General features: G+C 65.2%; 49 protein-coding genes, 3 tRNA genes and 1 pseudogene (1 of these 53 only partly in view). 21 read left to right on the forward strand and 32 right to left on the reverse strand.

Annotated elements, in window-relative coordinates:
* Positions 1–469: 469 nt before the first annotated feature.
* Positions 470–640, reverse strand: a complete 171-nt coding sequence (locus QKY98_RS19775) for a DUF1698 domain-containing protein (RefSeq protein WP_313959675.1) — start codon at positions 638–640, stop codon at positions 470–472.
* A 168-nt stretch (positions 641–808) separates the two neighbouring features.
* On the opposite strand from QKY98_RS19775, the gene gacA reads away from it, so the two are divergent.
* The 6 genes from gacA to QKY98_RS19805 all read left to right on the forward strand — a co-directional run bounded on the left by gacA (position 809) and on the right by QKY98_RS19805 (position 4,314).
* Complete coding sequence (gacA, locus tag QKY98_RS19780; RefSeq protein ID WP_027599189.1) at positions 809–1,453, forward strand: response regulator transcription factor GacA; 645 nt, start codon at positions 809–811, stop codon at positions 1,451–1,453.
* A 1-nt stretch (position 1,454) separates the two neighbouring features.
* Positions 1,455–3,281, forward strand: a complete 1,827-nt coding sequence (uvrC, locus tag QKY98_RS19785; protein ID WP_027599190.1) for an excinuclease ABC subunit UvrC — start codon at positions 1,455–1,457, stop codon at positions 3,279–3,281.
* A 31-nt stretch (positions 3,282–3,312) separates the two neighbouring features.
* Complete coding sequence (gene pgsA, locus QKY98_RS19790) at positions 3,313–3,873, forward strand: CDP-diacylglycerol--glycerol-3-phosphate 3-phosphatidyltransferase (RefSeq protein WP_007161859.1); 561 nt, start codon at positions 3,313–3,315, stop codon at positions 3,871–3,873.
* A 61-nt stretch (positions 3,874–3,934) separates the two neighbouring features.
* Positions 3,935–4,010 (forward strand) — tRNA-Gly (locus QKY98_RS19795).
* Positions 4,011–4,046: 36 nt separating this feature from the next.
* Positions 4,047–4,120, forward strand: a tRNA-Cys gene (locus tag QKY98_RS19800).
* Between the two features lie 107 nt (positions 4,121–4,227).
* Positions 4,228–4,314 (forward strand) — tRNA-Leu (locus tag QKY98_RS19805).
* A gap of 42 nt (positions 4,315–4,356) precedes the next feature.
* Here QKY98_RS19805 and QKY98_RS19810 read toward each other — a convergent pair.
* From QKY98_RS19810 to sseA, 6 genes are all read right to left on the reverse strand, one after another.
* On the reverse strand, positions 4,357–4,617 hold the full coding sequence (locus QKY98_RS19810) for a hypothetical protein (protein ID WP_007161858.1): 261 nt from the start codon (positions 4,615–4,617) through the stop codon (positions 4,357–4,359).
* A gap of 126 nt (positions 4,618–4,743) precedes the next feature.
* A complete protein-coding gene (locus tag QKY98_RS19815; RefSeq protein ID WP_007161857.1) occupies positions 4,744–4,971 on the reverse strand; it encodes a TIGR02450 family Trp-rich protein in 228 nt (75 codons plus the stop codon).
* A complete protein-coding gene (locus QKY98_RS19820) occupies positions 4,968–5,633 on the reverse strand; it encodes a gamma-glutamylcyclotransferase (RefSeq protein ID WP_284671438.1) in 666 nt (221 codons plus the stop codon). Before QKY98_RS19820 ends, QKY98_RS19815 begins: the two co-directional genes overlap by 4 nt.
* 213 nt (positions 5,634–5,846) lie before the next feature.
* Entirely contained in the window at positions 5,847–7,406 is a 1,560-nt protein-coding gene (ahpF, locus tag QKY98_RS19825) for an alkyl hydroperoxide reductase subunit F (protein WP_027599204.1), read from the reverse strand.
* Between the two features lie 83 nt (positions 7,407–7,489).
* Positions 7,490–8,053, reverse strand: a complete 564-nt coding sequence (ahpC, locus tag QKY98_RS19830; RefSeq protein WP_007161854.1) for an alkyl hydroperoxide reductase subunit C — start codon at positions 8,051–8,053, stop codon at positions 7,490–7,492.
* 157 nt (positions 8,054–8,210) lie between these two features.
* Positions 8,211–9,062, reverse strand: coding sequence for a 3-mercaptopyruvate sulfurtransferase (gene sseA, locus QKY98_RS19835; protein WP_267398768.1), 852 nt, complete (start codon positions 9,060–9,062; stop codon positions 8,211–8,213).
* A gap of 116 nt (positions 9,063–9,178) precedes the next feature.
* Between sseA and epsC the strand changes: the two genes are divergently transcribed.
* Positions 9,179–10,123 carry a serine O-acetyltransferase EpsC gene (epsC, locus tag QKY98_RS19840; RefSeq protein WP_007161852.1) on the forward strand — a complete coding sequence of 315 codons (945 nt, stop codon included), beginning with the start codon at positions 9,179–9,181 and terminating at the stop codon, positions 10,121–10,123.
* Here the strand turns inward: epsC and tcyN are convergent.
* The 6 genes from tcyN to QKY98_RS19870 form a co-directional block, all read right to left on the reverse strand.
* Positions 10,114–10,878, reverse strand: a complete 765-nt coding sequence (tcyN, locus tag QKY98_RS19845; RefSeq protein WP_284671439.1) for an L-cystine ABC transporter ATP-binding protein TcyN — start codon at positions 10,876–10,878, stop codon at positions 10,114–10,116. The two genes, epsC and tcyN, sit on opposite strands and share 10 nt — an antisense overlap.
* Positions 10,875–11,549, reverse strand: coding sequence for a cystine ABC transporter permease (tcyL, locus tag QKY98_RS19850; RefSeq protein ID WP_027599207.1), 675 nt, complete (start codon positions 11,547–11,549; stop codon positions 10,875–10,877). Before tcyL ends, tcyN begins: the two co-directional genes overlap by 4 nt.
* Positions 11,546–12,343, reverse strand: a complete 798-nt coding sequence (tcyJ, locus tag QKY98_RS19855; protein ID WP_074583605.1) for a cystine ABC transporter substrate-binding protein — start codon at positions 12,341–12,343, stop codon at positions 11,546–11,548. The genes tcyL and tcyJ overlap by 4 nt, the downstream gene beginning before the upstream one ends.
* 112 nt (positions 12,344–12,455) lie before the next feature.
* A complete protein-coding gene (locus tag QKY98_RS19860) occupies positions 12,456–13,448 on the reverse strand; it encodes a D-cysteine desulfhydrase (protein ID WP_284671440.1) in 993 nt (330 codons plus the stop codon).
* Positions 13,449–13,517: 69 nt separating this feature from the next.
* Positions 13,518–14,171, reverse strand: coding sequence for a 7-cyano-7-deazaguanine/7-aminomethyl-7-deazaguanine transporter (locus QKY98_RS19865; protein ID WP_074583607.1), 654 nt, complete (start codon positions 14,169–14,171; stop codon positions 13,518–13,520).
* Between the two features lie 167 nt (positions 14,172–14,338).
* A complete protein-coding gene (locus tag QKY98_RS19870; RefSeq protein ID WP_278389091.1) occupies positions 14,339–15,478 on the reverse strand; it encodes a glutathione-independent formaldehyde dehydrogenase in 1,140 nt (379 codons plus the stop codon).
* A 203-nt stretch (positions 15,479–15,681) separates the two neighbouring features.
* Between QKY98_RS19870 and QKY98_RS19875 the strand changes: the two genes are divergently transcribed.
* The 3 genes from QKY98_RS19875 to QKY98_RS19885 all read left to right on the forward strand — a co-directional run bounded on the left by QKY98_RS19875 (position 15,682) and on the right by QKY98_RS19885 (position 17,954).
* Positions 15,682–16,719 (forward strand): NADP(H)-dependent aldo-keto reductase, encoded by a 1,038-nt coding sequence (locus QKY98_RS19875; RefSeq protein ID WP_284671441.1) that lies wholly within the window; start codon positions 15,682–15,684, stop codon positions 16,717–16,719.
* A 177-nt stretch (positions 16,720–16,896) separates the two neighbouring features.
* Positions 16,897–17,601, forward strand: coding sequence for a CTP synthase C-terminal region-related (seleno)protein (locus QKY98_RS19880; protein WP_284671442.1), 705 nt, complete (start codon positions 16,897–16,899; stop codon positions 17,599–17,601).
* The gene (locus QKY98_RS19885; protein WP_284671443.1) at positions 17,598–17,954 is read left to right on the forward strand and encodes an antibiotic biosynthesis monooxygenase family protein; all 357 of its coding nucleotides are present in this window, start codon (positions 17,598–17,600) and stop codon (positions 17,952–17,954) included. The genes QKY98_RS19880 and QKY98_RS19885 overlap by 4 nt, the downstream gene beginning before the upstream one ends.
* Here QKY98_RS19885 and QKY98_RS19890 read toward each other — a convergent pair.
* Together QKY98_RS19890 and QKY98_RS19895 are read right to left on the reverse strand one after the other, a co-directional pair.
* Positions 17,920–18,294, reverse strand: a complete 375-nt coding sequence (locus tag QKY98_RS19890) for a hypothetical protein (protein ID WP_042134356.1) — start codon at positions 18,292–18,294, stop codon at positions 17,920–17,922. The two genes, QKY98_RS19885 and QKY98_RS19890, sit on opposite strands and share 35 nt — an antisense overlap.
* Positions 18,295–18,444: 150 nt before the next feature.
* The gene (locus QKY98_RS19895; RefSeq protein ID WP_231501019.1) at positions 18,445–18,927 is read right to left on the reverse strand and encodes a hypothetical protein; all 483 of its coding nucleotides are present in this window, start codon (positions 18,925–18,927) and stop codon (positions 18,445–18,447) included.
* Between the two features lie 239 nt (positions 18,928–19,166).
* Between QKY98_RS19895 and galU the strand changes: the two genes are divergently transcribed.
* Complete coding sequence (gene galU / locus QKY98_RS19900) at positions 19,167–19,997, forward strand: UTP--glucose-1-phosphate uridylyltransferase GalU (RefSeq protein ID WP_007161840.1); 831 nt, start codon at positions 19,167–19,169, stop codon at positions 19,995–19,997.
* 126 nt (positions 19,998–20,123) lie between these two features.
* On the forward strand, positions 20,124–21,497 hold the full coding sequence (gene gorA, locus QKY98_RS19905) for a glutathione-disulfide reductase (RefSeq protein ID WP_074583611.1): 1,374 nt from the start codon (positions 20,124–20,126) through the stop codon (positions 21,495–21,497).
* 24 nt (positions 21,498–21,521) lie between these two features.
* Here gorA and QKY98_RS19910 read toward each other — a convergent pair whose 3' ends face one another.
* Complete coding sequence (locus QKY98_RS19910) at positions 21,522–22,532, reverse strand: bile acid:sodium symporter family protein (protein ID WP_044341777.1); 1,011 nt, start codon at positions 22,530–22,532, stop codon at positions 21,522–21,524.
* Positions 22,533–22,608: 76 nt separating this feature from the next.
* On the opposite strand from QKY98_RS19910, the gene QKY98_RS19915 reads away from it, so the two are divergent.
* Entirely contained in the window at positions 22,609–23,403 is a 795-nt protein-coding gene (locus QKY98_RS19915) for an AraC family transcriptional regulator (RefSeq protein ID WP_007161837.1), read from the forward strand.
* On the opposite strand, the gene QKY98_RS19920 is transcribed toward QKY98_RS19915, so the two are convergent.
* The 6 genes from QKY98_RS19920 to ku form a co-directional block, all read right to left on the reverse strand.
* Positions 23,404–24,060, reverse strand: coding sequence for a glycosyltransferase family 2 protein (locus QKY98_RS19920; RefSeq protein ID WP_027599219.1), 657 nt, complete (start codon positions 24,058–24,060; stop codon positions 23,404–23,406).
* Positions 24,057–24,644 carry a class I SAM-dependent methyltransferase gene (locus QKY98_RS19925; protein WP_077173015.1) on the reverse strand — a complete coding sequence of 196 codons (588 nt, stop codon included), beginning with the start codon at positions 24,642–24,644 and terminating at the stop codon, positions 24,057–24,059. The genes QKY98_RS19920 and QKY98_RS19925 overlap by 4 nt, the downstream gene beginning before the upstream one ends.
* A gap of 8 nt (positions 24,645–24,652) precedes the next feature.
* Positions 24,653–25,414, reverse strand: a complete 762-nt coding sequence (locus QKY98_RS19930) for a PIG-L deacetylase family protein (protein ID WP_231501018.1) — start codon at positions 25,412–25,414, stop codon at positions 24,653–24,655.
* Positions 25,402–26,412, reverse strand: coding sequence for an acyl-CoA dehydrogenase family protein (locus QKY98_RS19935; protein ID WP_372237669.1), 1,011 nt, complete (start codon positions 26,410–26,412; stop codon positions 25,402–25,404). Before QKY98_RS19935 ends, QKY98_RS19930 begins: the two co-directional genes overlap by 13 nt.
* A gap of 117 nt (positions 26,413–26,529) precedes the next feature.
* Positions 26,530–29,097 (reverse strand): DNA ligase D, encoded by a 2,568-nt coding sequence (gene ligD / locus QKY98_RS19940; RefSeq protein ID WP_284671444.1) that lies wholly within the window; start codon positions 29,095–29,097, stop codon positions 26,530–26,532.
* 11 nt (positions 29,098–29,108) lie between these two features.
* Positions 29,109–29,984, reverse strand: a complete 876-nt coding sequence (ku, locus tag QKY98_RS19945) for a non-homologous end joining protein Ku (RefSeq protein ID WP_027602417.1) — start codon at positions 29,982–29,984, stop codon at positions 29,109–29,111.
* Positions 29,985–30,127: 143 nt separating this feature from the next.
* Between ku and QKY98_RS19950 the strand changes: the two genes are divergently transcribed.
* The 8 genes and pseudogenes from QKY98_RS19950 (at position 30,128) to QKY98_RS19985 (ending at position 42,058) form a co-directional block, all read left to right on the forward strand.
* Positions 30,128–31,117 carry an XdhC family protein gene (locus QKY98_RS19950; protein ID WP_144945145.1) on the forward strand — a complete coding sequence of 330 codons (990 nt, stop codon included), beginning with the start codon at positions 30,128–30,130 and terminating at the stop codon, positions 31,115–31,117.
* Positions 31,118–31,119: 2 nt separating this feature from the next.
* Positions 31,120–31,602, forward strand: a pseudogene (locus tag QKY98_RS19955) (nucleotidyltransferase family protein); the annotation flags it as partial.
* Positions 31,603–31,767: 165 nt separating this feature from the next.
* Positions 31,768–32,277: a CinA family protein gene (locus QKY98_RS19960; RefSeq protein WP_027599226.1), complete on the forward strand. Its 510-nt coding sequence runs from the start codon at positions 31,768–31,770 to the stop codon at positions 32,275–32,277.
* Positions 32,274–33,104 (forward strand): NAD(+) synthase, encoded by an 831-nt coding sequence (nadE, locus tag QKY98_RS19965; protein ID WP_144945141.1) that lies wholly within the window; start codon positions 32,274–32,276, stop codon positions 33,102–33,104. The genes QKY98_RS19960 and nadE overlap by 4 nt, the downstream gene beginning before the upstream one ends.
* A 456-nt stretch (positions 33,105–33,560) precedes the next feature.
* The gene (locus tag QKY98_RS19970; RefSeq protein WP_284671445.1) at positions 33,561–35,564 is read left to right on the forward strand and encodes an alpha-1,4-glucan--maltose-1-phosphate maltosyltransferase; all 2,004 of its coding nucleotides are present in this window, start codon (positions 33,561–33,563) and stop codon (positions 35,562–35,564) included.
* A 133-nt stretch (positions 35,565–35,697) separates the two neighbouring features.
* Positions 35,698–39,027 carry a maltose alpha-D-glucosyltransferase gene (gene treS, locus QKY98_RS19975; protein WP_181085526.1) on the forward strand — a complete coding sequence of 1,110 codons (3,330 nt, stop codon included), beginning with the start codon at positions 35,698–35,700 and terminating at the stop codon, positions 39,025–39,027.
* Positions 39,024–41,243 carry a 1,4-alpha-glucan branching protein GlgB gene (glgB, locus tag QKY98_RS19980; RefSeq protein WP_284671446.1) on the forward strand — a complete coding sequence of 740 codons (2,220 nt, stop codon included), beginning with the start codon at positions 39,024–39,026 and terminating at the stop codon, positions 41,241–41,243. Before treS ends, glgB begins: the two co-directional genes overlap by 4 nt.
* A gap of 89 nt (positions 41,244–41,332) precedes the next feature.
* The gene (locus tag QKY98_RS19985; protein ID WP_027599231.1) at positions 41,333–42,058 is read left to right on the forward strand and encodes a polysaccharide lyase family 7 protein; all 726 of its coding nucleotides are present in this window, start codon (positions 41,333–41,335) and stop codon (positions 42,056–42,058) included.
* A gap of 8 nt (positions 42,059–42,066) precedes the next feature.
* Here QKY98_RS19985 and QKY98_RS19990 read toward each other — a convergent pair whose 3' ends face one another.
* From QKY98_RS19990 to QKY98_RS20035, 10 genes are all read right to left on the reverse strand, one after another.
* Positions 42,067–43,113 (reverse strand): lysylphosphatidylglycerol synthase transmembrane domain-containing protein, encoded by a 1,047-nt coding sequence (locus tag QKY98_RS19990; protein WP_037007058.1) that lies wholly within the window; start codon positions 43,111–43,113, stop codon positions 42,067–42,069.
* Positions 43,110–44,357, reverse strand: a complete 1,248-nt coding sequence (clsB, locus tag QKY98_RS19995) for a cardiolipin synthase ClsB (protein ID WP_284671447.1) — start codon at positions 44,355–44,357, stop codon at positions 43,110–43,112. Before clsB ends, QKY98_RS19990 begins: the two co-directional genes overlap by 4 nt.
* Positions 44,354–45,115, reverse strand: coding sequence for an endonuclease/exonuclease/phosphatase family protein (locus QKY98_RS20000; RefSeq protein WP_007161821.1), 762 nt, complete (start codon positions 45,113–45,115; stop codon positions 44,354–44,356). The genes clsB and QKY98_RS20000 overlap by 4 nt, the downstream gene beginning before the upstream one ends.
* Complete coding sequence (gene glgX / locus QKY98_RS20005) at positions 45,112–47,301, reverse strand: glycogen debranching protein GlgX (protein WP_223855432.1); 2,190 nt, start codon at positions 47,299–47,301, stop codon at positions 45,112–45,114. The genes QKY98_RS20000 and glgX overlap by 4 nt, the downstream gene beginning before the upstream one ends.
* Positions 47,302–47,552: 251 nt before the next feature.
* Positions 47,553–48,059 carry a DUF2934 domain-containing protein gene (locus QKY98_RS20010; RefSeq protein WP_044341786.1) on the reverse strand — a complete coding sequence of 169 codons (507 nt, stop codon included), beginning with the start codon at positions 48,057–48,059 and terminating at the stop codon, positions 47,553–47,555.
* Positions 48,056–50,863: a malto-oligosyltrehalose synthase gene (gene treY / locus QKY98_RS20015; RefSeq protein ID WP_284671448.1), complete on the reverse strand. Its 2,808-nt coding sequence runs from the start codon at positions 50,861–50,863 to the stop codon at positions 48,056–48,058. The genes QKY98_RS20010 and treY overlap by 4 nt, the downstream gene beginning before the upstream one ends.
* Complete coding sequence (malQ, locus tag QKY98_RS20020) at positions 50,860–52,926, reverse strand: 4-alpha-glucanotransferase (protein ID WP_284671449.1); 2,067 nt, start codon at positions 52,924–52,926, stop codon at positions 50,860–50,862. The genes treY and malQ overlap by 4 nt, the downstream gene beginning before the upstream one ends.
* Positions 52,923–54,728: a malto-oligosyltrehalose trehalohydrolase gene (gene treZ / locus QKY98_RS20025; RefSeq protein WP_284671450.1), complete on the reverse strand. Its 1,806-nt coding sequence runs from the start codon at positions 54,726–54,728 to the stop codon at positions 52,923–52,925. Before treZ ends, malQ begins: the two co-directional genes overlap by 4 nt.
* Before the next feature lie 159 nt (positions 54,729–54,887).
* Positions 54,888–56,471, reverse strand: a complete 1,584-nt coding sequence (gene glgA / locus QKY98_RS20030; RefSeq protein ID WP_256594373.1) for a glycogen synthase GlgA — start codon at positions 56,469–56,471, stop codon at positions 54,888–54,890.
* Between the two features lie 348 nt (positions 56,472–56,819).
* Positions 56,820–56,925 carry the 3' end of a mechanosensitive ion channel family protein gene (locus tag QKY98_RS20035; RefSeq protein WP_037007798.1) on the reverse strand. It continues 1,016 nt past the right edge of the window, so only the last 106 of its 1,122 coding nucleotides appear in the window; the start codon falls outside the window, past its right edge; the stop codon is at positions 56,820–56,822.

Genomic DNA, 56,925 nt, shown 5'->3' on the forward strand with positions numbered 1-56,925 from the left:
AGTAGGTCATCGTCAAGCGCCTAACACCCAGCACCCCCGCTCAGTTCACTCTGGCGGGGGTGTTGTCTTTGGGGCGGGAAAAGTTTGGCTGAGTGCCAGAGCGCCTAGGCGCTGGGAGCCGATGATCGGCCAGTGGAAGCCTGGGGCTAGGTAGCTGGGGTTGCCCTCACCCTAGCCCTCTCCCGGGGGGAGAGGGGACCAGGAGCGGAGCGTCGGAGAGGTTGGCGCAGAGCCTGCTAGACGGTGCTGCTGACATTCTGCAAAGAGCCAAAGAGCCACAACAGCCCGGCTGCGCCGGGCTATCGCGGCCATGGCAGTCCGCCGATGCCGCCGCTCCTACAAGGAGGCATGCCGTAAGAGCGGCCCATGGCCGCGATCAGCTGGATGTTCGGCTTCGCTGCGCTCAACCCAACCTACCGCAGCGTTACACGAGCAAGAAAAAGCCCGGCATCTGCCGGGCTTTTTGCATTCAGGGTTTGCGGGCTATCAGGGTGGCGCGCAGGGGTGCGGGTAGGCCTTCGACGGTCAGGCCTGGATCTTGCGGATTGAGCCAACACCTCGGCGAACCATTGGTAACCTGACCGGGAATGATTCCGATCTGCTTCATTTCTCCAGCTCTTTTCGGTATACAATGCCCAATGGCCTAAGGCCGGCAGGCAAGGGGTGCGAAGCGTCGTACCCCTTTTTTCTTTGCATGACCAATCAAATTTATAGCGTAGCCTAGGATCCTATTCCTTAACGGGTAGGGCCAGCGGATAGTTGTTTAGGTGACGCAAGCGATGAAAGCGCAAGCGAAGGGGATTCGATTTTGATCAAGGTGCTAGTTGTCGACGATCATGATCTTGTTCGTACCGGCATCGTACGGATGTTGGCGGATGTGGCAGGAATCCAGGTCGTCGGCCAGGCAGACAGTGGCGAAAATGCACTGATGCTGGCCCGTGAGCTCGAGCCGGATGTAGTCCTGATGGACGTCCGGATGCCCGGTATCGGTGGGCTGGAAGCTACCCGCAAGCTCCTGCGCAGCCGACCCGACCTGAAGGTGGTGGTCGTCACGGCCTGCGAGGAAGATCCTTTTCCGACGCGTCTGCTCCAGGCGGGTGCTGCAGGGTATCTGACCAAGGGTGCGGACATCGAAGAGATGATCACCGCCATCAAGCAGGCCTTCGCCGGTCGACGTTACATCAGTGCGCAGATCGCCCAGCAGCTGGCCTTGAAACCCTTTCAGTCCAAGGCCGAAGCGTCGCCCTTCGATCAGCTGTCCGAGCGAGAGATTCAGATCGCGCTGATGATCGCGGGCTGCCAGAAAGTCCAGGTCATTTCCGACAAGCTCTGTTTGTCGCCCAAGACCGTCAACACCTATCGCTATCGGATCTTCGAGAAATTATCGATTACCAGCGATGTCGAACTAGCCATGTTGGCTGTTCGCCACGGCATGGTAGATGCAACGAGTTGATATGAGTCAATCTTTCGATGCTGCAGCCTTTCTATCCGGTTGCAGCGGACGTCCGGGTGTCTATCGGATGTTCGATGAGGGCGGCAAGCTCCTCTATGTTGGTAAGGCCAAGAATCTCAAGAACCGACTTTCCAGCTATTTCAGAAAGACCGGCTTGGCTCCCAAGACGGCTTCCATGGTGTCCAAGATCGCTCAGATCGAGACCACCATCACCGGCAACGAGACCGAAGCGCTCCTGCTGGAACAGAATCTCATCAAGCAGTGGCGCCCGCCCTACAACATCCTGTTGAGGGATGATAAATCCTACCCCTATGTCTATCTCTCAACTGAGGATCAGTATCCGCGACTGACCATTCACCGTGGAGAGAAGAGAGGGAAGGGGCGCTACTTCGGTCCTTATCCCAGCGCCGGTGCCATCCGCGAAAGTCTCAATCTGCTGCAGAAAGCCTTTCAGGTACGGCAATGCGATGACAACTACTTTCGCAATCGTACGCGGCCCTGCCTGCAGTATCAGATCAAGAGATGCAAGGGCCCCTGCGTGGCGCTCGTCAGCGAGCAGGAATATGGCGAGGACGTCCGTCATTCGGCCATGTTTCTAGAAGGGCGTAGCAATGCCCTGGCGGAAGAGCTGCAAGCCAAGATGGAAAGCGCCTCGGTCAATCTGCAGTTCGAGCGGGCAGCGGAGTTGCGTGATCAGGTGGCCCTGGTGCGACGCGTTCAGGATCAGCAGAGCATCGAGGGAGGCACCGGTGATGTCGATGTCATCGCCGCGCTCGTCAATCCGGGCGGTGCCTGTGTGCACCTGGTCAGCGTACGCGGCGGGCGAGTGCTGGGCAGCAAGAATTTCTTCCCGGAGGTAGGGATCGAGGAGGATTCCAGCGAAGTGCTGGCCGCCTTCCTGGAGCAGTACTACCTCGCCTACCTGGAGCGGGATCTGCCGGACGAGATCATCGTGAATTCCGTCCACGAGGACTTCGCTACCCTGATCGATGCCTTTGCCGAGGTTCACAAGCGGCAGCTGGTCATCGCTCATCGCGTCCGGGGGACCCGAGCCCGCTGGCAGCAGTTGGCGGTAACCAATGCGGAGCAGGCGCTGAATACGCGACTGGCCAATCGGCAGCACATGGGGGTGCGTTTCGATGCCCTGGTGCAGGCGCTGGATCTGCCGGAACCGCCTCAGCGGCTGGAGTGTTTCGATATCAGTCATTCCAGTGGCGAGGCGACCGTGGCGTCCTGCGTGGTCTTCGGGCCGGAAGGACCGCTCAAGTCGGATTATCGTCGTTACAACATCGAGGGTGTAACCGCCGGCGATGACTATGCCGCCATGCATCAGGCGTTGACTCGCCGCTTCAGCCGGCTTAAGGCGGGCGAGGGCAAGCTGCCTGACATCCTGCTGGTGGATGGCGGCAAGGGCCAGTTGGCCATGGCTCGTGAGGTGCTCAGGGAGTTGGCGGTGCCGGATCTGGTCCTGCTGGGCGTCGCCAAGGGCGTCACCCGCAAGCCAGGTCTCGAAGTCCTCTATCTGGACGATCCGTCCAACGAATTCACCCTGCCGGCTCATTCGCCCGCGCTGCACCTAATTCAGCAGATTCGCGACGAGGCGCACCGATTCGCCATCACTGGGCACCGCGCACGCCGCGGCAAGGCGCGCCGGACGTCATCGCTGGAAGAGGTTGCCGGGATCGGGCCCAAGCGCCGGCAGGAGCTTCTCAAGCACTTTGGCGGACTCCGTGAGCTGCAGCGTGCGAGCATCGAAGAGATCGCCAAAGCGCCAAGCATTAGCAAAAAGCTGGCCGAGCAGATTTATGCGGCCTTGCACAGCGAGTAGAATCGCCTCACGTTCACCAACAGCCGCGCCAATGAATATTCCAAATCTGCTTACCGTACTGCGCGTCTTCCTCATTCCGCTCTTTGTCATCCTGTTCTATCTGCCAGTCCACTGGAGTTACTGGACCGCCAGCACCATCTTCGCCATCGCCTGTGCGACCGACTGGCTGGATGGCTATCTGGCGCGGCGCCTGGGGCAGAGCACGCCCTTCGGTGCCTTCCTGGATCCGGTAGCGGACAAGCTCATCGTCGCCGTGGCCCTGGTGTTGCTGGTGCAGGAGCACGCCAATGCCTGGCTGACGCTGCCCGCTGTCATCATCGTCGGTCGCGAGATCGTGGTATCGGCGCTGCGGGAGTGGATGGCCGAGTTGGGCGCCCGGGCCCAGGTCGCAGTATCCAATCTGGGCAAGTGGAAGACGGCGGCGCAGATGCTGGCGCTGGTCATCCTGTTGGCCAACCCGCCGCAGATGACCTTCTGGGTCATCAGTGGTTATGCGTTGCTCATCGTCGCAGCAGCCCTGACCCTGTGGTCCATGTGCACCTATCTGATGGCGGCGTGGCCGCATCTGATGAGCGCCGAGAAAAAGAAATAAGTTTTTTGAATCAATGGCTTGACATGAAGGGTGGCTCAGATAGAATGGCGCCCGTCACCAAGCGGGAATAGCTCAGTTGGTAGAGCACGACCTTGCCAAGGTCGGGGTCGCGAGTTCGAGTCTCGTTTCCCGCTCCATGTTTTACATGAGTGTCGCAAGACATTCAGGTTTGAGGCCGGGTGGCAGAGTGGTCATGCAGCGGATTGCAAATCCGTGTACGCCGGTTCGATTCCGACCTCGGCCTCCACTATTGAGAGCCCCGTAGATCCCAGGTCTACGGGGCTTTTCATCATCCAGGGATGTATGAATACTGGATCAGGTTTTACGAATCCGCTTGTCTGAGGGTTCGGTTCTGCCCGAGTGGTGAAACTGGTAGACACAAGGGACTTAAAATCCCTCGACTTAACCGTCGTGCCGGTTCGATTCCGGCCTCGGGCACCATCCAAATGAAAAGGCCACTCCTGTTCGAGTGGCCTTTTTCGTTTAGGAGGGAATCGTCCAGTAGGGCGTTTCATCCGCATCGCGCTCGATACGTGAGCGGCTGTCGAGGATGAAGGCTTCGAGCATGGCCGCGTCGAGCAACTCGGTGCGGGCGATAGGGCGGTTCAGTACCGACTGACCGCTGCGGGAAAAGACCTCGACATCGTAGGCGCGCTGATCACGCGTGGAGATCACGCAGCGCAACGGCTCGAATCCGCCTTTGAGGGTGTTGAAGGCGCTGGCGAGTTCGACATAGAGGGTCATCCGGAAAAGCTTCCTGTTCAAAGGTGGCACTGTGACAGCATTGGCTGCTACAGGGTTTCACCTTTGCAGAAAAGTGCCGTCATATCGCGATGCTAGTCGCAAAATCCCGGCCCTGCTTTCGGAGTTTCATTGCCAGCCTTGCAGCCAGCATTCTGCATCCTGCAACTCGTGCCAGTCCAGCGTCCAGGTACGACGAGTGAGAACGGCTTGCAGATCTATCTGCGAGATGGGGTCGGTCTCGACTTCCGGGGTATGGACCCGGGTGACGATGAAGTGCTTTTGCCGTTCGCGTGGCTGGACGGCCGTCCATTTGCTGAGCAGCAGCTTGTGGGGGTTGATCTGACGTTGCTTCATCCCTGCATGGCCTCCAGCAGGGGTGCGCTGCGATAGCGCTGCAGCAGGGCTTCCAGGTTGCGATCGGGCATGGCGTGGGCCCTGAGCGCCGTGATGGTGCGCTCGACGTATTCCAGGGTGGTGCCGAAATGGCCGCAGGCCTCGGTCAGGACGCGATTGAGGATGTCATCGGGCAGGCTCCCGGCGTAGCAGGGCAGATTGCGCTTCAGCACGAAACCGAGCGCCTGCACCTTGCTGCCGTCTTCCAGGTGGCATTGCAGCCAGCGGGGGCGGTAGGACCCATCCGGCATCTCGCGCTTCCAGAGGGCCAGCAGGTGGTCGTCCAGCTGGTCATGCGGCAACTGGTAGGCGAAGCCCGAGCAGGAGCCGCCGCGATCCAGGCCCAGTACCAGGCCGGGTTGCTCAGGGGTACCGCGATGCAGCTGGGACCAGAGATAGAGACCGCGGTGATAGCCGTGCACCCGCGCCCGGCGCACGGCGACGGCGGGGCACTCGGGGCGCCAGATCAGCGAGCCGTAGGCGAACAGCCAGACCGGACCGGGTTGGCGTTGAGCCAGGGTGGCTTCCAGGGAGGCCACCAGCTCGGGAGGGGTGAGCGGCGTGGCGGGCGCGAGCTTGGGGGGATAGGAGTCGTGGATGCTGGAAGAAATCTGTCTGTGCATATGCCGCCTGGTCCTCTACCGCTGGAGCTGCCAGGTTCAGGAACCCGGTCCTAAGATCCTAACGAAAGTCCGGGAGGAACTCCTAGACCGTTCGTGCCCATCTTTATGACGCCTGGTTAGGTCGCAGCGAGAAACATGCCAAGGTGAACGCAGAAAACGGCGGACGAAAAAAAGCCCGGCAGGTGCCGGGCGGGAAAGGGGGCGTGAGATCGATCAGGCGCTGGTGCGGATCAGGTGATCGAAGGCGGCCAGGGAGGCCTTGGCGCCTTCGCCCAGGGCGATGACGATCTGCTTGTAGGGCACGGTGGTGACGTCGCCCGCGGCGAAGACGCCGGGCAGGGAGGTCTGGCAGCGGGCGTCAACTTCGATCTCGCCGCGCGGCGACAGCTCGACGGTACCCTTGAGCCAGTCGGTATTGGGCACCAGGCCGATCTGCACGAAGACGCCTTCCAGGTCGAGGTGGTGGAACTCGCTGGAGTTGCGATCCTTGTAGACCAGGCCGTTGACCTTCTGGCCGTCGCCCTTGACTTCGCTGGTGAGGGCGCTGGTGATGACGGTCACGTTGGGCAGGCTGAACAGCTTGCGCTGCAGCACGGCGTCGGCACGCAGCTGGCCGTCGTACTCGATCAGGGTGACCTGGGCGACGATGCCGGCGAGGTCGATGGCCGCCTCGACACCCGAGTTGCCGCCACCGATCACCGCGACGCGCTTGCCCTTGAACAGGGGGCCATCGCAGTGCGGGCAGTAGGCCACGCCGCGGTTGCGGTATTCGCGCTCACCGGGAACGTTCATTTCGCGCCAGCGGGCGCCGGTGGCCAGGATCAGCGTCTTGGCCTTGAGCGAGCCGCCATCGGTGAAGCGGACTTCGTGCAGGCCGCCGGCTTCGTGGGCCGGAATCAGCTGCTCGGCGCGCTGCAGGTTCATGATGTCGACTTCGTACTGCTTGACGTGCTCTTCCAGCGCCATGGCCAGCTTCGGCCCTTCGGTCTCCTTGATGGAGATGAAGTTCTCGATGGCCAGAGTATCAAGTACCTGGCCGCCGAAACGCTCGGCGGCGACGCCGGTACGGATGCCCTTGCGTGCGGCATAGACGGCAGCGGCCGCGCCAGCCGGGCCACCCCCGATGACCAGGACGTCGAAGGCGTCTTTGGCATTGAGCTTGTCGGCGGAGCGAGCGGCGGCGCCGGTGTCGAGCTTGGCGACGATCTCTTCCAGACCCATGCGGCCCTGGCCGAAGGGTTCGCCGTTCAGGTAGACGCTGGGCACGGCCATGATCTGGCGGCGCTCGACCTCGTCTTGGAACAGGGCGCCGTCGACGGCGACGTGCTTGACCCGGGGATTGAGCACGGCCATGAGGTTCAGGGCCTGCACCACGTCCGGGCAGTTCTGGCAGGAGAGGGAGAAATAGGTTTCGAACTGGTAGTCGCCGTCGAGCGCCTTGACCTGCTCGATGACGTCCTGGCTGGCCTTGGACGGATGACCGCCCACCTGCAGCAGGGCCAGTACCAGGGAGGTGAATTCGTGGCCCATGGGCAGACCGGCGAAGCGCAGGTCGATGTTCTGACCGGGGGTCAGCAGGGCGAAGGAGGGGCGACGCGCATCGGTGCCGTCGGTGCTGAGGCTGACCTGATCGGACAGGCTGGCGATATCCTGCAGCAGGCTGTGCATTTCACGGGACTTCGCGCCATCGTCGAGGGACGCGACGATCTCGATGGGGCGCGTGACGCGTTCGAGGTAGGTCTTGAGCTGGGCTTTCAGATTGGCGTCCAACATGGCGACGTGGCTTCCGTAAAAAATGGGCAAAAAAAGAGCGCGCGGGCAAGGCGCCCGGGCGCTCGGGCTAGATCAGGCGGGTGTTAGATCTTGCCGACCAGGTCCAGCGAGGGGGTCAGGGTCGCTTCGCCTTCTTTCCACTTGGCGGGGCAGACTTCGCCCGGGTGGTTGGCGACGTACTGGGCGGCGCGGACCTTGCGCAGCAGTTCGCTGGCGTCACGGCCGATGCCGTTGTCGTGGATTTCGCACAGCTTGATCTGGCCTTCCGGGTTGATCAGGAAGGTGCCGCGCAGGGCCAGGCCTTCTTCTTCGATCAGCACTTCGAAGTTGCGTGCCAGGCGAGCGGTGGGATCGCCTACCAGCGGGTAGTTGACCTTCTTGATGGCTTCCGAGGTGTCGTGCCAGGCCTTGTGCGCGAAGTGGGTGTCGCAGGACACGCCGTAGATCTCCACGCCCAGCTTCTGGAACTCGGGGTACAGGTCAGCAAGGTCTTCCAGCTCGGTGGGGCACACGAAGGTGAAGTCGGCCGGGTAGAACACGATGGCGGACCACTTGCCCTTCAGATCGGCCTCGGTCACCTGGACGAATTTGCCGTTGTGGTAGGCGGTCGCGGTGAAAGGCTTCACTTCGGTGTTGATCAGGGACATTGATGACTCCTTGATGGGTTTAAGTCAGGGTTGAAATCGATAGGACGCATACTAATCGCATTTTGACGATTCACCTCATTGTTAAAGGCGATGTCGGCGATTGGGCGTCTCTATCGGATACTACAGGTATTTAATGAAATCAGCGGCTTAGCTCGCCTCAGGCCGGACCCAGCGCCTTGGTCGTGGCCGGATGCTGACCCCATTCGCTCCAGGAGCCGTCGTAGAGCCGACCATCCGGCAGGCCGGCGACGCTCAAGCCGAGCAGCAGGACCGCGGCGGTGACGCCACTGCCGCAACTGGTGATCACCGGATGCAGGCCGTCGATGCCCAGGGCCTGGAAGCGCTGGCGCAACTCCTGGGGTGGCAGCAGGGTGCCATCTTTTGTCAGCAGGCTGTCGTAGGGCAGATTCTGGCTGCCGGGCATATGCCCTGAGGCGACGCCCGGGCGCGGCTCCGCTACCTCGCCGGTGAAGCGCTTGGCGCCACGCGCGTCGAGCACCTGGGTCTGGCCCACGCTGAGCGCGGTCTGCACATCGCCCAGGCCGCAGAGCAGGCGATTGTTGAAGATGACGGGGTAGGGCGGCTGCGGGTTGGGCAGGTTTTCACCGGTCTGCAGCGGCAGGCCCTGTTCACGCCAGAGCGGCAGGCCGCCATCGAGCACCATCACCTGGTCATGGCCGAACAGGCGGAACAGCCACCAGGCCCGGGCGGCGGAGAACAGGCCCTTCTGGTCGTAGACGACCAGGGTGGTCTCCGGGGTGACGCCCAATTCGCCAGCCAGGCGGGCGAAGCGTCCCGCGCTGGGGACCATGTGCGGCAGCGCGGTGTCCGGATCGGAGAAGTGTTCGATATCGAAGCGCAGGGCGCCGGGGATGTGCTGCTGCCGATAGGTCTCGTCGGCGATCTGGGGTTCGTTGGGCAGGTAGAGACTGGCATCGAGGATCAGCAGATCCGGACGGCCGAGTTGCTCCTGCAGCCAGGCAGCGGTGACCAGCGGGGAGGCGATCATGGGTGGCGCTCCTTGATGGGCAAAGGACGACAGCTTACCGCGCCCGGCGCGACGTGGGCTGTCAGGGATCGGCGGATACTTTATCCTCGTCAGCCTGGTAACTGGATAGATGACTTATGAGCGAACTTAACGGGCAATCCACGGGCGGCAACGACTGGCAACTCGGGCGCATCGTCGGGGAACTGCATGAGGCGCGCAGCCAATGGCGCGAGACCCATGGGCGTTTCCGCGAGTTCAGCGGCCGCGAGTTGCCCTCGCGCAGCGTCATGGCCAGCGTGATCGAATCCCTCAGCGGCGCGCTCTTTCCGCTGCGCCTGGGGCCGGATCAGCTGCGCCAGGAAAGCGAGGACTTCTATGTCGGTTTCGAACTGGAGCGGGCGCTCAATGCCCTGGTGATCCAGGCGAAGCTGGAACTGGACTATTTCGCCAAGCAGCGTGGGGAGAACGGCGTCAATCGTGCCGACGAGGCCCGTCGGCTGGTGCAGGCCTTCGCCCTGGCGCTGCCGGATCTGCGGCGGCTGCTGGATACCGACGTGATCGCCGCCTACCAGGGCGATCCCGCCGCGCGCAGCGTGGACGAGGTGCTGCTCTGCTACCCGGGCATCTACGCCATGATCCATCACCGCATCGCCCATCACTTCTATCGCAGCGGCCTGCCGTTGCTGGCGCGGATGGTCAGCGAGCGGGCGCACTCGGCGACCGGGATCGACATCCACCCGGGTGCCCAGATCGGCGAGGGCTTCTTCATCGACCATGGCACCGGTGTGGTGATCGGCGAGACCTGCATCATCGGCGACCGGGTACGCATCTACCAGGCGGTGACCCTGGGCGCCAAGCGCTTCCCGGCCGATGCCGAGGGCAACCTCAAGAAGGGCCACCCGCGCCATCCCATCGTCGAGGACGATGTGGTGATCTATGCCGGGGCGACCATCCTCGGGCGCATCACCATCGGCCAGGGCTCGACCATAGGCGGCAACGTCTGGCTGACCCATGGCGTGCCGGCCAACAGCAACGTCAGCCAGGCCAGCCTGCAGGGCTGCGCCGGTCTGGCTCAGGAGTAGTCGGCGGCGTTTTCACGAACGAACTTGGCCAGGAAGCGCCGGGTGCGTTCTTCACGCGGCCGATTGAACAACTCGGCCGCCGGACCCTGTTCGACGATGCGGCCGCCGTCCATGAACAGCACCCGGTGGGCGACGTCACGCGCGAAGGCCATCTCGTGGGTGACGATGACCAGGGTTCGACCCTCCTGGGCCAGCCCGCGAATGGTCTCCAGCACCTCGCCGACCCGCTCGGGATCCAGCGCCGAGGTGGGTTCATCGAAGAGGATGGCCTGGGGACGCATGGCCAGTGCCCGGGCGATGGCGACCCGCTGCTGCTGGCCGCCCGATAGCTGTCCGGGATAGCTATCGGCCTTGTCGGCCAAGCCGACCTTGGCCAGCCATTCACGGCCCTGGGCGATGGCCGTGTCGCGCGCCTCGCCCTGGACGATGATGGGGCCCTCGATCACGTTCTCCAGCGCGGTGCGATGGGGAAACAGATTGAAGTTTTGGAAGACGAAGCCCATGCGCTGGCGCAGCTGGCGGATGGCGTGCTGCTGGCCCTTGAGCGGTCGGCTGGCGTCGATGCGCAGGTCGCCCAGGCGGATGCTGCCGGCCTCCGGGGTCTCCAGCAGATTGAGGCAGCGCAGCAGGGTGGTCTTGCCCGAACCGCTGGGGCCGATGATCGCGACCACCTCGCCCTGGGCCACCTCGAGGTCGATGGACTGCAGCACTGTCTGCTGCCGGAAGGACTTGGACAGCCCCTGCACCTCGATCATGACTGACCTCGTTCGTTGATGTGGCGCCCGTAGTGCCGTTCGAGGCGGTTCTGCAGGGTGGACAGCAGGCTGGCCAGGACCCAGTAGAGCAGTGCCGCGGCCAGGTAGAGGCTGAAGATCTCGAAGGTGCGGGCGGTGATCAGCTGGGCCTGGCGGAACAGCTCCGGCACCTGGATGGTGGCCGCCAGCGAGGTGTCCTTGACCAGCGAGATGAAGCTGTTGCCCAGTGGCGGCAGGGCGATGCGCAGCGCCTGGGGCAGGATGGCGCGCCTCAGGGTCTGCAGCGGCGTCATGCCGATGCTGGCGGCGGCTTCCCACTGACCGCGGTCGATGGCGCCGATGGCCGAGCGGATGATCTCCGCGGTGTAGGCGGCCATGTTCAGCGAAAAGCCGATCAGGGCGGCCGGCAGCGGATCGAGCTGCAGGCCCAGTTCGGGCAGGCCGTAGTAGATGACGAACAGCTGCACCAGCAGCGGCGTACCCCGGAAGAACGAGATGTACAGCCGCGCCAGGCTACGCAGCGGCAGGCTCGGCGAGCGGCGCAGCAGGGCCAGGCCGAAGCCCAGCAGCAGGCCGAAGAACATGCCGCCGAGGCTCAGGACCACGGTCCAGATCGCGCCCTTCAGCAGGAAGGGCAGCGAATCGAGCAGGAGCTGTAGCGTGTCGCTCATTGGGTGACGTCGGCCTTGAACCACTTCTCGGAGATCTTGGCCAGGGTGCCATCGGCGCGCAGCTTGGCGATGGCCTGGTCGACCGCGGCATGGAATTGCGGATCACCCTTGCGTTCGGCGATGCCCGACTCCTGGCGACTGAAGGGCTCACCGGCCAGGGCCAGCTTGTCCTTGGTCTTGGACAGCAGTTCCAGGGCGGCCAGGCGGTCGACGAGGATGGCGTCGATGCGGCCGACGCGCAGATCCTGGTACTTGGTCGGATCGTCTTCGTAGGTGCGCACGTCCGCCTTGGGTACGTTCTGGCGCAGCCATTGCTCGTAGTTGGTGCCCAGGCCGACGCCGACCTTCTTGCCGGCGAGGTCGGCGGCGGTCTTGATGCTGTCGACGTCGTCCTTGCGCACCAGGGCCTGGATGCCGGAGACGGTGTAGGGGGTGGAGAAATCGTATTTCTTCTTGCGCTCGTCGCTGATGGTGACCTGGTTGATCACCACGTCCAGACGCCGGGATTCCAGGGCGGCGAGCAGGCCATCCCATTTGCCGGGCTGGATCTTGGCGTCGACACCCAGCTCCTTGGCCAGGGCCTTGGCGAAGTCCACTTCGAAGCCGGTCAGCTGGCCCTGTTCGTTCTGGAAGCTGAAGGGCGGATAGGTGCCCTCCAGGCCGACGATCAGTTCGCCGCGCTGCTTGACGGTCTGCAGGAGGTCTTCGGCCTGGGCGGTGGCCTGGTGGGCCAGGCCCAGGGCGAGCAACAGGGCGGCGCTACGGAGCAGACGCTGGGGGAGGGGTTTGCGCATGGAAGAGATCCTTGTGGTTATGAGGGTGCGCCACTATGAGGGTGTCTGTTCTGACATCCCAAGTCCGAAAACTGCTGACGTTATGCCATCGTCCTGTGGCTTGGCTAGCCGATCACGCCAACCAGTCGCCATAGGCGAAGGTGCCCGGGGCGCCGCCGGTGTGCAGGAATACCAGGGGGCCGGGTGGGAGGTCCCCGCTGGCGACCATATCCAGCAGGCCCGCCATGGCCTTGCCGGTGTAGACCGGGTCCAGCACCAGGCCTTCGAGCCGGCCCAGGCGGCGGATGGCGGCCAGGGTGCCGGGATTGGGCTCGCCATAGCGCGGGCCGAAGTAGCCGTCACGCAGGAGCGGAGGATTCTCGGGTAGAGCGACGCCCAACAGCTCGGCCAGCTGCTGCCGCAGCAGGGCGACCCTGGGCAGCTGCTCGGCCTGGGTGCGGGAAACGGTGACGCCGATCACCGGCAGCTCTGGCCGCAAATGATGAAGGGCCAGGTCCAGCCCGGCCTGGGTGCCGGCACTGCCGGAGGCGAGGATGACGGCTGCGGGTTGCAACTGTAGCTCCTGCAGCTGAGCGTCGAGTTCCAGGGCCGCACGGACGTAGCCGAGGGCGCCCAGGGCGCTGGAGCCGCCAATGGGGATCACCCAGGGCTTGCGCCCTTGCTGGCGCAGGCGCTCGGCTTCGGCTTCCAGCTGCCGCAACGGATCATCGAGCGCCGCGACGGCTCTGATCTCGGCGCCGAAGAGTTCGAGCAGGAGGCGGTTGCCGCCGTGCAGGTAGCCGGGGTCCGCGGTGGCGATGGGATTTTCCAGCAGGGCGACGCAGGCCAGGCCCTGTTGCGCGGCCACGGCGGCGGTCTGGCGCACATGGTTGGACTGGATGGCGCCGGCGGTCACCAGGGTGTCGGCGCCGGCGGCCAGCGCCGCGGCGACCAGGTATTCCAGCTTGCGCACCTTGTTGCCGCCCAGGGCCAGGCTGGTGGTGTCGTCGCGCTTGCAGTAGACCGCGCGGCCCAGCTCCGCCGACAGCCGCGGCAGGACCTCCAGCGGGGTCACCGAGGGTTGCAGCGTCAGGCGCGGAAAGCGGGCGAGGGCGGTGGCGAGCATGGCGGAACCCGAGGCAATTGAAGGGGGCATCACTCTAGGGCCAAGCCGCGCCTGGCGGCAATCCTGCCCTCAGGCGAGGTCCGGACGCCGCGCCCAGGCCTGGGGCACCAGCGAACGCAGCAGCACGCCATAGAGCGGAACGAAGAGCAGCAGGCTGACCGTCAGCTTGACGCCGTAGTCGACCAGGGCGATCTCCGGCCAATGACTGGCCATGAAGGGGTTGTCGCTGCGCCAGAAGGCGATGGAAAAGAAGGCCAGGGTGTCGAGGGCGTTGCCGAACAGGGTCGAGACCGTGGGCGCCAGCCACCAGTGGCGCGAGCGCCGCAGGCGGTCGAACACCTGGATATCGAGCAGTTGGCCGAGCACATAGGCACAGAAGCTGGCCAGGGAGATGCGCAGCACGAAGATGTTGACCGCGGCCAGCGCCGCCCAGCCCTGGAAACTGCCGTCCTGGAACAGCACCGAGACCCCATAGGAAACCACCAGGGCAGGAATCATTACCCGGGCGATCACCTGGCGGGCGGGCGCCTTGCCCATCAGCCGCACGGTGAGGTCGGTGGCGAGAAAGATGAAGGGAAAGCTGAAGGCGCCCCAGGTGGTGTGCCAGCCGAACAGTTGCAGCGGCAACTGCACCAGGTAGTTGCTGGCGATGATGATGAGGATATGGAAGGCGACGAGCGCGGCGACCGCCGTGCGGCGCGCGAAAGCGATACGTTCGAGCATGAGAGGGCCTTTTTGAAAGTGCCTGGGGTGAGGGAACCCAGGCCCCGGAATTCGGGGCGGCGCCATCCTAGCCCAAAGCCGGGGCCTATCACCAGTGATTGGCTGCAGGCGGCGCCCGGCGGGTGGGAGCGGCTCTTCCTGAGCGCTCCCTGGGAAGGTGAACCGCCTCAAGCGGCCGGCTTGAGTACCACCTTGGTCCAGCCATCATCCCGCGCATCGAAATGGCGATAGGCGTCCGGCGCCTCGGCCAGGCTCAGGCGATGGGAGATGATCTGCGAGGGTCGCGCCTTGCCCGCATGGATCAACCGCGCCAGCTCGCGGTTGTAGTTCTTGACGTTGGCCTGGCCGGTGCGGATCTGCTGGCCCTTGAACCAGAAGTTGCCGAAGTCGAAGGCCATCTTGCCTTGCTTGGCCAGGTCGTTCCGGCCGCCCGGGTCCTGGGGCACGAACACCCCGACCACCCCGATACCACCGGTGGCGCGGGTCGAGGCCACCAGGTTGTTCATGGTGAGGTGATTGACTTCGTGCCCGTGGTGATCGCAGCACTGGTAGCCGACGCACTCGCAGCCGCGATCGGTCCCGCGCCCCTGGGTGAGGTTGAGCAGTTGCTCCACGGCATCGCCTTCCTTGGCGTGGATGGCCTTGGCGCCGAGCTTTTCCGCCAGTGCCAGGCGATCCGGCTGGTCGTCGACCACATAGACCTCGGAGGCGCCACGGATCATGGCGGAATGGGCAGCCATGAGGCCGACCGGGCCCGCGCCATAGATGGCGATGGATTCGCCCGGGCGCAGACCGGCCAGCTCGGTGGCATGCCAGCCGGTGGGAAAGATGTCGGACAGCATCACGTAGTCGTCTTCACGTTCCGCGGCATCTTCGGGCAGTACTAGGCAGTTGAAGTCCGCGTAGGGCACCCGCAGCAACTCCGCCTGGCCACCCTGGTACGGGCCCATGTCGGCGAAGCCGTAGGCCGCACCGGCGACGCCCGGGTTGGCGGTGAGACAGAAACCGGTCAGCCCGCGCTCGCAGTTCTCGCAGAATCCGCAGCCGATGTTGAAGGGCAGGCAGACCCGGTCGCCAACCTTGATGCGATCGACGCCGAGACCGACCTCGACCACCTCGCCGAGATTCTCGTGGCCGAAGACCCGGCCACTTTCGAAGCTGGTGCGGCCCTCGTACATGTGCAGGTCGGAACCGCAGATGTTGGTGGTGGTGATCCTGACGAGGACGTCGGTGGGTTTTTCGATGCGGGCATCGGCTACGTTCTTGACCGCGACGTCGCGTGGGCCCTGGTAAACCACAGCTTTCATGATGTGCACTCCGGAGTGTCGCGTCGGTCCTCTACGGGCACCCGCTTGGGTAGATGGGCGTCTTCCCTAGCAGCGAGCAGCCTGGGCTGTCGCCTCAAGGGGAGGGCATCGGCAAGCGGACGATAGTTCAAATCGTCAGACCAGTTGGGCTGCGCTTGGGAGTCCTGCTAACGTTGCGGTTTCAACCGCGAAAGAGGCTTGCCATGCACTATCGATCCTTGGGCCGAACCGAGCTGAAGGTGAGCGCCATTTCCCTGGGTACCATGACCTGGGGCGAGCAGAACACCGAGGCAGAAGCCTTCGAGCAGATCCGGGTCGCCAAGGCGGCCGGCGTCAACCTGCTGGATACCGCCGAGATGTACCCGGTGCCGCCGCGCGCCGAGACCTACACCCGCACCGAGACCATCCTCGGCAACTATTTCCGCCAGCACGGCGACCGCGCCGACTGGGTGCTGGCCAGCAAGGCGGCCGGTCCTGGCCGCGACATGGACTACATCCGCGACGGTGGCCTGGCCTTTACCAAGGCCAATCTCACCGCCGCGCTGGAGGCCAGTCTCAAGCGACTCAATACCGACTACCTGGATCTCTACCAGCTGCACTGGCCGGATCGGCGGACCAATTACTTCGGTCAGCTGGGCTATGTGCACAACGATGCCGACTTCACGCCCATCGAGGAGACCCTGGAGGCCCTCGACGGCCTGGTGAAGGCAGGCAAGGTCCGCCATGTCGGCCTGTCCAACGAAACGCCCTGGGGCGTGCAACGCTTCCTGCACCTGAGCGAGACGCGCGGCTGGCCGCGGGTGGTCTCCATTCAGAATCCCTACAATCTGCTCAATCGCAGCTTCGAGGTGGGCCTGGCCGAGCAGGCCATGCGCGAACAGGTGGGGCTGCTGGCCTATTCGCCGCTGGCCTTCGGTGTGCTCGCGGGCAAGTACCTGAGCGGCGCCCGTCCGGAAGGGGCGCGCCTGACGCTGTTCGAACGCTTCCAGCGCTACAGCAATCCCCAGACGCAGCGCGCGGCCCAGGCCTACGTCGAACTGGCCCGGGAGCGCGGTCTGGATCCGGCGCAGATGGCCCTGGCCTTCGTCACCAGTCGGCCCTTCGTGACCAGCAACATCATCGGCGCCACCTCGCTCGCTCAGCTGGAAAGCAATCTGGCGAGCAGCGAGCTGGTGCTGGATCAGGAAACCCTCGCCGCCATCGAAGCCATCCACGTCGACCAGCCCAATCCGGCACCCTGATCGTCTGGTATCCGGCGCCCGGTACAGCCGCTGTACCGGGCGTTTCCTTGCGCCTGGCGAAAGGCGGCCGTGACCGACAGGGCAGGGACGCAAGGGCTGCTGTCCGCGACGCCTATTAAAACCGCGGCCCCAAGGGCCTAGAGTCGGTCGGAGCTTCCACGCCTGCAGGTGTCCGTCATGACGTCGTACGAAATCGTGCTCCTGGGAGACCAGGACCCTTCCATCGTGGCCCACCAGGCCATCCCCCAGGCCCTGGCGCTGACCGCCACGGCGCTGGGTGTCACGCTGCAAACACGCTGGCTGCCGACGGTCGAGGCCGATGGCGCCCTTGGCGGCTGCGACGGCCTCTGGTGCGTACCCGGGAGTCCCTATCGCCATCGCGAAGGGGTGCTGGCGACTTTGCGCACAGCGCGCGAACAGCGGATTCCCTTTCTCGGGACCTGTGGCGGGCTGCAGTACGCGTTGCTGGAGTACGTCCAGTCCGTGCTGGGCTGGACGGACGCCGCCCACGGTGAAGACGATCCGTCGGCCAGCCGCGCGGTGCTCACGCCCCTGAGCTGCGCCCGCATCGAGGTGCAGAATCAACTCCGATTGCTGCCAGGGTCGCGCCTGGCGGAGGCGGCCGGCGCCGAACGGGTCGAGGCCACCTATCGCTGTCGCTTCGGCGTGAACCCCGACTACCTGCCGACGTTGCTCGCTGCGGGTTGGCGCGTCCTCGCCTGGGATGAGGAAGAGCTGCCAGTGGCCTTCGAGCTGACGACCCATCCCTGTTATTTCGGCACCCTCTATCAGCCCGAGCGCGAGGCGCTGGCCGGTCGGGTCCCCACGGCGGTGCGCGCCTGGCTGGACGCGGTGGTCGCGGCGCGGAAACTGGGGACATGAAGCGGCCGGAATTGCCCGAGGACTGTGTGGTGATCGCCTTCGTCTCGCAACGCGCCGACGACGATCCCGACTATGAGGCCATGGCGGTGCGCATGGTGGAGCTGGCGCAGGCGCAGCCAGGCTTTCTGGGCATGGAATCGGTGCGGGGCACCGATGGCCTCGGCATTACCCTGTCCTACTGGACCGATGAGGCCGCCGTCGCGGCCTGGGGCGCCCATCCGGAACATCGGCAGGCGCAGCGGCTGGGTCAGGCGCGCTGGTATCGCTGGCATGACACCCGGGTCATGCGCCTGCTGTCGAGCCGCGCCGGTCCTGGCGTCACTCCAGGCGGATCGCGCCCAGGGCCGGAGTGACGCGGATCCAGCCGATACGACTCTCTTCGCCGATCAGCATGACCTTCTTCCAGGGGCGAAAGGGGGCGCTGTCCAGAACCAGGATGCGATCGCCCGGTTTGAGCATGGCGATCAGCTGGCGGTTGGCGACCACGCTGCGCTCCGGCATGGCGGGATACTGCATCAGCGGAATCTGGCCGCCGCGAATCTGCCAGGTCTCGCCGCTGGCGGCGTTGATGAAGGTCGGCAGCCGCGTCAGCAGGATGGCCAGCGCGAAGAACCCGATCAGCAGCAGGACGAGCCGCTGCGTCACGGTCCGGACGGCAACGATATCGGGTGACAGCTTGCCAAGCGAGGACATGGAGATGGCTCTGGGCGGCGGACGGTAGAGGCTCAATGCTACCGTCATGCGGCCAGTTGACATCATTCACATCCAGGAAAGGTCAACGGCTGCTCATTCGCCAGCGCCAGACTGTGAACGGCCGCAAAGCGGCCGACTAGAGAGGCGGGTTCAGGGCGCCAGCTGGCGGGTGACTTCCACGGCCTTGTCGAAGGACGGATAGCCACTCTTGGCCACCGCGAGCTCTCCGTAGGCGCTCTTGTAGGTCTGCGCCTGGATCGGATCGGCCTCGGGCACCAGGAAGGGATCGGTATACATCCGATAGAGCAGGGCATAGGCCAGCGGATAGCGATGATCGGCGGAGGCGTTCAGCAATTCCAGGACGTCATCGGTCTGCGGGCCCTGCTTGATGGCGATCACCGCGCGATAGAACTCCACTTCGCCATCGGCGCTGGTTCCGCCATTGCGCAGCAGCAGGGCATCCGCGAGCTTGAGCTGTTCTTCGCTGCCACCCAGGACCAGCAGCTTGGCCTGCAAGAGATCATTCTGGCGCAGCAGGGTGGTCTGTTCCGCGCTGAGCGGCCGCGTGTCCGCCGCCTCGTGATGACCGCCCAGGGAGCAGCCGGCGAGGGAAACACACAGCAACGGGAGCATCCATTTCTTCATGTCGAGATCTATCCGCGGAGTCGTGACGCTGGTTCCAAACTTTGGACGATAGCAGTTCTTTGCGGCTTTGCGCAGAACCGGAAGGCAATCCTGGAGTCGTATCCGCACGTCCACAGAGCGCCCATGCCTGGCTATTTCCAGCGTCGCGCGCTTCGGGCATTGTATGCGACAAGCGGCTGGATAGACCGCCGTTCGTTTTGCCTTCACGTACAGATCAAAGGACTCCCATGATCACCAAATGTCTGTTTCCGGCAGCCGGCTATGGCACTCGTTTTCTCCCTGCGACCAAAGCCATGCCCAAGGAAATGCTGCCCATTGTGAACAAGCCGCTGGTGCAGTACGCCGTGGAGGAAGCTCTGGAGGCTGGCCTGCATCAGATCGGGATCGTTACCGGTCGTGGCAAGCGCTCGCTGGAAGACCACTTCGACATCAGCTATGAGCTGGAAAGCCAGATCAAGAACACCGACAAGGAAAAGTACCTGGTCGGCATTCGCAAGCTGATCGACAACTGCACCTTCTCCTACACCCGTCAGGTGGAGATGAAGGGTCTGGGCCACGCCATCCTGACCGGCCGCCCGCTGATCGGTGACGAGCCCTTCGCCGTGGTCCTGGCGGACGACCTCTGCCTGAACCTGGAAGGCGACAGCGTCCTCAAGCAGATGGTCAAGCTGTACAACCAGTTCCGCTGCTCCATCGTGGCCATCCAGGAAGTCCCGGCCAACGAGACCAACAAGTACGGCGTGATCGCCGGCGAGATGATCCGCGACGACATCTACCGCGTGAACAACATGGTCGAGAAGCCGAAGCCGGAAGACGCTCCCTCCAACCTGGCGATCATCGGCCGCTACATCCTGACTCCGGATATCTTCGACCTGATCGAGCAGACCGAGCCGGGCAAGGGTGGCGAGATCCAGATCACCGACGCCCTGATGAAGCAGGCCCAGGACGGTTGCGTACTGGCGTACAAGTTCAAGGGTCAGCGTTTCGACTGCGGTAGCGCGGAAGGCTTCGTCGAAGCCACCAACTTCTGCTTCGAGAACCTGTACAAGGCCCTCTAAGCCTGACGTGCAGTCGACCAGGCCACCTGCGGGTGGCCTTGTCGTTTCTGGCGGTTGGCCAGCCGGGCCGCTGCCCAGGGTGGCCTTGCGTTATGCTGGTCGCCAGCAGCAAAAAGAGAGAGCTCCATGACGACCTATGATTTCGACCTCTTCGTGATCGGCGCCGGTTCGGGCGGGGTACGGGCCGCGCGCTTCGCGGCCGACTTCGGTGCCCGGGTGGCGGTGGCGGAAAGCCGTTACCTCGGCGGGACCTGTGTGAACGTGGGCTGCATGCCCAAGAAATACTTCATCTACGGCGCCTCCTTTCGCGATGAATTCCGCCAGGCCCGTGGCTATGGCTGGGATGCCGAGGTACCGGCCTTCGACTGGAACACCCTGGTCGCCAGCAAGGACCACGAGATCCGCCGGCTGAACGGCATCTATCGGGCCTTGCTGGTCAACAGCGGGGTGACCTTGCTGGAAGCCCATGCCCGCATCCTCGATCCCCACACCGTCGAGGTGGAAGGCCAGCGCTATCGCTGCGAGCGCATCCTCATCGCCACCGGGGGCTGGCCGGACGTGCCGGACTTCCCCGGCCGCGAGCATGCCATCACCTCCAACGAGGCCTTCTACCTGCCGGAGCTGCCCAAGCGGGTGGTGGTGGTGGGGGGCGGCTACATCGCCGTGGAATTCGCCTCGATCTTCCAGGGGCTGGGCGCCAGGACGACCCTGCTGTATCGCCGGGAGCTGTTCCTGCGCGGCTTCGACCGGGGCGTGCGCGAGCATCTGCGCGACGAGATGCAGAAGCGCGGCCATGACCTGCAATTCAATGCCGATGTGGCGCGGATCGACAAGGCCGCCGATGGCAGCCTGCAGGTGACACTCAAGGACGGTCGGGTGCTGGACGCCGACTGCGTCTTCTATGCCACCGGCCGCCGACCGATGCTGGACGACCTGGGCCTGGAAAACACCGGTGTCGCCCTGGACGACCGGGGCTTCATCAAGGTCGGCGAGACCTTCCAGACCGCGGAGCCTTCGATCTACGCCATCGGCGACGTCATCGGCCGGGTGCAGCTGACCCCGGTGGCCCTGGCCGAGGGCATGACCCTGGCGCGCCATCTGTTCGATCCCGACAGCTATCGCCCGCTGAACTACGACCTGATCGCCAGCGCGGTCTTCAGCCTGCCCAATCTGGCGAGCATCGGCCTGAGCGAAGAAGAGGCGCGTGAGCGTGGCCATCGGCTGAAGATCTTCCAGAGCAGCTTCCGGCCGACCAAGCTCAGCCTGACCGATGTCCAGGAGCGCACCCTGATGAAGCTGGTGGTGGATGCCGACAGCGACCAGGTGCTGGGCTGCCACATGGTGGGCCCCGATGCCGGCGAGCAGATCCAGTGCCTGGCCATCGCCCTCAAGGCGGGCGCGACCAAGGCCTGCTTCGACGATACCCTGGGCATCCATCCCACTGCCGCGGAAGAGTGGGTCACCATGCGCAAGCCGGTTCGCGAGGACGAGGCGCGCTAGCCGGACGCCTCGCCACCGCGGGGATCACTTCGCCACGGGGGCTGCCGCCACGGGCGCGGCCTCCACCGTCTCGCGCCTGGCGTAGCGCTGCGCCAGCACCGCGCAGACCATCAGCTGGATCTGGTGGAACAGCATGATCGGCAGCAGCACCGGACCCATGGTACTGCCGGCGAACAGCACCTTGGCCATGGGCACCCCCGTGGCCAGGCTCTTCTTGGAGCCGCAGAAGACCACGGTGATCTCGTCTTCCTTGCTCATGCCCAGCAGCCGGGCGCTGTAGCGCGTGGCGAGCAGGACCAGGGTCAGCAGGGTGGCGCAGATGAACACCAGGCCCACCAGCGACAGGATCGGCGTCTCGCGCCACAGGCCTTCGATGACCGCGGCGCTGAAGGCGGTGTAGACCACCAGCAGGATGGACCCCTGGTCGACGAACTTGAGCTTGCCCTTGTGGCGATCCACCCAGTGGCCGATCACCGGACGCAGCAGCTGGCCGGCGACGAAGGGCAGCAGCAGCTGGACGCAGATCTTGATGATGGCATCCAGGGTGCTCTGGCCGTCCGAGCCGCCGTGGGCGTCAAGCAGCAGCCGGACCAGCAGTGGGGTGAGGAAGATCCCGAGCAGGCTGGACAGGGACGCACTGCAGACCGCGGCCGAGACATTGCCGCGAGCCATGGAGACGAAGGCGATGGACGACTGCACCGTGGCCGGCAGGGCGCACATGAACAGCACGCCGAGATAGAGCTCCGGCGTCACCAGCGGGGCCAGCAGCGGCTGCAGCGCCCAGCCCAGCAGCGGAAAGCTGACGAAGGTGAAGGCGAACACCAGGAGGTGCAGGCGCCAATGGGTGATGCCGGCCACCAGTGCCTGGCGCGACAGCTTGGCGCCGTGCAGGAAGAACAGCAGGCCGATGGCGATGTTGGTGACCACGTTGGCAATCTGGGCGGCAAGGCCCTGGCAGGGCAGCACGCTGGCCAGGATCACCGTGGCGACCAGCAGCAGCGTGAAATTGTCGGGCATCAGGCGGGGACGAGCCATGGTCTCTCTCGGGTTGTCTGCGGATAGCCCCAAGGCTATCGTCTCCTGACCTAGCCGACTAACGCGAAAAGCCCCAATGATGTCGTCAAACGGACAGTCTGCGGTCGAACGCCCCGTGCCCGAACTCGCGCACCTGCCGCGGCGCCTCTATGCCCGCGTGGAATCCCTGGCCCAACCGGCCTGGACGCCCTGGCACCGGCATCCCTGGGGCCAGCTGTCCTATGCCATCAAGGGGGTGCTCACGGTGACCACCGCCGAGGGCAGCTATGTGGCACCGCCGCAGCGGGCGGTGTGGATCGCCGCCGATGTCGAGCATCAGGTGCGCTCCTCGCCCAGGGCGGAGATGCGCAGCCTCTATGTCGGGGCCGAGGCGGCGCCTTATGTGGGCGAGCGGTGTCGGGTGGTGGCGGTGAGTCCGCTGATTCGCGAATTGATCAAGACCTTCAGCGGCTTCGCCCGGGAATATGACGAGGCGGGGCCCGAGGGAAGGCTGGTGTCGGTGATGCTGGATCAGTTGCAGGCGGCACCCGAGGTCGGGCTGTCGCTGCCGGCGCCCCAGGATGGCCGGCTGCGTCTGCTGTGCGAGGCCCTGGCGGCCAATCCGTCGGACGATCGCACCCTGGCGCAGTGGTCGGGGGTGCTGGGCGCCTCGGAAAAGACCCTGAGCCGGGCGTTCCTGCGCGATACCGAGTTGACCTTCAGAACCTGGCGCCAGCGGTTGCGCCTGATCAGCGCCCTGGAACGCCTGGAACAGGGCGCTGCGGTGACGGAGGTGGCGCTGGATTGCGGCTACAACTCCCCATCGGCCTTCATCGCCGCCTTTCGCCGGCAATTCGGCGCGACGCCCGGGGCCTTCGCCCTGGGCGTTTAGTCAGGCAGTGGCGCCGAGCAGGCTCAGGTAGTCGCCGAAACCGCCGCGGGCCCGGCAGTCTAGGCGCGAGCTGGTGCGCACCCGCACGCTGTTGCTCCAGGCGATACGCGCACCCTGGGTCTGGAGCGCGGTAACCAGGGTCACGTCCTCGTCCACCGTCATGGAGGGAAAGCCGCCGGCCTGGAGATAGGCTGCCGTGGAGATGCCGAAGTTGGCGCCGTGAATGTGCTGATGGCCTTCGCGGTCGTGATAGGCCGCCTCGTAGCGAGCCCTGAGGCCGGGGGAATGCGGGGTCCAGTCGTCCACCTCCACCACGCCACAGACGGCATCGGCGCCATAGGCGAGCTGGGCGGCAAACCAGTCCGGCGCCACCTCTGAGTCGGCATCGGTGCAGGCCAGCCAGCGGGCGCCCAGCTGGATCAGGTGGGCGGCGCCGGTCGCCCGGGTCAGGCCGACGTTGCAGGCCCAGACTTCCAGGGCAGTGACCGGCAGCCGGCGAACGATGTCGGCGGTGCCGTCGGTGCAGCTGTCCAGCACGATGACGACCTCGACGGGTTCACCTAGCAAGGCCGGATGCCGCGCGGCGCGCAGGACCGATTGCAGGCAGCGTTCGACGTGTTGCTCTTCGTTATGGGCGGGTATCACGGCACCTATCATAGAAGCTGCTCCCGGCGGGCGACGGAGGTGGGGTCGGAAGACCAGAGGGTGAGGAGGAAATCGGATTCTTCGAGGTGGCTCAGGCGATGCAGGCCGGGCAGGGCGGCCATGCGCTCATGAACCTGGTCGCCGGTCAGGGCACAGCCTTCGATGGGATGGCGCCAGTGACAGCCGAGCAGTACCCCTCCGGGCAGCAGCGCGCTGTGGGCGCGATCCAAGAGGGCAGCCAGGCCGGGCTCGCCGAGGTAGTAGCCGATCTCGCTGATGACGATAAGATCGAAGGCGCCGGCCGGCCAGGCGTCCGGCAGCAGCAGGTGATGCACCTCGACATGAGCCTGATCGGCCAGGCGCTCGCGAGCGGTGGCGACCGCGGAGGCATTGCCGTCGCTGACCAGCAGCCGCTCGCAGCGCTCGGCCAGCCGCCGGGACAACTCACCGGTGGAGCAGCCAGGCTCGTAGCCGTGGCTGTAACGACGGTGCGGCAACATGGCCAGGGTCAGATCGCGCTTGCGCGCTTCGTACCAGCGATGGCGGTAGTCCCAGGGATCGTCGCTGCTGGCGTACAGCGAATCGAAATAGCTCATGGAGACGGTCACGTCAGATAGACCTCCCAGGCACGGGTGAGACGGGCCACTACCGCAGGCGGCAGGATAGGTCCCTGTCCCGTGCTGGTGTCCTCGGTCAGCTGACTGCCGAAGGCATTCACCGCGCGCTTCTTCAGCGCCAGGACGTCTTCCTCCAGTTCCAGGCGCCGCGCCCGTTCCCAGGGCACGCGTGGATCGCCCGGGGCGGCCCAGTGCCAGGTCCAGACCGGCACCTCGATGCAGCGGGCCCCGCGCAGGCGGCAGGCTTCCACGGCGGCGCGGCCGGTCGCCTCGTGATCGGGATGGCCATCCAATCGCCAGGTGGCGAAGACCACGTCTTCCGGCGTAAGGATTTCCACCAGCCGCTGCTGCAGGGCGGCTTCCTGCTCGCTTACATGGCCGTCCGGTATCGCCAGGCGGGTCACGGTGGCGCGCTCCAGATGCAGGCGGCGCAGGGCTTCGCGGGTCTCCAGTGGACGGGTATTGCGCAGGCGGGTGGCCGGCCAGAGGGTGGATTGCGGATGGCTGCCATCGCCGTCGGTGACCGCCACCAGTGCCAGACGACGCCCCAGCTCACCCAACTGGCAGAGCAGGCCGCCGCAGCCGAGGATCTCGTCGTCCGGGTGCGGGGCGACGACCACGGCGCGATGGCCGGGCGGGACCAGTTGCGAGGCCTCGATTGCCGGCATCTCGGCGAAGCCGGACCACTGCAGCCACGCCTCGGGCGCGGTGCCGGCTCCTTGAATCTGACGATCGCCTACAGTTGCCAAGGGGCACCCTCCAGCAGATTGAGGTCACCCAGCACCGCCAGGTCGCGTTCGGCGTGGCTCTGGCGCAGGTAGACGGGGAGGTCCGCCATGTGGCGGGCGCAATAGGCGTCGCGGCACAGCGGCGCGGCGCCAAAGGCGCGGCCGGTATGGCGGATGACGATTTCGGCGCACTGCTCGACCAGGGCCCGCAGCTGGCAGACGGGATAACGGGCGTCCGCCTCGGGGTTGAGGTCCAGCCACTCGGCGGCCTGGCGCAGTGCAGTGGCGGCGCCGAGCAGGGCGGCGTCCACATGGCCCAGGTGAGCGAGGGCATGGGGTTCGCGATGACGCTTGCAGTGAGCGCGCAGGGTATCGGCCAGGGCGGTGGCGGAGCCATACCAGCAGGCCGCGATACCGCCGCCGCCATGCCAGAAGCCGGGACGCTGCAGGTAGCGACCGGGCGCCCCGACCAGCACGCCGGCGGCCCCGTCGAACAGCACGTCGACGCTGCCCGTGTGCTGCATGCCGATGGCCCGCCAGCCGTCCTGGGTGACTTCGACGCCGGGTTGCTTCATTTCCACCGCCACCAGCATCGGATGATCGTCCATCCAGGCGGTGACCAGGGCGTGACTGACCAGGGAGGCGCCGGAGCACCAGGACTTCCGGCCGTGCAGGGTGACCACGCCGTCGGCGCTGTAGCGCACCAGCAGGCGGGCATCGGGCGGCTCGGCGGCCCAGACGCCCCAGAGGCTTTCGGGCGGCGCGTAGCCCTCCAGTTCGCTCAGGATGGCCAGGGCATCGGTGTGGCCTTCGTACAGCTTGACCAGGCCCAGGTCATGATGGGCGACCTGGGCCAGGGCGCGCCAACGGTCCAGGGTCTGACCCTGGCCGGGCAACGGCAGGCGGTCGAGACCGCGCTGGTTGAGAATCTGGAGTCGGTGTTGCAGCAGTGCGGGAGTGACCTCGTCATAGGCCCACTCGTCCAGGGTGTCCTGGAGGCTATCCAGATCGATCGACATCGGCTCCATCCCGTGGCTGGCGACGGCGCTGTCCACGACAGCGCTCGTTAGTGCAGACCACGGGCAGCGATAAGGGGTTTCGCTTAGGCGGTACGCTTGCCGACGGCAGGCGCATCGCTACGCTACGCCGAGCCGCTTGCGCCGCGCTGCGGTAAGGCTCTGGCGTATCTCGGCATACCCGGCCCAGGGGTCGTCCTTGAGCCCTTCGAGGCGTTCCAGCAGGGAGTCGAAGCGCCATTGGTCGCTGGCCTCCAGGGTCGCCAGCTCATCCCGGGCGATGGGTACCGAAACGCCGAGGTGGGGACGGGCGCGCAGGGAAAAGGCGCTGACCGTGGTGGCGCCATGGCGATTGCGCAGGTAGTCGACGAAGATCTTCCCCTGGCGATTCTGGGCGCCCATCTTGGCGGCGAAGAGTTTGGGCAGGGTGTTGGCCAGGTGCTGGGCCGCCGCCTGGGCGAAGGCCTTGACGGTGTCCCAGTCCTGGCGCCGATCCAGCGGCACCACCAGGTGCAGGCCGCGACCGCCGCTGGTCTTGACGAAGGCCTGCAGCTCCAGCTCGTCGAGCAGGGTCAGCACCAGCCCCGTCGCCTCCAGCATGCGCGACCAGGGCAGGGCGGGATCAGGGTCGAGATCGAGAATGAAGCGGTCGGGCCGGTCGATGCGGTCGACGGTGGCGTTCCAGGTATGGAGTTCCACCGTGCCCATCTGGGCCGCGCCGATGAGGGCCTCGCGACTGTCGATGACCATCAGCGGCGCATGCCCCGGATCCAGCGCCGGATCGAGTTCGCGGATATGGGGGATCGCCAGGGTCTGCTTGTGCTTCTGGAAGATCTGCTCGCCGGCGATACCCTCGGGCGTCCGGACCAGGGCCACGGGTCGGTCGACCAGATGCGGCAGGATCCAGTCGGCGACGGCGGCGTAATAGCCCGCGATGTCGAGCTTGCGCGCGCCGCTGGCTTCGTCGATGACCCGTTCGGGATGGCTGATGCGTACCCCGGCGACGGTGGCGTCCTGCTGCTTGCCCGCAGACGGACGGCGTGCGGCGGACGGGCGCGGCGCCTCGGCCTCGCGGGCTGGTGTCGCCTCTTCCAAGCCGATGCCCTCGGCCGGCTTGTCGTCGCGCAGGCCGTGGAAGACGCCCTGGCGGACGATGCGGTCCTGGGTCAGCTCGGCATAGGCGATCTCGCACAGCTGCTCGGGCCGCAGCCACGTCACTTCGCTATAGGCGGCGCCCTTGGGCGGATCCACCACCGGCGGCTGATCGACGATCAGCGGCTGGAAGCGGGCGTGCAGCTGCTTGAGCACGGCCGCGGTGAAGCCGGTACCGACCTTGCCGGCATAGTGCAGCTGGCCCTGGTCATCGTGCAGTGCCACCAGCAGCGCACCCAGGTGCTGGCGGCCGCCCTTGGGCGGGGTATAGCCGACGATGATGAATTCCTGACGGTGGGCGCACTTGAGCTTGATCCAGTCCTTGTTGCGCCGCGAACGGTAGGGGCTACCCAGGCGCTTGCCGATGACCCCTTCGAGCCCGAGTTCGCAGGCACTGGCCAGGATGCGATCGGCCGGCACCTCGAAGGCGGCGGAGAAGCGCAGCAGCTCGCTGTCGTTGCTCTCTTCCAGCAGCTTGCCGAGCAACTCGCGGCGTTGCTCGACCGGCACCTCGCGCAGGTCCGCGCCATTGAGATAGGGCAGGTCGAACAGGTAATAGGTGATGCGGGTCGCCTTGCCAGTCTCGAAGGCATTCTGCAGCGCCTGGAAGCTGGAGACGCCCTGGGCGTCGTTGACCACGATCTCGCCGTCCAGCCAGGCGTTTTCCAGGCCCAGCGCGGCCAGGGCCCTGGCCTGCTCTGGCAGGCGCTCGGTCCAGTCGTTGCCGCTGCGGGTGAAGAGGCGCACCTCGCCGCCCTCGATATGGGCGAGCAGCCGATAGCCGTCGTATTTCACCTCGTACAGCCAGTCGCCGGCCGGCGGACTGTCGACCAGGGTGGCCAGCTGGGCTTCCAGGATCTCGGGCAGCTTGGCCTTGCGCGCCTTGGCCGTGGGCTGGCGGGTCGGCGTTTTGGTCGCCTTGGCTTTGGCGGAGGTTTTGCCCTGGGCCTTGGACTGCGCCAGCCGAGGCAGGGTCTTGTCGCTCAGCACGCTGTCGGGTTCGGCAGCGGTCACCTCGTAGTCGGCGGTGTCGCGGGCCTGGTCGTCGCGCTCCTTGATCAAGAGCCACTGCGGCTTGTCGCTGTGGCCCTGCAGCCGGGTGCGCACCAGCGTCCAGTGACCGCGCAGCTTTTCACCCCTGAGTTCGAACTTGAGCTTGCCCGCGGCATAGCCTTCGGCGGCATCGCCATCCGCCTCCCACTCGCCACGATCCCAGACGATGACATCGCCGGCGCCGTACTGGCCTTCGGGAATGCTGCCTTCGAAGCTGCCGTAGGCGAGGGGGTGATCCTCCACCTGCACCGCCAGGCGCTTTTCGCCGGGATCGAGGCTGGGACCCTTGGGCACCGCCCAGCTCTTGAGGGTGCCATCCAGCTCCAGGCGGAAGTCATAGTGCAGGCGGCGCGCGTCGTGCTTCTGGATGACGAAAGTCAGGGCCCCCTTGGCCTTGCGCCGGCGGGAGCTGCCCTCGTCACGCGGCTCGGCGGTGATGTCGAAGTTGCGCTTGCGGTTGTATTCGCTGGTCGAGCTGGCCATGGCGGCGCTCCTCACTTGGCCTTGCGGGTGCGGCTGGCGGCAGGGCTACGCCGGGTGGTCGAACGGCCGGAGCTCTTGGACTTGGGCGCCTCCTTGGCCTTGTCCTTCTTGCCACCCAGGCTGCGGCGCAGCAATTCGGTGAGGTCGATGACGTCGGCGCCGCTGTCCTCGGCTTCGGGCTCCTCGGCGACGGCTTCGAGCTTGCCGTCCTTGAGCTTGCGCTCCACCAGCGCCATGACGTTGTCCTTGAAGGTGTCGTGGTACTGCTCCGGGTCCCATTGCTCGGTCATGTCGTCCACCAGGCGCTGGGCCATGTCCACTTCCTTCTTGCTGACCTTGGCGTCCAGCCCCTCGAGCCCGACGTCTTCCGCGGACCGCACTTCGTCGGCCCAGCGCAGGGTGTTGAGCACCAGGGCATCGCCCAGCGGCATGATCACCGCCAGGTGCTGCTTGGAGTGCATCACCAGGTTGGCCACGCCCACCTTGCCGGCGGCGCTCAAGGTGTCGCGAAGCAGGGCATAGACCTTTTCGCCGTTCTTGTCCGGCGCCAGGTAGTAGGGCTTCTCGAAGTGCAGGATGGAGATCTCTCGCGCCTCGACGAAGGTGAGGATATCGATGGTGCGGGTGGCCTCGGGCAGGGCATTGTGGATCTCGTCTTCGCTGAGCACCACGTACTTGCCCTTGCCGTGCTCGATGCCCTTGACGATGTGTTCGCTGGGGACCTCCTTGCCGGTGGTCTTGTTGATGCGCTTATAACCCACCGGGTCGAGGCTGCGTTCATCCAGCCAGTCGAAGTCGATGCCCGATTGCCGGGTCGCCGAGACGACCGACACGGGGATGTGCACCAGGCCGAAGCTGACGGCGCCTTTCCAGATCGAGCGGGGCATGGACGTTCTCCTCTTGGGGTGTCCCCTATGGATAGGCCGGCGATCCACCGGGTTCCGCCCTGGGGAACCCCGCTCCGCTGTTGGGTTCTACCCCCGGAACGACGATTTTGCCGTCGCAGGTGCAAGGTAGAGAGGAGCAGGGCGTGGACAGTGTCGATCAAGAAGTTTTGCGCATGACCCTGGCCTGGCGACGGGCAGGGCATGGCGTCAGCCTGTTCACCGTGGTCCAGACCTGGGGCAGCTCGCCGCGGCCGCCGGGCGCCATGCTGGCCCTGCGTGACGACGGCCAGGTATGCGGCTCCGTGTCGGGTGGCTGCATCGAGGACGACCTGATCGCCCGGCTGCACGCCGGCCAGTTCGCTGGCGAGCGTCCGGAGGTCATCACCTATGGCGTCTCGGGTGACGAAGCCGCCCGCTTCGGACTGCCCTGCGGGGGCACCCTGCGCCTGGTCCAGGAGCGGGTCGGTGACTGGCGCTGGGTCGAGCAACTGCTGCAACGCTGTGACGACCACGAACTGGCCCTGCGTGAGCTGGACCTGGCCACCGGCAAGGTGCGGATCTCCGGCACCACTCGCGACGAGCCGGTCGCCCTGGACGAGCACTGCCTGCGCCTGGTACACGGACCGCGTTGGCGGCTGCTGCTGATCGGCGCCGGTCAGCTGTCGCTCTATGTCGCCGACATGGCCGCCATGCTCGATTTCGAGGTGCTGGTTTGCGATCCCCGCGAGGAATTCCGCCAGGGCTGGGAGACGCGCCAGGCGCGTTTCATCCCGGGCATGCCGGACGATGCCGTGCTGGCGATCCGCCCGGACGAGCGCACCGCGGTGGTGGCCCTGACCCACGATCCGCGCCTGGATGACCTGGCGCTGCTGACGGCGCTGCAATCCGACGCCTTCTACGTTGGCGCCCTGGGTTCGCTGCGCAACAACGACCGGCGGCGGGAGCGGCTGCTGCAGCTGGAGGTGCCGGTGGCGGCGATCAATCGCCTGCACGGTCCCATCGGCCTGCACATCGGCAGCCATACGCCACCAGAGATCGCCCTGTCGCTGCTGGCGGAGGTGGTGGCGGTCAAGAACGGCATCGCCCTGACCCAGAAGAAGCGCGCTCTGGTGGCGGTGGAGCAGGTCGCCTAGGGATGCCCGGCGTTCAGGTGCTGATCCTCGCGGCGGGTGCCGGAAGCCGGTTCCGCGCCGTCGGCGGAGGCGACAAGCTGCAGGCCATCTTGCCCGGTCCGTCCGAGCTGACGGTGTTGCAGGCGACCTTTCGATTGTGGCGAGGCCTGGGTCTGCCGTGCCTGGCCGTGGTCTCGGACAGCGCCCCCTGGCGCGCCGCGCTGGCGCGGCAGGAAGGCCTGGCGGTACTCAGCCTGCCCACCACCGGCATGGGCGACAGCCTGGCCGCGGCCGTGCGAAGGACGCCCGAGGCGTCCGGCTGGCTGGTCGCCCTGGGCGACATGCCCTTCGTGCAGCCCGCCACGGCCCGCCAGCTGCTGGAGCTGCATCATCCCGAGCGCATCGTCGTCCCTGCTTACCAGGGCCGGCGCGGCCATCCCGTGCTCTTTGGTCGGAATTTTGCCGCTGCGCTGGGCGAACTCACGGGCGACGAGGGAGCGAAACGGCTCCTGCGCGAGGGTTCGGTACTAGAGCGGGAGATCGCGGACGCCGGTATCCATCGCGACATCGACACGCCCGCCGACCTGGAAAATACCCGGCAACTGACCCGAGAACTTCCCCATTTCGCCGTTCTTCCAACGGAGGAGAACTGCTTTTGGGGACACGCACTCATGAACAAAATCGAGTCCATGCTGGACTATCTCAAGACACGCGAACTGCAACTCACCACGGCCGAATCCTGCACGGCCGGCAAGGTGGTGGGATTGTTGTCCGAGATACCCGGCAGCGGCAGCTGCATCGAATCCGGTTACGTCGTCTATTCGCCCGAGGCCAAGCAGCGCCTGCTGGGCGTCAGGCCGGAAACCATCGAGCGGCACAACCTCACCAGCGAGGAAGTGGCGCGGGAGATGGCTGCTGGCGCCCTGCGCGACAGTCCGGCACAGGTGGCCATCGCCAATACCGGGCTGGCCGGACCGGGCGGGGCGGACGGCATTCCCCAGGGGACCGTCTGTTTTGCCTGGGGCTACCGCGTCGGTGACGACATCGTGCTCTATTCTGAAACCCAGCATTTTTCCGGCGACCGTGAGGCCGTGCAGCTGGCGGCGGCCCGGCACAGCCTCGGCGCCGTGGTGCCCTATCATCAACGTCTCGAACGCGAATCAGAGGAGAACGCCCGATGACCGAAGCCCTTCAGCGCGACATCATCCAGGCCCTGCAGGTACCCGAGCATTTCGATCCGGCCGAGGAAGCGGAGCGTCGCATCCAGTTTCTCAAGGACTATCTGCTGAACAGCCGCCAGGAAAGCTATGTGCTGGGCATCAGTGGCGGCGTGGATTCCTCCACGGCCGGTCGCCTGGCCCAGCTGGCGGTGGAGCGGGCGCGCGAGGAGAGCGGCAATGCGCGCCTGAGGTTCATCGCCATGCGACTGCCCTATGGCGTGCAGCGTGACGAGGCGGATGCCCAGCGCGCCCTGCAATTCATCCAGCCCGACGAGACCCACACCGTCAACATCAAGCCAGCCAGCGACGCCATGCTCGCCTCGGTGCGCGAAGCCCGCGTGGCCTTCGATGACGAACTGCACGAGGATTTCACGCTGGGCAACATCAAGGCGCGCCAGCGCATGATCGCCCAGTACGCGGTGGCCGGCGCGCGCCGGGGTCTGGTGATAGGCACCGACCACGCGGCGGAAGCCCTGATGGGCTTCTATACCAAATTCGGCGATGGCGCCTGCGATCTCACGCCTCTGCATGGTCTCAACAAGCGGCGGGTGCGGGCGGTGGCCGAATGGCTGGGCGCCCCGAACGAACTGGTGCACAAGGTGCCGACCGCCGATCTGGAATCCCTGTCGCCCGGCAAGGCCGATGAAGATGCCTTTGGCATCACCTACGCCGAGATCGACGATTTCCTGGAAGGCAAGGCGGTGAGCCCGGCCACGCTGGAGATCATTCTCAATACCTACCGGCGTAGCGCGCACAAGCGCGATCTCCCCTATACGCCTTATCATTAAAATCATGGGGTTATAGATCGTAGCTCAAGTGATTTATCGAATATTGGCTTGAGGGCGATCCTTACTCCGGCTTGCGCTACGGTGGTCTTCAACAAGCACCGTAGCGCTGGTCGCTAAGTTAGAAATAACTTCATTTATTTACCTTAAGTAGCTGATATTTATGTGATTTGGCTAGTTTTACGTGCCTGTCGTTCATTGCGGTTTGGCTGAACTTTTGCGCGTCGTCGGCGCTCAGACTCTTTCAGACACACCCGCGTGAGTGCTTCCGGTTGCAGTAGAGCCGCGGCTGTCTGGAGTGGCGTCCCTAGGGGTGTCACTACGGGTTACCGATTCCCTTGAAGGGTTCGGCCAGCCGGGCCTCTTTGGCGGCAAGCCAAGCAGTAGCGGGTTCATGACCAAGGTCGCAGCGCTTGCGCGTTGCGACCTTTCACGCGTCCCAAGATGGAGTCAGGCTCGATGTCGAACACCGATCTCCCCGGTTCTTTTTCCACGCTTTCCCTCGATCCCGCTACCGCTGCCCAGACCCCGCGCATCGCCATAGAGTCGGTCACGCCGGCCGTGGACAATGGCCAGTTCGCCGCCAAGGGCATCGCCGGGCGCGTCGTCGAGGTGACCGCCAAGATCTTCGCCGATGGCCACGACAAACTGGCGGCCAGCGTGCTCTGGCGTCAGGAGGGCGAGGAGAACTGGCAACAGGCTCCCTTGACCCTGGAAACCAACGATCTCTGGCGCGGCCGCTTCACTCCGCCCGCGGTGGGTCGCTACGAATTCGTGGTCCAGGCCTGGTGGGATGTCTGGGGCACCTATCGCTACGAAATCGAGAAGAAGTACGCCGCGGGTGTGGGGCTGAACCTGGAATTGCAGGAAGGCCGCATCCATGTCGAGCAGGCCCTGTCCCGCGCCGAAGGCGAGCAGCGCGGTCCCCTGGAGGCGCTGCTGCAGCGGCTGGACCAGGCCGGCAGCGAGGGCGACAAGGTCGCCGTGCTTCTGGCCGGCGAGGCCAGCCAGGCCATGGCGCCAGTGGATGCCTATGTTCACCTGACCCACAGCATCGAATACCCGCTGGACATCGAGCGCCTGCGCGCCGAATTCGCCAGCTGGTACGAACTCTTTCCGCGTTCCATCACCGACGACCCCCACCGTCATGGCACCTTCCGCAACGTGATCGGCGAATTGCCGCGCGTACGCGACATGGGCTTCGATGTGCTGTATTTCCCGCCGATTCATCCGATCGGCCTGGCCCACCGCAAGGGCAAGAACAACACCCTGGGGGCGGGCGCGGACCAGCCGGGCAGTCCCTATGCCATCGGCAGCCCGGATGGCGGCCATGACGCCGTGCATCCCGAGCTGGGTACCCTGGACGACTTCCGCGCCCTGGTGGCGGCCGCTGCCGACCATGGCCTGGAGATCGCCCTGGACTTCGCCATCCAGTGTTCGCCGGATCACCCCTGGCTCAGGGAGCATCCGGGCTGGTTCTCCTGGCGGCCGGACGGCTCCATGCGCTATGCGGAGAATCCGCCGAAGAAGTACCAGGACATCGTCAACGTCGATTTCTATGCCAAGGATGCCGTGCCGGATCTCTGGCTGGCGCTGCGCGACGTGGTCTGGCATTGGGTGGAGCAGGGCGTGAAGATCTTCCGCGTCGACAACCCCCACACCAAGCCGCTGCCCTTCTGGGAATGGCTGATCGCCGATATCCGCGGTCGTGACGCCGATGTCATGTTTCTCGCCGAGGCCTTTACCAAGCCGGCCATGATGGCGCGCCTGGGCAAGGTCGGTTATAGCCAGAGCTACACCTACTTCACCTGGCGCAACACCAAGGCCGAGCTGACTGAATACTTCACCCAGCTCAACGAAGCCCCGCTGCGTGACTGCTACCGGCCGAACTTCTTCGTCAACACGCCGGACATCAACCCGGGCTTCCTGCAGACCAGCGGCCGGCCCGGCTTCCTGATCCGCGCCGCCCTGGCCACCATGGGCTCCGGCCTGTGGGGCATGTACGCCGGCTTCGAACTCTGCGAGGGCGCGCCGCTCACGCCGGGCAAGGAGGAGTACCTGGATTCGGAGAAATACGAGCTGCGCCCGCGCGACTTCTACGCCCCCGGCAACATTATGGGCGAGATCGCCCAGCTCAACCGCATCCGCCGGCAGAACCCGGCGTTGCAGACCCACCTGGGGCTGAAGATCTACAACTGCTGGAACGACCAGATCCTTTATTTCGGCAAGCGCACCGACGACCTGGGCAACTTCATCCTGATCGCCGTCAACCTGGATCCCTTCAACGCCCAGGAAGGCCACTTCGAACTGCCGCTGTGGGAGCTGGGTCTCGACGACCACGCCACCACCTACGGCGAGGACCTCATGACTGGGCACCGCTGGGCCTGGCACGGCAAGACCCAGTGGACGCGCCTGGAGCCGTCGATGCCCTTCGGCATCTGGCGCATCCAGGCGGGCCACTAGCGCTACCTCGGGCGGCACGGGCCAGGCGGTGCGGACAGATCCGCACCGCCTGGCCCGGCCGTCATCACTGCCGGGCGGCAAGGACGACCGGTACACGCATTCGATTCAGACGCCCTGTTAAGGACCTGACGACATGGCAAAACCCAATAAAGCTCGTTCCCGCAAACCCGCTGCCTTCATCGACGATCCGCTCTGGTACAAGGACGCGGTCATCTATCAGGTGCATGTGAAGTCCTTCTTCGACTCGAACAACGATGGCATCGGTGACTTCCCCGGCCTGATCGAGAAGCTCGACTACATCGCCAGCCTGGGCGTCAACACCATCTGGCTGCTGCCGTTCTATCCCTCGCCGCGGCGCGACGACGGCTACGACATCGCCGAATACCGCGGCATCCACCCCGACTACGGCACCATGGCCGATGCCAAGAGGTTCATCGCCGAGGCCCATGCCCGTGGCCTGCGGGTGATCACAGAACTGGTCATCAACCACACCTCCGACCAGCACCCCTGGTTCCAGCGCGCCCGCCGCGCCAAGAAAGGTTCGGCGGCACGCAACTTCTACGTCTGGTCCGATGACGACCAGAAGTACGACGGCACCCGCATCATCTTCCTCGACACCGAGAAGTCCAACTGGACCTGGGACCCGGTCGCCGGCCAGTACTTCTGGCACCGCTTCTATTCGCACCAGCCGGACTTGAACTTCGACAATCCCCAGGTGATGAAGGCGGTGATCTCCATCATGAGGTACTGGCTGGACATGGGGGTCGACGGCCTGCGTCTGGACGCCATCCCCTACCTGGTGGAACGCGACGGCACCAATAACGAGAACCTGCCCGAGACCCACGCGGTACTCAAGGAAATCCGCGCCGAGATCGACGCCAACTATCCCGATCGCATGCTGCTGGCCGAGGCCAATCAGTGGCCGGAAGACACCCAGCTGTACTTCGGCGATGGCGACGAATGCCACATGGCCTTCCACTTCCCGCTGATGCCGCGGATGTACATGGCCATCGCCCAGGAAGACCGCTTCCCCATCACCGACATCCTGCGCCAGACCCCGGAGATCCCGGCCAACTGCCAGTGGTCGATCTTCCTGCGCAACCACGACGAACTGACCCTGGAGATGGTGACCGACCGCGAGCGGGACTATTTGTGGAACTACTACGCCTCGGATCGCCGCGCGCGCATCAACCTCGGCATCCGGCGCCGTCTGGCGCCCCTGCTGGAGCGCGACCGTCGGCGTATCGAGCTGCTCAACAGCCTGCTGCTGTCGATGCCCGGCACCCCGACGATGTACTACGGCGACGAAATCGGCATGGGTGACAACATCCACCTGGGCGACCGCGACGGCGTGCGTACCCCGATGCAGTGGTCGGTCGACCGCAACGGCGGCTTCTCCCGCGCCGACCCAGCCAGCCTGGTGCTGCCATCGATCATGGATCCGCTCTATGGCTACCAGGCGATCAACGTCGAGGCCCAGTCGCGCGATCCCCATTCGCTGCTCAACTGGACCCGGCGCATGCTTGCCGTGCGCAAGCAGCAGAAGGCCTTCGGTCGCGGCACCCTGAAGATGCTGTCGCCCACAAACAGACGCATCCTGGCCTACCTGCGCGACTTCACCAACGCCCAGGGCGAACACGAGACCATTCTCTGCGTGGCCAACGTCTCCCGCGCCGCCCAGGCGGTGGAACTGGACCTGTCCAGCTTCGCCGGTCAGGTGCCGGTGGAAATGATCGGCGGCAGCGCCTTCCCGCCCATCGGCCAGCTGCCCTACATGCTGACCCTGCCGCCCTATGGCTTCTACTGGTTCTACCTGGCCGGCAACGAGCAGATGCCTGCCTGGCACACCGAGCCGCCGGCGCCGATGCCCGACTACCAGACGGTGGTCATCAAGCGGCACCTGCAGGAATTGCTGGAGGGCGAGCCGCGCCGCATCTTCGAAGAGGTGCTGCCGGTCTATCTGCCCAAGCGGCGCTGGTTCGGTTCCAAGGACGAAGCCATCACCAGCGTGCGCCTGGACTATGCGGCCCAGATCAACACGCCCAAGCTGCCAGTGATGTTCAGCGAGGTGGTGGTGACCAATGCCAAGGGCGAAGAGCGCTATGCACTGCCCCTGGGCTTCCTCGCCGAAGAGGACCAGCACTGCAGTCCGCTGGCCACCCAGCTGGCCCTGTCGCGCATCCGCCACGTGCGGCGCGTGGGCCTGGTGACCGATGCCTTCGCCCTGACCAGCTTCGTCCATGGCGTGTTCGACGCCTTCCGCAAGGGCGCCAGGATCGCTTCGCCGTCCGGCGAGCTGAGCTTCGAGGTCTATGACCAGCCCGAGGACTTCGCGCTGGATCCGGACATCGAGATCAAGCACCTGGGTGTCGAGCAGTCCAACAGCTCGCTGATCGTCGGCGACCACCTGATGCTCAAGCTGATCCGCAAGGTGGCGCCGGGCATCCATCCGGAAGTGGAGATGGGGCGCTACCTGGCCCAGGCCGGCTTCGCCAACATCGCCGCGACCCATGCCGTGGCCCAGCGCATCGCGCCGGATGGCACCCCGCACGTGCTGATGCTGGTGCAGCAGCACATCCACAACCAGGGCGATGCCTGGACCTGGAGTCTGGACGGTCTGGATCGCGTCACCCGCGATCTGCTCAGCGGCGGCATCTCCGACGTGGAGAACGAGTTCACTGCCATGGGCGATCTGGCGGCCTTCGCCGGCGTGCTGGGCAAGCGCCTGGGCGAGATGCACCTGGTGCTGGCGCAGCCCACCGAAGACGCGGCCTTCGCGCCCGAAACCGTGGACGCCCAGGCGGCCAAGGAGCTGGCGCACCGCGTTCGCGTCCAAGTGGACGGTGCTCTGGACACCCTGCAGGGCATGAGCGACAAGCTCGATGCCACCGGCAAGGAGCTGCTGCAGGGTCTGGTCGGCAAGCGCGAAGCCCTGGCCAAGCGCATCGAGGCCCTGGCCGCGGATGTCGAAGGCGGTCTGCGCATCCGCGTCCATGGCGATCTGCACCTGGGTCAGGTGCTGGTGGCCCAGGACGACGCCATCCTCATCGACTTCGAAGGCGAGCCGGCGCGGTCGCTGGAAGAGCGGCGCGGCAAGTACGGTCCGCACAAGGACGTCGCCGGGGTGCTGCGCTCCTTCGACTACGCGGCGGCCATGGTCACCCAGTCGAGCAACGCCGGCGCCGATACCTCGGAAGAGCATCTGCAGCTGCGTGCCAAGGCGGCGGAGACCTATCGCAATGCCTCCTACGCGGCCTTCCTGGAAGGCTATCGCGCTGCGGCGGCCGGTATCGGCCACCAGTGGGGCGAGCGCGGCGAGCAGGCGGCGCTGGATCTCTACAGCCTGGAGAAGGCGGTGTATGAGATAGGCTACGAGGCTGCCAACCGACCCACCTGGATCAACATCCCGCTACGTGGCGTCGCTGCCATCGTCGAGACCCTCTTGTCCGGAGCCCGCGCATGACCGATCACAACACCGCTCCCGTCGCTCCCCTGGACGACGCCCGGCTCTCGGCTGCCGAAGCCGAGTCGCTGGCCCGCGGCGAGCACGGCAATCCCTTCGCCGTGCTCGGTCCCCATCCCGATGGCGAGGGCGTGATCGTCCGCGCCTTCCTGCCCAACGCCCTGGGCGTGGAGCTGGTCGATCGCGTCAGCGGTCGGCCCCTGGCCCAGATGCAGCCGGGGCGGGTGCCCGGGCTGTTCGTCGCGCGGCTGGAATACGCCGCGCCCTACAAGCTGGTCATCCGCTGGCCCAGCGGCGTGCAGCAGACCGAGGATCCCTATTCCTTCGGTCTGCTGCTGGGGGAGACCGACCTCTATCTGTTCAACGAAGGCCGCCACCGCAACCTCGGCGAGACCTTTGGTGCTCAGCGCTGCCAAGTCGACGGCGTAGAGGGCGTGCGCTTCGCGGTCTGGGCCCCCAATGCCCGCCGCGTCTCGGTGGTCGGCGACTTCAACAGCTGGGACGGCCGCCGGCTGCCCATGCGCCTGCGCGCTAACAGCGGCGTCTGGGAGCTGTTCGTGCCGCGCCTGCCGGTCGGTACTTCCTACAAGTACGAGATCCTCGGCCAGCACGGCGTGTTGCCGCTCAAGGCCGACCCCATCGCCCTGGCGGCGGAATTGCCGCCGCGCACCGCCTCGGTGGTGGCCGACAACAAACCCTTCACCTGGCACGACCAGGACTGGATGGCCCGCCGCCGCGAACTGCAGGGTGTGGAAGCGCCGATCTCGGTCTATGAACTGCACGCCGGGTCCTGGCGCCGCGAAGGCGGTGACGAGGGGCGCCAGTACAACTGGCGGGAACTGGCCGAGCGCCTGATTCCCTATGTCCGCGAGATGGGCTTCACCCATATCGAGCTGTTGCCGATCATGGAACACCCCTTCAGCGGTTCCTGGGGCTACCAGCCGCTCGGCCAGTTCGCGCCCACCTCGCGCTTCGGTACCCCGGCGGATTTCGCCGCCTTCGTCGACGCCTGCCACCAGGCCGACATCGGTGTCATCCTCGACTGGGTGCCGGCGCATTTCCCCACCGACGAACACGGCCTGGCTCGCTTCGACGGCACCGCCCTGTACGAATACGAGCATCCCTTCGAAGGCTTCCACCAGGACTGGAACACCTACATCTACAACCTGGGGCGCCATGAGGTGCACGGCTTCATGCTGGCCTCGGCCATGCACTGGCTCAAGCACTTCCACATCGACGGCCTGCGGGTGGATGCCGTGGCTTCCATGCTCTACCGCGACTATTCGCGCAAGCACGGCGAGTGGATCCCCAACATCCATGGCGGTCGCGAGAACCTGGAAACCATCGCCTTCCTGCGTCACCTCAACGAGGTGGTCCACGAAGAGGCGCCGGGTGCGCTGGTGATCGCCGAGGAATCCACGTCCTGGCCTGGTGTGAGCGCACCGGTCAGTGAAGGTGGCCTGGGCTTCGACTTCAAGTGGAACATGGGCTGGATGAACGACACCCTCCACTATGTGGAAGAGGATCCGGTCTATCGCCAGTACCATCACCATCAGATGACCTTTGGCCTGGTGTACGCCTGGTCCGAGCGCTTCATGCTGCCCATCTCCCACGACGAGGTGGTGCACGGCAAGGGCTCGATGATCGAGAAGATGCCAGGGGACGTCTGGCAGAAGTTCGCCAATCTGCGCACCTACCTGAGCTTCATGTGGACCCACCCGGGCAAGAAGCTGTTGTTCATGGGCTGCGAGTTCGGCCAGTGGCGCGAGTGGAGTCATGACCGCGAGCTGGACTGGTTCCTCCTGGAGCACGGCACCCACCGCGGTGTGCAGCAATTGCTGGCCGATCTCAACCAGCTCTATCGCCATGAGCCGGCACTGCACGAGCGCGATCACCTGCCCGAGGGTTTCGACTGGGTGGTCGGCGACGACAATGGCAACAGCGTCTTCGCCTGGTTACGCAAGGACGCCCAGCAGCGGCCCTTGCTGGTGATCGCCAACTTCACGCCAGTACCGCGGCATGACTACCGGGTGGGCGTGCCCTCGCTGGGCCATTGGCAGGAGATCTTCAACAGCGACGCCGAGCGCTACGGTGGTTCCAACCTGGGCAATGGCGGTGGGGTAAACGCCGAGGAGATCGGCGCCCATGGTCAGCCGGCCTCGCTGAATCTGCAGTTGCCACCCCTCGGTGTGCTGGTGTTCAAGCCGCAGGGCTGATCCGGGAGCGTCCCGCAAGGGACGCGCTGCGCTGACAGGCATCCCCGTTCTGGGCGATGCTTGTCAGGCATCTGGCAACCGAGAGCACCATGATCGATCTCGCCGAATGGAATCTGACGGTTCCCGTACCCATGCCCGTGGCCCAGGTACAGACCGCCGAACTCAACAGCAGCGCCTTTCGCAGCCCCTATCTCATGCGTGGTGAGGGAGGGTCGCTGCTGTTCTGGGTCCCCGTGACCGGAACCCCGCAACCCTTCAACAGCTATCCCGCCACCGAGTTGCGCGAAACGCGTCCGGACGGCAGCGCCTATGCCTGGAAGTATCGCGAGGCCGATGCCCTGCTGCAGGCCGAAGCGGCGGTGCAGCAGGTGCCCTCACGCCCCGAGGTCATCATCAGCCAGATCGAGGACCAGACCGCCGCGCCTGAAGCCTCCCAGGCACTGTTGCAACTGGTCTACCGCGTGGAAAGCGCGGCCACTGCCAAGGGACAGGTCGAGCAGGGCCAACTCATCGCCCGGTTGCGGGAAAGCCCCACCGACAGTCCCAAGGACGTCATCCTGCTGGAGCATCTACCGCTCAACAGTCGCTTCAGCTATGACATCAAGCTGGCGCGTACCGGTGTGCTCACTGTACGCGCCCATGGCGCCGGTTCGCGCAATGGAGACCTGGGTCTGCAACTGGACAGCGCTTGGAGCAGCCATCACCTGTATTTCAAGGCGGGCGCCCGCTTGCGCGACGGGGAAGGGCCCGCCACCGAGGGCGGGCGTGTGCTGTTCTACCGGCTGATTTCCATGCACCAGCCCAATAACAGATAGGGCACGTCCTAGGTGGCGTGCTTTTCCTGCTGCTTGCGCTCTTCGCGGCGGTCGTTGCTGACCTTGAGCTTCTTGGCGCGGCTCTCCAGGGCGAAGTAGAGCACGGCGGCGATCAGCAGCGGGACGATGAAGTACAGCGTCCGGTAGCCGAGCAGGGCGGCGATGATCTTGCCCTGCGAGAGGCCGTCGTTGGCCAGCAGGGCGATGAACACCGTCTCCAGCACCCCGACCCCGGCCGGGATATGCACGATGACCATGGCGATGCTGGACAACAGCAGGACGCCGAGCACGTGCAGATAGTCCACCTGCCGGCCGAGGAAGAGATAGACAATGGCGGCCATGGCCATCCAGTTGATCGAGGACACCAGCAGCTGCAGACAGGCCATGCGCAACGAGGGCAGGGCGAGGCGCTGCTTGCGCACCGTCCATTCGCGCTGCTTGGCAAAGGCGCAGACGCCCAGGTAGAAGACGATGAAGGCCAGCAGGCCAAAACCGATCAGGCGCAGCGTGGTATCACCGACGAACCAGTTGGGCGGCATGTCCACCACGCCGCTGACGAAGATGCCGCCGGCGAGCAGGACATACCCCAGCCAGTTGGTGGCGATGCTCAGGGAAAAGATCCGGGTGATGGTGCCGCTGGACAGGCCCAGCCGCGAGTAGAGGCGATACCTCATGCCGATGCCGCCGACCCAGGTGCTCAGGGTCAGGGTAAAGGCGTAGCAAATGAAGGACACCAGAAACACCTGGCGCTTGACCAGCTTGTGGCCGCAATAGGCGCGCCCGATCAGGTCGTAGCAGCCATACATGATGTAGGACAGCACCACCAGGCCGCCGGCCATGGCCAGGGTGGTCCACTTGTAGCCGGTGAAGACCTTCCAGACTTCGCCCCAGTCGACCTTGCGGGCATAGATCACCAGCAGCACCACCACCGCGATCAGGAACACCCAGGTCAGGATCTTCTTGGCCAGCACCCAGTGCTTGTTCTGTGGCTTGTCGGCGGCCTGCTGGTCCGCCTCGTCGTCGGCGTGGTCCAGGGTGTCGCTGTGGCTGCTCATCGTTGCGGATACCTTGAGATCGAGGAATCGACCCGGTCCTGGGTTTCGAGCTCGGGCTGCACCGGCGGACTCACCAGTTCGATCTTGGGGGTATGACCGGGCAGCCAGCCGACCCAGGCGGGAAAGTGGCGCAGGAAGTGAAAGACCAGCATCGTCTTGGCCAGGTGCCAGTAGGTGCGCTTGGGCACCTTGCTGCTGTCGACGTGCTCGCAGTGGTTCTGGATCAGGGTTTCCAGGCGACCGCGCAATTCACGGTTGAAGGCATGGTCGTGGAAGATCAGGTTGCATTCGAGATTGAGCGAGAGACTCAGGGGGTCGAGGTTGCTCGAACCCACGGTGGACCAATGCTCGTCCATGGTCGCCACCTTGCCGTGCAGGGGTCTCAGGCAATATTCGTAGATCTCCACCCCGGCCTTGACCAGGTAGTTGTAGAGCATCTGGGCGCCGACCTTGACGATGGCCATGTCCGGTTCGCCCTGGACGATCAGCACCACGCGGACGCCACGCTGCGCCGCATTGCGCATCTCCCTGAGCAGCCGATAGCCGGGGAAGAAATAGGCGTTGGCGATCACCACCTCGCGCTTGGCGTTGCGCAGCATCTCCAGGTAGTGCTTTTCGATATCGGCACGATGCTCGTCGTTGTCGCGGAATACCAGCAGCGCCTGGGCATTGCCGGGATTGCGATTGTCGGCCGGCTTCTGCGAGCGCTTGCCCCACCAGCGGTGGGTCTCCTCCGGGGAGTTGATGGCGTCGCGGGCGAAGCGGTGGATGTCGTCGACGATGGGGCCTTCGACCTCGACGGCATAATCCTGCTTGGCCTCGGGCCCGAAGTCGCCCAGGTGCTCGGCGGAATAATTGATGCCGCCGATGAAACCCAGGCGGGCGTCCACCACCACGATCTTGCGATGCAGGCGGCGGAAGAGGTTGGTCCTCATGCCCATAACCAGGGGGCGCGGATCGTAGTAGCGAAAGCGCACCCCGGCATGGACCATCTCGTCGATGAAGGCCTGCGGCAGGTCCGGTGAACCATAGGCATCCACGGTGATGTCCACCTGGACACCGCGCTTGGCCGCCGCGACCAATTCCTCCTGCAAGGCCTTGCCGACCTTGTCGTAAAAGAGGATGAAGGTCTCGATGATCACCTCGCGCTGGGCTTCGCGGATCGCCTCGAAGACCCGTGGAAAGAAGTCCTCGCCGTTTTCCAGCAAGGCGATGCGGTTTCCGTCCCGCCATTCGAAGTTCATAGGTGGAAGTCCGCAGCCAGGGGAGCGTGGTCGGAGAGGTGCGACCACGGCTGATTGCCCAGCACCTGTGGGCGCCCGACACTGACGTTACGGGTATAGATGCGATCCAGGCAGAGCAGGGGACGCTTCGCCGGGAAGGTCTTGGGCAGGCGCCCCGCGGTCTTCATGAACACCTCTTCGAGGCCCGCGCCCTGGCCCAGGATGTCGTTGGCCTTCTGGCGCCAGTCGTTGAAATCCCCCGCCACCACGACGGGAGCGTCGCTGGGCAGGGAATTGATGTGTTCGCAGATCAGCTTCATCTGCATCTGGCGGTGCTTTTCCCGCAATCCCAGGTGTACGCAGATCACGTGCAGATCCACACCCTGATCCGGAACACGCAGGACGCAGTGCAGCATCCCGCGCTTTTCCGGTCCGGCGATGGAAATGTCGAAGTTGTCGTAACTGACGATGGGAAACTTCGACAGCACCGCATTACCGTGATGGCCATCCGGGTAGACCGCATTTCGCCCGTAGGCGAAATCGGTCCACATGGAATCGGCCAGGAACTCGTACTGCGGCGCCGCCGGCCAGTTCTCGAAGCGCAACGGGTGCTTTTCGTGGGTACCCAACACCTCCTGCAAGAAGACAATGTCCGCTGACACCGTCCGCACCGCCTCGCGCAATTCCGGCAAGATGAACTTGCGGTTGAAGGACGTGAAGCCCTTGTGCGTGTTGATGGTCAGGACCTTGAACGAAAAACCCTGTTGCGCGTCCGTCATGCCTGGCGCTTCCTCCGCTTGGTCTGGGTCAGCTCGAACAGCAATACCGAGCGTCCGGTGACCTGATAGGTGTCTCCGAAATTGAAGACGTCGCCGGCATCCAGGTCGGGCTGATTGGTGTCCAGCTGCAGGGACCAATGCTCGCCCATGGGGACTTCCGGCAGGGTGAAATCCACCACGTCATAATGAGCATTGACCAGAATCAGCAGCGAGGTATCCGCGCCCTTGCGACGAATGCCGGTCGGTTGGGCCCGGCCATCGAGCAGGATGCCCATGCACTTGTTGCTGCCGTCTTGCCATTGCTCGTCGCCCATCTCGGTGCCACCGGGTTGCAGCCAGGTGACGTCCTTGACGCCCAATTCCTCGTTGTAGGCGCCGGTGAAGAAGCGGCTACGACGCAGCAGCGGATAGCGACGACGCAGGTCGATCAGGTTGCGCACGTATTCCTGCAGTTCGGCGCTCTTCTCGCTGATCTCCCAGTTGACCCAACCGATCTCGCTGTCCTGGCAGTAGGCGTTGTTGTTGCCGCCCTGGGTCCGGGCGAATTCGTCGCCGGCCAGCAGCATCGGCGTGCCCTGGGAGAGGAAGAGGGTGGCCAGCAGGTTGCGCATCTGGCGATAGCGCAGCTCGATGATTTCCGGATCGTCCGTCTCGCCTTCGGCGCCACAGTTCCACGACAGGTTGTGGGAGTGACCGTCGTTGTTGTCTTCGCCGTTGGCCTCGTTGTGCTTGTCGTTGTACGACACGGTATCGGCCAGGGTGAAGCCATCGTGGGCGGTCACGAAGTTCACGGACGAATAGGGCTTGCGACCGCGACGATTGAACTTGTCGCCGGAGCCCAGGAAGATCTTCGCGAAGTCGCCGATCTTGTCCTCGTCACCCTTCCAGAAGGCACGGGCGGTGTCGCGGAAGGTGTCGTTCCACTCCATCCAGCCGGGCGGGAAGTTGCCCACCTGATAGCCGCCAGGGCCGCAGTCCCAGGGTTCGGCGATGAGCTTGGTCTCGGCCAGGATCGGGTCCTGACGGCAGGCGTGCAGGAAGCCGCCGCCCTCGTCGAAGCCGTCCGGCTCGCGACCCAGGATGGTGGCCAGGTCGAAGCGGAAGCCGTCCACGCCCATCTCGGTAGCCCAGTAGCGCAGCGAGTCGGTCACCATCTGCAGCACGCAGGGGTGGCTCATGTTCAGGGTGTTGCCGGTGCCGGTGTCGTTGATGTAGTAGCGCGCATCATCGGGCATCAGGCGGTAGTAGTTGGCGTTGTCGATGCCCTTGAGCGAGAGGGTCGGGCCCATCTCGTTGCCTTCGGCGGTGTGGTTGTAGACCACGTCGAGGATGACCTCGAGGCCGGCGTTGTGCATGCGCGCGACCATCACCTTGAATTCGCCGATGGACTGGCTGGCCATGTAGCGCGAGTGCGGGGCGAAGAAGGCCAGGGTGTTGTAACCCCAGAAGTTTCTCAGGCCCTTTTCCAGCAGGTGGTTGTCATCGAGGAAGTAGTGGATCGGCATCAGTTCGACGGAGGTGATGCCGAGCGACTTGATGTAGTCGATGACCTCGCTCTCCTGCAGACCGGAAAAGGTGCCGCGGGCGCTTTCCGGGACGGCCGGGTGCTGCATGGTGTAGCCACGGACGTGGGTCTCGTAGAACACGGTGCGATCACGCGGCACGCGCGGGTGGGTGGTGTTGCCCCAGGTGAAGGCGGGGTCGATGACGCGGCAGCGCGGCATGAAGGGCGCGCTGTCACGCTCGTCGAAGGACAGGTCGCCATCGGGGTGGCCTATGGTGTAGCCGAACAGGGCGTCGTTCCACTCCAGCTCGCCCACGATCTGCTTGGCATAGGGATCGATCAGCAGCTTGTTGTGGTTGAAACGATGGCCATTCTGCGGCTCGTACGGGCCATGCACGCGATAGCCGTAGAGGGTGCCGGGACGGGCGTCGGGCAGATAGCCGTGCCAGATCTCGTTGGTGAATTCCGGCAGTTCGATACGCTCGATTTCTTCCTTGCCTTCGTCGTCGAAGAGACAGAGTTCCACCTTGGTGGCGTTGGCGGAAAAGATGGCGAAGTTCACGCCGGAGCCGTCCCAGGTGGCGCCCAGGGGGTAGGGCAGCCCTTCACGAACACGAGACTTGGACTTGCTGATGAAAGTGGTCGCTTCGGTTAACGGCTTGTTGGACTCGGTTGAAGTCATTTCGACGCTCTCGGGATAGCTAGGAAGGAAGTAGCTCTGACTCGGCTCTCAATACCTGCCGGTGGCTGAATCGATACAGATCCGGCTACCTGCATATGAAAGGCCCGACGCAGCGCAGTTCCGAGCCCTGATGGCGAACCGACAAAGCGTTGTTTTTTTAGGAAAAAATCAGGAAAACAGCGATAACGCAGACACCGCAGCGAAGCGGCGGGGGGGAAGGCCTGGCCGGACGGCCAGGCCGAAACATCACATCACTCGGTGGCGGCGGGCTTGGTCGTGGCCGCCTTGGCGCGGGACGCGCGCGGCTTCTTCGGCGTGGCCGGCGCCACGCCTACGCCGGTTGCGTCGACGTTGGCATCGGCCTTGGCCTTGCTGGCGGTGGTCTTGCTCGCGCCGGTCTTGCCTGCACTGGGCTTGACCGCCTGCTTGACCTTGGAGGCAACCTTCTTGGCCGCCGATTCCACCTTCTCGGTTACCGACTCACCGGCCGCTGCGGCTTCGGTAGCGGCCTTCTCGCTGCCACTCTTGGTCTTGCCGGTGGTGCGGGGCTTGCTGGCGACGGGCTTGTCCGCGCTCGCTGCCGCAGCCTTGGTCGCGCGAGGCTTCTTGGCCGCGGTCTTCTTGGCCACGCCTTCCTGTTCGGCTTCGTACAGTCGAGTCGCCATCTCCCAGTGGCGATCATGTTCGTGGGCCGGCCGTCCTTCGGACTCCCAGATCTGATAGGCGAGCTGCTGGATGCGTTCGTCTTTTTGGGTCATTGCGGTGCGGCTCCTTGAGTGATGTCTTGTGTGCTGAGCAATCCAAGCGGAAAACGTGCCAGAACCTCGCCGACAGAAAGCTCTTTCTTCTGGTCATGGACAGATGCCGGGGCAAAAGTTTCCCCAAAACGGTACATGGACAAGGTTTCCGGAAGTTTTATCCGGGTGTCCTGCCAGGCCTCTGCGGAAAAGCGGAGATTTCCATCGTTCTGCATGAGGTCGGAGGCATGCACCGGCACGATGACGATCACCGCCTGTTGCTCCCAGGTACGGGCGAACGCCAGCACCTGATCGGCATGGGCGCCCACTACGGTCAGGGGCAGGTAGCGACCTTCGGTGAACAGCTGCGGCTGCTGCTTGCGCAGTTGGAGCACGGCAGCCAAGACCTGTTGCTTGATCTCGCCGTTCTGCCAGGCATCCAGGGCAGCCTCGACGGAAGCGTTCTTGGTCAGCGCCTGCTGCCGCGGGGCATAGTCCACGGCACGGCGGTTGTCGGGCTCCACCAGGCTGAAGTCCCAGAATTCACCGCCCTGGTAGAGGTCGGGCACGCCGGGCGCGGTATTGCGCAGTAGCATCTGCACCAGGCCGTTCAGCGCACCGGCCGGAGCGAGTTCGCGGACCGCGGTGACGATCTCGCCGCGCAGGGCGCGGTACTTATCGTTGGTGAGCAGACCTTCCAGGAAGGCCTTGCAGGCCGCCTCGTAGTCGCCATTCGGCGCCCACCAATCGGACTCCAGCTTCTCCTCGCGCAGGGCCTTTTCCTGCCACTGCAGCAGCCGCTCCAGATAGGCCTCCAGACCCTTCTGGTCATCGGCCTGGAGCTGCAGCGGCCAGCTGGCGAGCAGGGTCTGGTAAAGCATCATTTCATCGCCCGGCGTCGGCGCCGGCGCGTCGTTCCACTGGCCGCGCAACGGTGCGGCCTGTTCCATCCAGCGGGTGGCCTGGGCGATGTAGGCGTCCGGGCGTTCCGAGACCACTGCCAGGCGCGCGCGGGTGTCTTCGCCACGCTTGTGGTCGTGGGTCGCGGTGGTCAGCATGTTGCGTGGGAAGTGCTCGGCGCGCCAACCGCTGGCCTGGTGGAAGGCACTGACCGGCTGGGCGAAATGCTGTGGATCAAAGCCCACGTCATTGCGCGACAGCAGCGGCGCGGAGCGATAGCAGGCCGTGTCTTCCACCGCCTTGGCGGCGATCGGCGAGGTGAGTTGCTGGAACTTGGTGATGGCACGACGCTGCTCGCGGCGGGCCACGCTGCCCACGGGCTTGTGACGCGGGGCGTCGCCACCCAGCCAGGCGCGCAGCTGTTCCAGCAGCGGTTGCTCCGCCTCGCTGACGTGGGGGCGAGCAGCTTCCAGTGCGGTATCGAACCACTGGGCGTCGTTGCCGACGAAGCCCGCCGCGCCGGCGTAGGTGCGATAGACCTTGAACTGCACGATCAGCTCCAGCAACACCCGGCGGATGGCGCCCTGGCTGGTGTCGCGGGTGCGCCAATCCTGCTGCGCCAGCAGGTGCAGGGTATGCACGGCCGATTCGAACTCGCTGTTCAGCGCGGTGGTGAGCACCAGGCGGCGCGCTTCCCGCACCTCTTCGAGGAAGTCCTCGGTACGACCGGTCCGCTCGGCCCAGAACTGGCGCAGCGGGGCTTCGCCACTGGCGGCATGTTGCACCGCCGACACCTCGTTCATGAATTCGTAGCCGGTGGTGCCGTCGATGCCCCAGCCTTCCCGCAACTGCTCGCCTTCGGCGAGGATCTTCTCGATGTAGATGGGGAAGCCGTCCTCCGGCGCGCCGCCGGTGCGGCTGGCGCAGAGGTCGTCGACGCGACGGCGCAGCTTGCGGCAATAGGCGCGCGGATTGGCCAGGCCGTCGATGTGATCCAGGCGCAGGCCGTCGAGCAGGCCTTCGCTGATCAGGCGGAAGATCAGCGAATGGGTTTCTTCGAACACCTCGTGGCGCTCCATGCGCAGACCGCCCAGTTCGGTGATGTCGAAGAAGCGCCGCCAGTTGATGTCGTCCGAGGCGGTGCGCCAGCTGGCCAGGCGATAGTGCTGACTCTCCAGCAGGGCGTGCAGCCGCTCCTGGTTGGCGGCCTGGCTACCGTCGAAGGCGGCGACCGCCTTGTCGATGGCGGCGGCGACGGCGGGGTCCTTTGCGGCATCGGCCAGTTGGCGCTGGGCGCCACGGGCTTCTTCCAGGTCCTTGGCCCGTGCCGAGAAGGCATCGGCGAACAGACTCAGCTGGGGCAGGTCGCTCTCGCGCAGGATCTGACCGTAGGTACCCGGATTGATCGGAAAGTGGTGGGCGTAGTACTCGACGCGGAAGGCGCCTTGCTCGGCGTCGAATACCAGCTTGAGTTCGCCGGCCTGCAACACGTTGCCATAGGCGTCACCGAGGAAGGGCAGCAGCACCTGGCCTTGCAGATCCGGGTCGGGCCCGTACCAGTTGATGTCGTAGAAGCCCGCGTAGCGGCTCTGGCGACCCCATTCGAGGATGTCCAGCCACCAGGCGTTTTCCGAGCCACCCACGTTGGTATGGTTGGGTACGAAGTCGGCGATCAGGCCCATGCCGTGTTCGCGCAGGCGGGCGACCAGACGCCGCAGCGCCTCTTCGCCGCCCAGCTCCGGGTTGACCCGGGTCGGATCGACCACGTCATAGCCGTGCACGGAACCGGCGCGCGCGGTGGTGATGGGCGAGGCATAGAAGTGACTGATGCCCAGCTTGGCGTAGTACTCCACCAGGGGCAGGGCGTCGTCGAAGGTGAAGTCCTTGTGGAACTGCAGGCGTACGGTAGCGCGCAAGCGACTCATCGAGTGTTCTCCGGATTGTTACGAGCAGTGCTCAGCACGCGTAGGCGTCGTTCAGGGGTAGCGGCATCCAGCAGGCGCTCGGCGGGGTCATCCCAGCGGCGCAGCCAGTTGGGGTGTTCGTTGGTGGTGCCGGGCAGGTTGGCCTGTTCCAGCTGACCCAGGGCATCTTCCACCGGCAGGATGATCAGCGGCGCCGGGGTGCGGCCGATGAAGTCGATAGCGGCATCGACGGCGGACTCGACATTGCTTTCCCGGGTGTCGTCCAGCTCCAGCACCTTGGCCAGCTGCTGGCGGTCCTTGGCACGCTCGTCGAGACGATCCTGGCGCGAGGTGCCGTCGGGCAACAGTCCGAGCTCTTCCTGCCAATCGGCGTCGCGACCCTGCCACCAGCCGGTGAGGGTCGGCAGGTCGTGGGTGGTGGGCATGCCCATGGCCGTGTCCGACCACTGTGCGGCCGGCTTGAAGGCCTCGCCATCGCGCTCGAACAGCAGCACCTGCATGCCCATGATGGCGCGCTCGGCCAGCCGCTCGCGAAAGCCCTCGGGTACGGTGCCCAGGTCTTCACCCATGACCACGCAGCGGTAACGCCAGGATTCCAGCGCCACCAGCCGCAGCAGGTCATCGATCGGATAGGAGAGATAGGCGCCGTCGGCCGGGGAGGCACCCTCGGGCACCAGCCAAAGACGTTGCAGCCCCATCACATGGTCGATGCGCACGCCGCCGGCATGGGCGAAGTTGGCCCTAAGCATCTCGATGAAGGCGCGGAAGCCATGCTTGACCATGCCGGTGGGGGAGAAGGCGGAAATGCCCCAGCCCTGGCCCTTCTGGTTGAGCAGATCCGGCGGACAACCCACGGTGACCGAGGCCAGCAGCTCTTCCTGGCGACTCCAGGCCTGGCTGCCGCCACCGTCGGCGCCTACGGCGATGTCAGCGATCAGGCCGATCTTCATGCCTGCTTCGCGGCACTGCGCCTGGGCCGCGGACAGTCCTTCGCTGGCCAGCCACTGGGTGAAGGCATAGAACTCCACGTCCTGGGCATGGCGTTCAGCGAATTCGGCCACGGCCGGATTCTTGGGATCGCGATACTGCTGGGGCCAATGCTGCCAGCTGGGCGAGGCATCGCCCTGGGTGAAGGAGGCATGCAGGGCTTCGAAGCGGCAATGGTTTTCCAGGGCGTCGCCACCGTCGCGGCGGAAGGCTTCGAAGCGCTCGCGCAGCTCACCGCCAGCGGTACGGAAATCCAGGTGCAGGGTGCGCAGCAAGCGCAGCCGCAGCCTGGCCAGGGCCGGCCAGTCGATCAGTTCCAGTTGCTCCAGGCGCTCGGCTTCGGCCTGCAGGCCGGCGCGCTGCATGGCCTGGCGCACCGGCTCGGCACCCAGGACCAGCTCCGGCGCGGCATAGAGCACGTTGAAGAACACCCGACTCGACGGGGAGTAGGGGCTGTAGCGACTGCCGTCGGCGCTGAACATGGCGTGCAGCGGACTGATGGCCAAGGCGTCGGCGCCCTTGCTGCCTGCGGCCTTGGCGAGGTGCACCAGGCCCAGCAGATCGCCGGCGCCGCTGCCCCCTTCGCGCCTTAGGCTGTAGAGCTGCACGGCCAGCCCCCAGAGACGGGCCTGCTCGTTACCGGTGGCGTCGGCGATGGTGAAGCAGCGTTCCGGCGCCACGGCCAGGGTCAGGGCTTCGCCATCGACCTCGGCCTGGTGATAACCGGCGGCGCTGATCGGCGCCAGCTGTCCGCGGTCGTCGACCTGACCGTCCAGACGCTCGCCGTCTTCCAGCTGCACCTGGTAGCGGACGCCACGCTTGAACTGGTCCGGCGCCCCAACCGGCTTGCCGACCACCGCGGTGATGAGCGGCGGCAGATGGTGCTTGTCGCCCACCTCGGCCAGCTTGCGCAGGCTGGTGTCGATCTCGTCGTCACTGTCCGCCGGCAACTCGATGGCCTTGAGCAGATTGCGCAGGGCATCGGGGCTCACCCGTTGGCGCTTGCCGTCGTAGGCGGTCCATTCGATGGCGATGCCCGCGGCCTCCGCCAGTTGTTCCAGACGATCTCCACTCATGCCTTTTTCTCCAGCCAGACCAGTGCCGAGTGAGCGGCCAGGGTGCCGTCCTGGCGGGTCGGCGTTGCGCTGGCGTCACTGCTGTGCAGCAGCTCGCCCTGGGGTGCCTCGTCCACCGGCACGGCCTTGTCGCTCAGGTTGAGCTCGATGGTCAGGCGGCTGCCGTCGGCGAGACTCCAGCGCGCCCGCACGGCGCGCTCGGCCAGGGCTTCGGCGCTCATGGGGCGGGCACCTTCCAGCCGCGGGAAGAGTTCGCGGCGGCGGATTTCCAGCAGCTCGCGATACAGCCCCAGCCAGGCGGCGTGGTCGGGCTGATCGGCCTCGCCGAAATTGGGCTTGGAATCTTCGAAGGTCTTGGGCGCGTTCGGATCGGGGATCTGCTGGCGATGCTCTTCGCTGGTGAAGAAATCGAAGTCCTTGAATTCGTTGCGACGGCCGTCGCGGACCAGCTCGGCCAGCTCGTCGTTGTGGCTGGTGAAGAACAGGAAGGGTTGGCGGCTGCCCCATTCCTCACCGATGAACAGCAGCGGAATCATCGGGCTGAGCAGCAGCAGGGCGGTGGCGGCCTTTAGTGCCGGCTCGGGCGCCAGACGGGTCAGGCGTTCACCGAAGGCGCGGTTGCCGACCTGATCGTGGTTCTGCAGGAAGATGACGAACGCCGAGGCCGGCAGGTCCTTGCTGGGTTCACCACGGGCCTTGCCATGGCGGGTCTGCTCGCCCTGGTAGATGAAGCCCTCGCCCAGGCAGCGCACCAGCTTGGCCGTGGCGTCCTCGGTGAAGTCCTGGTAGTAGCCTTCGTTCTCGTCGGTCAGCATGGGGTGGATGACGTTGTGCCAATCGTCCGCCCACTGCGCGTTGTAGTGCTTGCCACCCAGCAGCGTGGCCGTGTTGTCCTCGTTCTCCAGCATCAGGTGGATGTGGCGACCCGGCTCGACGGTGCTGCGGATCTCCTCGGCCATCTCTTCGAGGAAGCCCTTGTCGTTGATGGCGTGGACGGCATCGAATCTGAGGCCGTCGAAGCGATACTCCATCAGCCACATCAGGGCGTTGTCGATGAAGTAGCGGCGTACCGCGTCCTGGCGGAAATCGATGGCCGCGCCCCAGGGCGTATGGATGTCTTCGCGGAAGAAGCGCTCGGCATAGGCGTGCAGGTAGTTGCCGTCCGGTCCGAAGTGGTTGTAGACCACGTCCAGGTAGACCATGACGCCATGGCCGTGGGCGGTGTCGATCAGCGACTTGAGATCGTCCGGGGTGCCATAGGAGGCCTCCACCGCGTAGGGCAGGACGCCGTCATAGCCCCAGTTGCGATCGCCGGGGAATTCCGAAAGCGGCATCAGTTCGATGGCGGTGACACCCAGTGCCGCCAGGCGCGGCACCAGCTTCTCGACGCCCGCGAAGCCACCCAGGGTGCCGACGTGCAATTCATAGATGACGCTCTCGTGCCAGGGACGGCCCTGCCACTCTACGGTCTGCCAGTGGTAGGTGGTGGGGTCGATGACGATGCTCGGCTCGTGCACATCGCCGGCCTGGGCGCGGGAGGCCGGGTCGGGGACCAGCAGGTCCTTGATCTGGTAGCGATAACGGGTGCCGGCACCGCATTGGGCCTCCACCGCGAACCAGCCGTCTTGCTCGGCTTCCATGGGAAGGGTCATGCCACCTTCCAGGACCACCGACACGGCGTCGGCGCTGGGCGCCCAGAAGTGGAAGAGGGTGCGTTCCTTGTTCACCAGAGTGGCACCGGCACGGGTCTGCCAGGCATAGCCCCCGGTCACCGCGGCTGCGTCGCGCGAAATATCAGTCATGGATAGAGAACTCCCGAAACCGGACGGCAGAAAAGACGCTGCGGCCCAGTTGGCCGCAGTTGCTGTTATGACCGGTGAGAGTTGCGCAAAGTTAGGCGGGGAAAGCGCTTTTCGTCGGCCTTTTGCCGAGGGAAAAGCGCTTGGTAGTCAGGTTGCGCCTCAGGCGCCGACCTGACGCTCCTGGTGAGCGGTGGTCTGGAGCAGATCGAGGTACAGCGAGGCATAGGGCTTGGCGCATTCGGACCAGAAGAACGGGCCCTGCATGGCGCGATGACGCATGGCCAGCAAGAGGTCCTGACGTTCGAACACACCCAGGGCGCGGTCGATAGCGCTGATGTAGTTTTCCAGCGACAGCGGGGCGAACAGGAAGCCGGTGGTGCCGTCCTCGATGCTGTCGGCCAGGCCGCCAGTGCGGGTGGCGATCGGCAGGGAGGCGAAGCGCTGGGCGTACATCTGGCTCAGGCCGCACGGCTCGAAGCGCGAGGGCATCAGCAGGAAGTCGCTCCCGGCGTACATCCGCCGTGCCTCGGTCTCGCAGAAGCCGATGTGGGCACTGACGCGACCGGGATGGCGCAGGGCCAGGGCCCGTACCTGGCGCTCGATGTGCGGCTCGCCGCAACCGATGATCATCAGCTGGCCACCGCGGGCGACGATGTGATCGGCCGCCTCGATGGTCAGGTCGATGCCTTTCTGCTGGACCAGTCGGGAGACCACGGCGAACAACGGGCCGTTGGAGGGCTCCAGGCCGAATTCCTCGCGAATGCGCGCGGCGTTGACCGCCTTGCCGTCCCAGTCCGATTCGGTGAATTGCTGGCACAGGTGCGGGTCGCTGCAGGCGCTCCAGCCATCGTCGATACCGTTGAGCAGACCGGTCAGCTTGCCGTCACGGGCCTTGACCTGCAGCAGGCCTTCGAGGCCGCAACCGAATTCCGCGGTGGTGATTTCCTGGGCGTAGGTGTGGCTGACCGTGGTGATGTGGTCGGCATAGACCAGACCGGCCTTGAGAAAGGACACCTTGCCCCAGAACTCCAGGCCCTCCATCTGAAAGGCGTGGGCGGGGATGTCCAGGTCGGCCATGACCGACGCCGGGAACAGACCCTGGTACGCCAGGTTGTGGATGGTGGTCAGGCACGGGGTGCTGGCACCCTTCCAGCGCAGGTAGCCGGCGGCGAGGCCGGTCTGCCAGTCGTTGAGGTGGAGCAGGTCCGGCACCCAGCGGATGGAGGCGTCGCCCAGGGCGAAATCGGCGGCAGCGCTGGCCAGCCGACCGAAGCGGATATGGTTGTCGGCCCAGTCGGCACCGTTCAGGTCGCCATAGGGGTTGCCCGGGCGCTCATAGAGTTCGGGGCAGATCAGTACATAGACGACCAGGCCGTCTTCCAGATTGACGCGACCGATCTCGCAGGCCGGCATGGCGGCGCGGGCGGCGATGCGGCCGACCATCTGCACGCGATCCTTGATCGCGGCCATCACCTGACGATAGCCGGGGATCAACACCCGGACGTCGTGGGAGGCGGCGAGGGCGCGCGGCAGGGCGCCCGATACCTCGCCCAGGCCACCGGCCTTGACGAAGTCGGAAATTTCCGGAGTCACGAAAAGAATGCGTTTACGACTTTCGACGACGGAGCTCAGCGTCAGCTGAGGCTCGTCCGTGCGCTTGCGGAGAGAGCTGGATCTGGTGGTGCGAGTGGCAGTTTCAACGGGCTCCAGAGCCCCAAATTTCCCCACGACGGCATTTGCCATGGTGCGCTCCCAATGCAGCAAGTTCGAGACTGAGGTTTACCTGATTGCTTCTTTCCTGAAGCTCGATGCTCCTGGTTCAAAAACGCCTACAGCCGAGCTGCTACAGCCTTTTTGCCGGTCACCTCTTCTTGAGATGTCTGGATCTGGGCGAGAACTGCTTCGCGGATTTCCAGATTGCTCTCGCACTGACTCACGGACAACGTCACAAGTTTCCCGCTCGAATGTTGCGGTCTTGCTTCGTATTGCCAGATGCATGCCCGAGAGCCGTCGCGGTTCGGGCCGGCACCCCTGAATAACCGCCAGGTGAACCGCTTGATGGTCACCTGATCGCGACAATTGGCCGAAAAATCAGACTTCTGGCTGACGAACGACCGGCTCTTGCCTTTCGTCGGATAGTGGCGCGGGGTGGACGTCACGGCGTCCCAGTTCGGTCCGCAGCTTGGGCAGGCAGAGG

The sequence above is a fragment of the Pseudomonas sp. HR1 genome (genome assembly GCF_030175875.1).
Classification (GTDB): Bacteria; Pseudomonadota; Gammaproteobacteria; order Pseudomonadales; family Pseudomonadaceae; genus Chryseomonas; species Chryseomonas oryzihabitans.

Coding starts and splice junctions, on each gene's coding strand:
- uvrC (WP_027599190.1), top strand. CDS start 1,455: ATGAGTCAATCTTTCGATGCTGCAGCCTTTCTATCCGGTTGCAGCGGA.
- pgsA (WP_007161859.1), top strand. CDS start 3,313: ATGAATATTCCAAATCTGCTTACCGTACTGCGCGTCTTCCTCATTCCG.
- QKY98_RS19810 (WP_007161858.1), bottom strand. CDS start 4,617: ATGACCCTCTATGTCGAACTCGCCAGCGCCTTCAACACCCTCAAAGGC.
- QKY98_RS19815 (WP_007161857.1), bottom strand. CDS start 4,971: ATGAAGCAACGTCAGATCAACCCCCACAAGCTGCTGCTCAGCAAATGG.
- QKY98_RS19820 (WP_284671438.1), bottom strand. CDS start 5,633: ATGCACAGACAGATTTCTTCCAGCATCCACGACTCCTATCCCCCCAAG.
- ahpF (WP_027599204.1), bottom strand. CDS start 7,406: ATGTTGGACGCCAATCTGAAAGCCCAGCTCAAGACCTACCTCGAACGC.
- ahpC (WP_007161854.1), bottom strand. CDS start 8,053: ATGTCCCTGATCAACACCGAAGTGAAGCCTTTCACCGCGACCGCCTAC.
- sseA (WP_267398768.1), bottom strand. CDS start 9,062: ATGATCGCCTCCCCGCTGGTCACCGCTGCCTGGCTGCAGGAGCAACTC.
- epsC (WP_007161852.1), top strand. CDS start 9,179: ATGAGCGAACTTAACGGGCAATCCACGGGCGGCAACGACTGGCAACTC.
- tcyN (WP_284671439.1), bottom strand. CDS start 10,878: ATGATCGAGGTGCAGGGGCTGTCCAAGTCCTTCCGGCAGCAGACAGTG.
- tcyL (WP_027599207.1), bottom strand. CDS start 11,549: ATGAGCGACACGCTACAGCTCCTGCTCGATTCGCTGCCCTTCCTGCTG.
- tcyJ (WP_074583605.1), bottom strand. CDS start 12,343: ATGCGCAAACCCCTCCCCCAGCGTCTGCTCCGTAGCGCCGCCCTGTTG.
- QKY98_RS19860 (WP_284671440.1), bottom strand. CDS start 13,448: ATGCTCGCCACCGCCCTCGCCCGCTTTCCGCGCCTGACGCTGCAACCC.
- QKY98_RS19865 (WP_074583607.1), bottom strand. CDS start 14,171: ATGCTCGAACGTATCGCTTTCGCGCGCCGCACGGCGGTCGCCGCGCTC.
- QKY98_RS19870 (WP_278389091.1), bottom strand. CDS start 15,478: ATGAAAGCTGTGGTTTACCAGGGCCCACGCGACGTCGCGGTCAAGAAC.
- QKY98_RS19875 (WP_284671441.1), top strand. CDS start 15,682: ATGCACTATCGATCCTTGGGCCGAACCGAGCTGAAGGTGAGCGCCATT.
- QKY98_RS19880 (WP_284671442.1), top strand. CDS start 16,897: ATGACGTCGTACGAAATCGTGCTCCTGGGAGACCAGGACCCTTCCATC.
- QKY98_RS19885 (WP_284671443.1), top strand. CDS start 17,598: ATGAAGCGGCCGGAATTGCCCGAGGACTGTGTGGTGATCGCCTTCGTC.
- QKY98_RS19890 (WP_042134356.1), bottom strand. CDS start 18,294: ATGTCCTCGCTTGGCAAGCTGTCACCCGATATCGTTGCCGTCCGGACC.
- QKY98_RS19895 (WP_231501019.1), bottom strand. CDS start 18,927: ATGCTCCCGTTGCTGTGTGTTTCCCTCGCCGGCTGCTCCCTGGGCGGT.
- galU (WP_007161840.1), top strand. CDS start 19,167: ATGATCACCAAATGTCTGTTTCCGGCAGCCGGCTATGGCACTCGTTTT.
- gorA (WP_074583611.1), top strand. CDS start 20,124: ATGACGACCTATGATTTCGACCTCTTCGTGATCGGCGCCGGTTCGGGC.
- QKY98_RS19910 (WP_044341777.1), bottom strand. CDS start 22,532: ATGGCTCGTCCCCGCCTGATGCCCGACAATTTCACGCTGCTGCTGGTC.
- QKY98_RS19915 (WP_007161837.1), top strand. CDS start 22,609: ATGATGTCGTCAAACGGACAGTCTGCGGTCGAACGCCCCGTGCCCGAA.
- QKY98_RS19920 (WP_027599219.1), bottom strand. CDS start 24,060: ATGATAGGTGCCGTGATACCCGCCCATAACGAAGAGCAACACGTCGAA.
- QKY98_RS19925 (WP_077173015.1), bottom strand. CDS start 24,644: ATGAGCTATTTCGATTCGCTGTACGCCAGCAGCGACGATCCCTGGGAC.
- QKY98_RS19935 (WP_372237669.1), bottom strand. CDS start 26,412: ATGTCGATCGATCTGGATAGCCTCCAGGACACCCTGGACGAGTGGGCC.
- ligD (WP_284671444.1), bottom strand. CDS start 29,097: ATGGCCAGCTCGACCAGCGAATACAACCGCAAGCGCAACTTCGACATC.
- ku (WP_027602417.1), bottom strand. CDS start 29,984: ATGCCCCGCTCGATCTGGAAAGGCGCCGTCAGCTTCGGCCTGGTGCAC.
- QKY98_RS19960 (WP_027599226.1), top strand. CDS start 31,768: ATGAACAAAATCGAGTCCATGCTGGACTATCTCAAGACACGCGAACTG.
- nadE (WP_144945141.1), top strand. CDS start 32,274: ATGACCGAAGCCCTTCAGCGCGACATCATCCAGGCCCTGCAGGTACCC.
- QKY98_RS19970 (WP_284671445.1), top strand. CDS start 33,561: ATGTCGAACACCGATCTCCCCGGTTCTTTTTCCACGCTTTCCCTCGAT.
- treS (WP_181085526.1), top strand. CDS start 35,698: ATGGCAAAACCCAATAAAGCTCGTTCCCGCAAACCCGCTGCCTTCATC.
- glgB (WP_284671446.1), top strand. CDS start 39,024: ATGACCGATCACAACACCGCTCCCGTCGCTCCCCTGGACGACGCCCGG.
- QKY98_RS19985 (WP_027599231.1), top strand. CDS start 41,333: ATGATCGATCTCGCCGAATGGAATCTGACGGTTCCCGTACCCATGCCC.
- QKY98_RS19990 (WP_037007058.1), bottom strand. CDS start 43,113: ATGAGCAGCCACAGCGACACCCTGGACCACGCCGACGACGAGGCGGAC.
- clsB (WP_284671447.1), bottom strand. CDS start 44,357: ATGAACTTCGAATGGCGGGACGGAAACCGCATCGCCTTGCTGGAAAAC.
- QKY98_RS20000 (WP_007161821.1), bottom strand. CDS start 45,115: ATGACGGACGCGCAACAGGGTTTTTCGTTCAAGGTCCTGACCATCAAC.
- glgX (WP_223855432.1), bottom strand. CDS start 47,301: ATGACTTCAACCGAGTCCAACAAGCCGTTAACCGAAGCGACCACTTTC.
- QKY98_RS20010 (WP_044341786.1), bottom strand. CDS start 48,059: ATGACCCAAAAAGACGAACGCATCCAGCAGCTCGCCTATCAGATCTGG.
- treY (WP_284671448.1), bottom strand. CDS start 50,863: ATGAGTCGCTTGCGCGCTACCGTACGCCTGCAGTTCCACAAGGACTTC.
- malQ (WP_284671449.1), bottom strand. CDS start 52,926: ATGAGTGGAGATCGTCTGGAACAACTGGCGGAGGCCGCGGGCATCGCC.
- treZ (WP_284671450.1), bottom strand. CDS start 54,728: ATGACTGATATTTCGCGCGACGCAGCCGCGGTGACCGGGGGCTATGCC.
- glgA (WP_256594373.1), bottom strand. CDS start 56,471: ATGGCAAATGCCGTCGTGGGGAAATTTGGGGCTCTGGAGCCCGTTGAA.